This is a genomic window from Streptomyces sp. NPDC059957, assembly GCF_042730015.1.
Lineage (GTDB): Bacteria > Actinomycetota > Actinomycetes > Streptomycetales > Streptomycetaceae > Streptomyces.
In genome coordinates, this window is the sequence record NZ_JBHWMB010000005.1 from 171,298 (window position 1) to 215,130 (window position 43,833).

The 43,833-nt window shown below is 71.7% G+C and carries 39 protein-coding genes, 3 tRNA genes and 1 pseudogene (1 of these 43 only partly in view); 30 read left to right on the plus strand and 13 right to left on the minus strand.

From position 1 onward, the window contains the following. From ACFWBW_RS05655 to ACFWBW_RS05665, 3 genes are all read right to left on the minus strand, one after another. Window positions 1–229: the start of an SCO family protein gene (locus ACFWBW_RS05655; RefSeq protein ID WP_385368669.1), read on the minus strand. The gene continues 425 nt to the left of window position 1, outside the view; the window shows 229 of its 654 coding nt (coding positions 1–229); it begins with the start codon at window positions 227–229; the stop codon falls past the left edge of the window. A 107-nt stretch (window positions 230–336) separates the two neighbouring features. Continuing rightward, window positions 337–1,065 carry a YcnI family protein gene (locus ACFWBW_RS05660; RefSeq protein WP_385368671.1) on the minus strand — a complete coding sequence of 243 codons (729 nt, stop codon included), beginning with the start codon at window positions 1,063–1,065 and terminating at the stop codon, window positions 337–339. A gap of 110 nt (window positions 1,066–1,175) precedes the next feature. Next, complete coding sequence (locus ACFWBW_RS05665) at window positions 1,176–1,988, minus strand: hypothetical protein (protein ID WP_385368673.1); 813 nt, start codon at window positions 1,986–1,988, stop codon at window positions 1,176–1,178. Between the two features lie 291 nt (window positions 1,989–2,279). Here ACFWBW_RS05665 and ACFWBW_RS05670 point away from each other — a divergent pair, with 291 nt between their 5' ends. After that, the gene (locus ACFWBW_RS05670) at window positions 2,280–2,858 is read left to right on the plus strand and encodes an ATP-binding protein (protein ID WP_385368675.1); all 579 of its coding nucleotides are present in this window, start codon (window positions 2,280–2,282) and stop codon (window positions 2,856–2,858) included. A gap of 60 nt (window positions 2,859–2,918) precedes the next feature. Here ACFWBW_RS05670 and ACFWBW_RS05675 read toward each other — a convergent pair whose 3' ends face one another. Further along, on the minus strand, window positions 2,919–4,385 hold the full coding sequence (locus ACFWBW_RS05675; protein ID WP_385368677.1) for an aminopeptidase P family protein: 1,467 nt from the start codon (window positions 4,383–4,385) through the stop codon (window positions 2,919–2,921). A gap of 166 nt (window positions 4,386–4,551) precedes the next feature. Beyond that, complete coding sequence (locus ACFWBW_RS05680; RefSeq protein ID WP_385368679.1) at window positions 4,552–6,168, minus strand: PP2C family protein-serine/threonine phosphatase; 1,617 nt, start codon at window positions 6,166–6,168, stop codon at window positions 4,552–4,554. A gap of 407 nt (window positions 6,169–6,575) precedes the next feature. Here ACFWBW_RS05680 and ACFWBW_RS05685 point away from each other — a divergent pair, with 407 nt between their 5' ends. Together ACFWBW_RS05685 and ACFWBW_RS05690 are read left to right on the plus strand one after the other, a co-directional pair. Continuing rightward, window positions 6,576–7,274 carry a bifunctional DNA primase/polymerase gene (locus ACFWBW_RS05685; protein WP_385368681.1) on the plus strand — a complete coding sequence of 233 codons (699 nt, stop codon included), beginning with the start codon at window positions 6,576–6,578 and terminating at the stop codon, window positions 7,272–7,274. 132 nt (window positions 7,275–7,406) lie between these two features. Next, on the plus strand, window positions 7,407–7,997 hold the full coding sequence (locus ACFWBW_RS05690; protein WP_385368682.1) for a hypothetical protein: 591 nt from the start codon (window positions 7,407–7,409) through the stop codon (window positions 7,995–7,997). A gap of 251 nt (window positions 7,998–8,248) precedes the next feature. On the opposite strand, the gene ACFWBW_RS05695 is transcribed toward ACFWBW_RS05690, so the two are convergent. From ACFWBW_RS05695 to ACFWBW_RS05705, 3 genes are all read right to left on the minus strand, one after another. Next, window positions 8,249–9,223 carry a DUF5926 family protein gene (locus ACFWBW_RS05695; RefSeq protein ID WP_385368684.1) on the minus strand — a complete coding sequence of 325 codons (975 nt, stop codon included), beginning with the start codon at window positions 9,221–9,223 and terminating at the stop codon, window positions 8,249–8,251. Between the two features lie 192 nt (window positions 9,224–9,415). After that, window positions 9,416–9,922, minus strand: coding sequence for an ATP-binding protein (locus ACFWBW_RS05700; protein ID WP_385368753.1), 507 nt, complete (start codon window positions 9,920–9,922; stop codon window positions 9,416–9,418). A 180-nt stretch (window positions 9,923–10,102) separates the two neighbouring features. Continuing rightward, entirely contained in the window at window positions 10,103–10,903 is an 801-nt protein-coding gene (locus ACFWBW_RS05705) for a glycerophosphodiester phosphodiesterase (protein ID WP_385368686.1), read from the minus strand. A 236-nt stretch (window positions 10,904–11,139) separates the two neighbouring features. Here ACFWBW_RS05705 and ACFWBW_RS05710 point away from each other — a divergent pair, with 236 nt between their 5' ends. The 7 genes and pseudogenes from ACFWBW_RS05710 to ACFWBW_RS05740 all read left to right on the plus strand — a co-directional run. Next, on the plus strand, window positions 11,140–12,690 hold the full coding sequence (locus ACFWBW_RS05710) for a S1C family serine protease (RefSeq protein WP_385368688.1): 1,551 nt from the start codon (window positions 11,140–11,142) through the stop codon (window positions 12,688–12,690). Between the two features lie 120 nt (window positions 12,691–12,810). Beyond that, window positions 12,811–13,716: a LysR family transcriptional regulator gene (locus ACFWBW_RS05715; protein WP_266907002.1), complete on the plus strand. Its 906-nt coding sequence runs from the start codon at window positions 12,811–12,813 to the stop codon at window positions 13,714–13,716. A gap of 109 nt (window positions 13,717–13,825) precedes the next feature. Then, complete coding sequence (locus ACFWBW_RS05720; protein ID WP_385368690.1) at window positions 13,826–14,380, plus strand: cysteine dioxygenase; 555 nt, start codon at window positions 13,826–13,828, stop codon at window positions 14,378–14,380. Further along, complete coding sequence (locus ACFWBW_RS05725; RefSeq protein ID WP_385368692.1) at window positions 14,380–15,438, plus strand: YeiH family protein; 1,059 nt, start codon at window positions 14,380–14,382, stop codon at window positions 15,436–15,438. The genes ACFWBW_RS05720 and ACFWBW_RS05725 overlap by 1 nt, the downstream gene beginning before the upstream one ends. A 134-nt stretch (window positions 15,439–15,572) precedes the next feature. Next, complete coding sequence (locus tag ACFWBW_RS05730) at window positions 15,573–16,520, plus strand: trypsin-like serine peptidase (RefSeq protein WP_385368694.1); 948 nt, start codon at window positions 15,573–15,575, stop codon at window positions 16,518–16,520. A gap of 57 nt (window positions 16,521–16,577) precedes the next feature. Continuing rightward, a tRNA-Ser gene (locus tag ACFWBW_RS05735) sits at window positions 16,578–16,665 on the plus strand. A 154-nt stretch (window positions 16,666–16,819) separates the two neighbouring features. Beyond that, window positions 16,820–16,957, plus strand: a pseudogene (locus ACFWBW_RS05740) (XRE family transcriptional regulator); the annotation flags it as partial. On the opposite strand, the gene ACFWBW_RS05745 reads toward ACFWBW_RS05740, so the two are convergent. Further along, window positions 16,941–17,717, minus strand: a complete 777-nt coding sequence (locus tag ACFWBW_RS05745; protein ID WP_385368755.1) for an NUDIX domain-containing protein — start codon at window positions 17,715–17,717, stop codon at window positions 16,941–16,943. The pseudogene ACFWBW_RS05740 and the gene ACFWBW_RS05745 overlap by 17 nt on opposite strands. A 340-nt stretch (window positions 17,718–18,057) precedes the next feature. On the opposite strand from ACFWBW_RS05745, the gene ACFWBW_RS05750 reads away from it, so the two are divergent. Beyond that, window positions 18,058–18,720, plus strand: coding sequence for a hypothetical protein (locus tag ACFWBW_RS05750; protein WP_385368696.1), 663 nt, complete (start codon window positions 18,058–18,060; stop codon window positions 18,718–18,720). 284 nt (window positions 18,721–19,004) lie between these two features. On the opposite strand, the gene ACFWBW_RS05755 is transcribed toward ACFWBW_RS05750, so the two are convergent. Continuing rightward, window positions 19,005–20,078 carry an FAD-dependent monooxygenase gene (locus ACFWBW_RS05755; protein WP_385368698.1) on the minus strand — a complete coding sequence of 358 codons (1,074 nt, stop codon included), beginning with the start codon at window positions 20,076–20,078 and terminating at the stop codon, window positions 19,005–19,007. A 295-nt stretch (window positions 20,079–20,373) separates the two neighbouring features. Here ACFWBW_RS05755 and ACFWBW_RS05760 point away from each other — a divergent pair, with 295 nt between their 5' ends. From ACFWBW_RS05760 to ACFWBW_RS05800, 9 genes are all read left to right on the plus strand, one after another. Beyond that, entirely contained in the window at window positions 20,374–20,784 is a 411-nt protein-coding gene (locus ACFWBW_RS05760) for a DUF6344 domain-containing protein (protein ID WP_385368700.1), read from the plus strand. Between the two features lie 804 nt (window positions 20,785–21,588). Continuing rightward, window positions 21,589–21,900, plus strand: coding sequence for a hypothetical protein (locus ACFWBW_RS05765; RefSeq protein WP_243331303.1), 312 nt, complete (start codon window positions 21,589–21,591; stop codon window positions 21,898–21,900). 193 nt (window positions 21,901–22,093) lie between these two features. Further along, window positions 22,094–23,251: an acyl-CoA dehydrogenase family protein gene (locus tag ACFWBW_RS05770; protein WP_385368702.1), complete on the plus strand. Its 1,158-nt coding sequence runs from the start codon at window positions 22,094–22,096 to the stop codon at window positions 23,249–23,251. Beyond that, on the plus strand, window positions 23,248–24,234 hold the full coding sequence (locus ACFWBW_RS05775) for a bifunctional MaoC family dehydratase N-terminal/OB-fold nucleic acid binding domain-containing protein (RefSeq protein WP_385368704.1): 987 nt from the start codon (window positions 23,248–23,250) through the stop codon (window positions 24,232–24,234). The genes ACFWBW_RS05770 and ACFWBW_RS05775 overlap by 4 nt, the downstream gene beginning before the upstream one ends. Beyond that, window positions 24,234–25,280, plus strand: coding sequence for an acyl-CoA dehydrogenase family protein (locus ACFWBW_RS05780; RefSeq protein WP_385368706.1), 1,047 nt, complete (start codon window positions 24,234–24,236; stop codon window positions 25,278–25,280). Before ACFWBW_RS05775 ends, ACFWBW_RS05780 begins: the two co-directional genes overlap by 1 nt. Continuing rightward, entirely contained in the window at window positions 25,277–25,714 is a 438-nt protein-coding gene (locus tag ACFWBW_RS05785; protein WP_385368708.1) for a MaoC family dehydratase, read from the plus strand. Before ACFWBW_RS05780 ends, ACFWBW_RS05785 begins: the two co-directional genes overlap by 4 nt. After that, window positions 25,711–26,877 (plus strand): lipid-transfer protein, encoded by a 1,167-nt coding sequence (locus ACFWBW_RS05790; RefSeq protein WP_385368710.1) that lies wholly within the window; start codon window positions 25,711–25,713, stop codon window positions 26,875–26,877. The genes ACFWBW_RS05785 and ACFWBW_RS05790 overlap by 4 nt, the downstream gene beginning before the upstream one ends. A gap of 147 nt (window positions 26,878–27,024) precedes the next feature. Beyond that, window positions 27,025–27,558, plus strand: coding sequence for a SigE family RNA polymerase sigma factor (locus tag ACFWBW_RS05795; RefSeq protein ID WP_385368712.1), 534 nt, complete (start codon window positions 27,025–27,027; stop codon window positions 27,556–27,558). Between the two features lie 153 nt (window positions 27,559–27,711). After that, entirely contained in the window at window positions 27,712–29,361 is a 1,650-nt protein-coding gene (locus ACFWBW_RS05800; protein WP_385368714.1) for a long-chain fatty acid--CoA ligase, read from the plus strand. Window positions 29,362–29,388: 27 nt separating this feature from the next. On the opposite strand, the gene ACFWBW_RS05805 is transcribed toward ACFWBW_RS05800, so the two are convergent. The 3 genes from ACFWBW_RS05805 to ACFWBW_RS05815 form a co-directional block, all read right to left on the minus strand. Further along, on the minus strand, window positions 29,389–29,967 hold the full coding sequence (locus ACFWBW_RS05805; protein ID WP_385368716.1) for an antibiotic biosynthesis monooxygenase: 579 nt from the start codon (window positions 29,965–29,967) through the stop codon (window positions 29,389–29,391). Between the two features lie 13 nt (window positions 29,968–29,980). Continuing rightward, window positions 29,981–33,427: a PAS domain-containing protein gene (locus ACFWBW_RS05810; protein WP_385368718.1), complete on the minus strand. Its 3,447-nt coding sequence runs from the start codon at window positions 33,425–33,427 to the stop codon at window positions 29,981–29,983. A gap of 119 nt (window positions 33,428–33,546) precedes the next feature. After that, window positions 33,547–33,999, minus strand: a complete 453-nt coding sequence (locus ACFWBW_RS05815) for an SSI family serine proteinase inhibitor (protein WP_385368720.1) — start codon at window positions 33,997–33,999, stop codon at window positions 33,547–33,549. A 186-nt stretch (window positions 34,000–34,185) separates the two neighbouring features. Here ACFWBW_RS05815 and ACFWBW_RS05820 point away from each other — a divergent pair. The 10 genes from ACFWBW_RS05820 (at window position 34,186) to ACFWBW_RS05865 (ending at window position 43,753) form a co-directional block, all read left to right on the plus strand. Beyond that, window positions 34,186–34,276, plus strand: a tRNA-Ser gene (locus ACFWBW_RS05820). Between the two features lie 250 nt (window positions 34,277–34,526). Then, window positions 34,527–34,599 (plus strand) — tRNA-Arg (locus tag ACFWBW_RS05825). Window positions 34,600–34,813: 214 nt separating this feature from the next. Further along, entirely contained in the window at window positions 34,814–35,179 is a 366-nt protein-coding gene (locus tag ACFWBW_RS05830) for a PH domain-containing protein (RefSeq protein WP_254381969.1), read from the plus strand. Window positions 35,180–35,403: 224 nt separating this feature from the next. Continuing rightward, window positions 35,404–36,297, plus strand: coding sequence for a DUF2797 domain-containing protein (locus ACFWBW_RS05835; protein ID WP_385368722.1), 894 nt, complete (start codon window positions 35,404–35,406; stop codon window positions 36,295–36,297). Window positions 36,298–36,402: 105 nt separating this feature from the next. Beyond that, window positions 36,403–36,744 (plus strand): antibiotic biosynthesis monooxygenase family protein, encoded by a 342-nt coding sequence (locus ACFWBW_RS05840; protein ID WP_385368724.1) that lies wholly within the window; start codon window positions 36,403–36,405, stop codon window positions 36,742–36,744. Beyond that, a complete protein-coding gene (locus ACFWBW_RS05845) occupies window positions 36,725–37,606 on the plus strand; it encodes an amidohydrolase family protein (RefSeq protein ID WP_385368726.1) in 882 nt (293 codons plus the stop codon). The genes ACFWBW_RS05840 and ACFWBW_RS05845 overlap by 20 nt, the downstream gene beginning before the upstream one ends. A gap of 76 nt (window positions 37,607–37,682) precedes the next feature. After that, a complete protein-coding gene (locus ACFWBW_RS05850) occupies window positions 37,683–38,450 on the plus strand; it encodes a response regulator transcription factor (RefSeq protein ID WP_385368728.1) in 768 nt (255 codons plus the stop codon). Beyond that, on the plus strand, window positions 38,450–40,174 hold the full coding sequence (locus ACFWBW_RS05855) for a sensor histidine kinase (RefSeq protein ID WP_385368730.1): 1,725 nt from the start codon (window positions 38,450–38,452) through the stop codon (window positions 40,172–40,174). The genes ACFWBW_RS05850 and ACFWBW_RS05855 overlap by 1 nt, the downstream gene beginning before the upstream one ends. 25 nt (window positions 40,175–40,199) lie before the next feature. After that, window positions 40,200–41,465, plus strand: a complete 1,266-nt coding sequence (locus tag ACFWBW_RS05860; RefSeq protein WP_385368732.1) for a glycosyltransferase — start codon at window positions 40,200–40,202, stop codon at window positions 41,463–41,465. Further along, window positions 41,465–43,753: an ArnT family glycosyltransferase gene (locus ACFWBW_RS05865; RefSeq protein WP_385368734.1), complete on the plus strand. Its 2,289-nt coding sequence runs from the start codon at window positions 41,465–41,467 to the stop codon at window positions 43,751–43,753. Before ACFWBW_RS05860 ends, ACFWBW_RS05865 begins: the two co-directional genes overlap by 1 nt. Window positions 43,754–43,833: the final 80 nt, after the last annotated feature.

Here is a 43,833-nt window from a genome sequence, read left to right on the forward strand (position 1 = left end):
GCTTGCCCTTGGTCTGCTCGCGCAGGTTCCACGGCTTGCCGGTGGTGTCCGTGAGGACGACGTCCGGCTTGTCGAAGGGGCGGTCGAGCACGGTGGCGGACCCGGCTTTCGCCTGGTTCTGGCTGATCTGGGTGACCTGGCCGTTCTTGGCCGGTTCACCACCGCAGGCGGTGAGGGTGAGGGCGGCCGCCGCCACGAGGGCGGCGAGCGTCACACGTGTGGTGCGCATGGGAAAGTCCCTGGGATCGGGGGTGGTACGGGTGCATCCGCGAGCCCGGTCGGCCCGGATGACCGGCCGGCTGCGCGGGATCGTCACATCAGCAGGAGCTCAGGAGCTCAGGAGGTGCGGCGGCGCGAGGCGACGCCGAAGGCCACGCCGCCGAGTCCGATGACGATGCCGGCGATGCCGAGGGCCCGCGCGGTCGTGTCGGAGCCGCTCTTGGCGGCGGCCGTGTCGTGGCCGTCCTTGTGGTCGGCGTCGGAGTTCTTCGCCTCGTCCGCCGGCTTCTTGGCGGCGTCACCGTGGTGGTCGGCGCCGGCGGCGGTCAGCTTCAGGACGGGCGCCGGGGTCTGCGGTTCGGCGGCGCCTTCCTTGGGCTCTTCGATCCAGCGGACGACCTCGCCGTTGTCGTAGGTCTGGATCGCCTTGAAGACCATCTGGTCGGCGTTCTCGGGCAGCTTGCCGACGGAGACCGGGAACTGCTGGAACTTGCCGGACTCGATCTTGCCGCCGGACCAGGTCACCTTGGTGACGACCTCGTTGACCTGCTTGCCGTGCACGGTGAGCGGCTTGTCGAGCTTGGTCTTCTCGACGGTGGACGTCCAGCCGGGGATGTCCTGCGGCATGACGGACGTGAGCGGCTGGTCCACGGGGAAGCTGACCTCGAGCTGCGTGGTGGAGGCGTTGTCGCGCTCGTTGGGGACCTTGAAGTTGAGCGTCGCGTAGCCACCCTTGGCGGCTTCCCCGACGGGCTGCACGCCGACGTGGGCGAAAGCGGTGCCGGAGAGCAGGAGGACGGACCCGGCGGCGAGGGCGGCGGCGAAGGAGACGCGAGAGGTCTTCATGGCAGAAACACTCCACGGAAGCTGTGGTGACGGTGGCTCCGCGCGCGGCGCGCACGGAGTTCGCGGCACCGGTGCTCCCGTCGTGAGTCCCGGGGAGGAGAGGTGCCGCTTCAGGATGCGAGGGCGAACGCCGTGGGCGGCCCGCGCCTGATCACCGTGTGCTGGAGTGCGTCCCGCCCCGTGGAGGGCCCGGAGCCGGTCTCGGAGCCCGCTGCCCGCGCTGTACGGGCGGGCCGTCGCGGAAGGCCCGCGCCGAGGGCCCGTACGTAGGCCAGTGCGGCACGCAGCGGGCGTACCGGTCCGGCCGCGGCGGAGAGCCTGGACAGTTCGAGGAGGCGGAACAGCGCGGCGTCGCCGCGCCCGAGCAGCCAGCCGGCGGCGAGTGCGGCCAGCAGGTGCCCGATCAGCATGGCCGGGCTGAGCAGCCCCACCAGTCCGGTGGCCGGCTCCACGAGGCCCTGCCCCATGTGGGCGTGGGTCATGTGCCCCTGCGCCTCGGCCTGCGCGGCCACGGCGTCCGGGTCCAGCCCGGCGCTCTCCAGGATCCGCCGGGCATCCGACGGGTGGATCGGGACGGAGTTGCCCCCGCACACCAGCTGGGCGGCCAGCGCCGCGAGCGAGGTCTCCGAGGAGGCGCCGCCCGCCGAGGCGTTGTGCTGGCCGAGGCCGAACACCGTGTGCAGCGCGAGCTGTCCGCCCGCCAGTGCGGCGGCGATGCCGCGCAGCGAGCGGCGGCGTCCCGCGAGGGGGGCCGCCACCGCGAAGACGGCGAGGAAGCCGGCGCAGAGGGACCACCAGGGCACCGTCGCGCAGGAGGCCAGTGCGTGCCCGGCCGCGGACAGCACGACACAGACCGCGGTGAATACCGCGGCCCGGATCAGCCTGAGGCCGGATCCGGCCTGCGTCGCGTGGGGGGCAGTCATGGCCGGGCCATCATCGCACTGGGCTTAGGCGCCGCATACGGCAGGTGCGACAGCAGGTTTGCATTCCTGCGCACGGATGCCCGGAGCGCGTCGGTGCACACGCGCCCGAGGGCTTCCCCGAGTGCTGTCCCGATTGCTCGCCGATTGCTCCCCCTCCGAAGTAACCCCCCGCGGGCACTCCCCCACCCGGCCCCGCATACACCGCCGCCCGGGAGCGCCGCATCGGCCGAACGAGGGCTCTGTCGGCCCTCGGGGGCTTAGCACCGGCCATGGGCGGCAATAGGTAACCGTATGAGCATCTGGTGGTCTCTCCACTTGAGGCGCGAAGCAGCGAGTGTGCCCCTCGCGAGGCGACTGCTGTTGGGGACGATGGAGACCGCGGGGGTGGACCCGGACATCTCCTTCGACCTGTCGGTGGCGCTGAGCGAGGCGTGCGCGAACGCGGTGGAGCACGGCGGCCGCGAACCGGTCCCGCGCTCCGGGTACGCGGCGGACGCGCTGTACTTGGACGACGCGCTGCACGCGGACGACGCGCCGTACGCGGACAAAGCGACTTGCACGGACGAGGCGTCGGACCCGGACGACACGGCCTCGGGCGGCGGCTCCCCGGACGGGACCGGGGCGTACCACGTCACGGCCTATCTGGACGGGGACCGCTGCCGCATCGAGGTGAGCGACTCGGGTCCCGGGTTCCCGCCCGCGACGGTGGCCCGCCGCAGACCGTCCCTGGCCGAGCACGGCCGGGGACTGCACTTGATCGAGGAGCTCGCCGACCACGTCCGCTTCCGCAACCGGCCGGGCCGGGGCGCCGTGGTCAGCTTCGACAAGATGCTGAAGTGGCGGGACGACTCCCTGCTGAAGGTGTCGTAGACGCGCCGATGGGCGGAACCCGTTGAGGGTCCCGCCCATCGGCGCGTACGAACGGTGGCGTCAGCCCTTGAGCCGCGCCATCCAGGCCTCGACCTCGTCGGAGGTGCGGGGCAGCCCGTCCGACATGTTCCGGTTGCCGTCCTCGGTGACGAGGATGTCGTCCTCGATCCGGACGCCGATGCCGCGGTACTCCTGCGGCACCGTCAGGTCGTCGGCCTGGAAGTACAGACCCGGCTCGACGGTCAGGCACATGCCGGGCTCCAGCGTGCCGTCGACGTACGCCTCGGTGCGTGCGGCGGCGCAGTCGTGGACGTCCATGCCGAGCATGTGGCCCGTGCCGTGCAGGGTCCAGCGGCGCTGCAGGCCGAGCTCCAGGACGCGCTCGACCGGCCCCTCCAGCAGGCCCCACTCGACGAGCTTCTCGGCGAGCACGTGCTGGGAGGCGTCGTGGAAGTCGCGGAACTTCGCGCCCGGCTTGACGGCGGCGATGCCGGCTTCCTGGGACTCGTAGACCGCGTCGTAGATCTTGCGCTGGATGTCGGTGTACGCGCCGCTGATCGGCAGCGTGCGCGTGACGTCGGCGGTGTAGAGGGAGTGGGTCTCCACACCGGCGTCGAGCAGCAGCAGGTCTCCGGAGCGGACGTCGCCGTCGTTGCGGACCCAGTGCAGGGTGCAGGCGTGCGGGCCGGCGGCGCAGATGGAGCCGTAGCCGACGTCGTTGCCCTCGACGCGGGCGCGCAGGAAGAAGGTGCCCTCGATGTAGCGCTCGGAGGTGGCCTCGGCCTTGTCGAGCACCTTCACGACGTCCTCGAAGCCGCGGACGGTGGAGTCGACGGCCTTCTGCAGCTCGCCGATCTCGAACGCGTCCTTCACGGCGCGGGCCTCGGAGAGGTAGACGCGCAGCTCCTCGTCGCGCTCCTTGGTGACCTTGTCGGTCAGGGCGGTCTCGATGACGGAGTCGTGTCCGCGGACGCTGCGGACCGGGCCCTCGGCCTCGGCCAGCTCCTCGGGGAGCTTGCGCACGTCCTTGGCCGGGATGCCCAGGAGCTGCTCGGCCTCGGTGAGGGAGTGGCGGCGGCCGACCCACAGCTCACCGCTGCCGGAGAGCCAGAACTCGCCGTTCTCGCGGTCGGAGCGGGGCAGCAGGTAGACGGTGGCCTGGTGGCCGGTCTCTCCCACGGGCTCCAGGACCAGGACGCCGTTCTCGGTCTGGTCGCCGGTGAGGTACGCGTACTCGGTCGAGGCGCGGAAGGGGTACTCGGTGTCGTTCGAGCGCGTCTTCAGCCGCCCGGCGGGGACGACGAGCCGCTCGCCGGGGAAGCGCCGGGACAGTGCGGAGCGGCGGGCGGCGGTGTGAGCGGCCTGGGCGATCGGCTCCAGTCCGCGCAGCTCGGTGTCTGCCCAGCCCGTGCGCATGCTTGCGGCGAGCTCCTCGCTGACACCCGGGTACAGCCCGTTCTTGCGCTGCTTGTGCTTCTTCTTGGGCTGCTCTTCTTCCGGGGTCTCCGGGGTGAGCTCGTCAGCCACGTCTTCTCCTCAGTACGACGGACACGGACCGGGTATGGACCTCATCCATCGTATGTGTGAGCGGACGCCCCCCGACGGGTCGTGTGACAAATCCGCCAAACCAGGTCACACGCCCCGCCTCTCGCGTCCTCGTCACTCGAACCGTCTCGTCATGCGCATCGCCTCGTCACTCGAACCGCGCCGCGAGCAGCACGATGTCCTCGGAGGCGCCCGCCGGTGAAGCGGGTCCGTCCCCTTCGCCGTCCGGCAGCACCGTCCGCAGGATGTGGTCGCAGATGGCGGCCGGGTCCTCGCGGGCGCTACGGGGGATCCCCGCGGCGGCGGCGTGCAGCCGCGCGTACGCACGGTCCATCGGGTCCCCGGTGCGCCGGAGCAGCCCGTCCGTGTACAGCAGCACCGTTTCTCCGGGCGCAGGCTCGATCTCCACGCTCGGAGCCTCCCAGCAGGACAGCATGCCGAGCGGTGCGGAGAGGGTGGTCTCCACGTACTCGGTGCGCCGCTCGCCGATCAGCAGCGGCGGGGTGTGCCCGGCTCCGGCCAGGATGAGCTTGCGCCCCCGGCTGCCAGCCGGGCCGCCCGGCTGGCCCCCGGCGGGCTCGCAGTAGGCGAAGAGCGCGGTCGCCGAGCGCGCGGGCTCGGTCAGGCGCAGCAGCAGTTCCAGGTCGGAGAGGACGGCGACGGGGTCCTCGCCCTCCATGACGGCGTACGCCCGCAGCGAGGCGCGCAGCCGCCCCATCGCGGCGACGGCGCTCGGTCCCGAGCCGGTGACGGAGCCGACGGCCAGCCCGAGGGCGCCCTCCGGCAGCGGCAGAGCGTCGTACCAGTCGCCTCCGCCGTGCGGGCCGGTGTGGTGCCGGGCGGCGAGCTGGACCCCGGGGATCCGGGGGAGCCGGCTGGGCAGCAGTTCCTCGGCGACGGTGGCCAGGCCGGCGCGGGCGCGCTCCACCTCCAGCATCCGGGCCAGGTGCTCGGCGGCGTGCCGGACGTACAGCCCGGCCAGGTCGCGCTGGCGTTCGCTGGGCTCGGCCTGTTCGTCGTAGAGCCAGACGGCGGCGCCGAGCCGGCCGGTGGCGTCGGCGGTCAGCGGCAGCGCGTAGCTGGCGGCATAGCCCAGGCGGGCGGCGACCTCGCGGTGGCGGGGGTCGACGGGCGTGGCGTACCCGTCGCCGCCGGGGCCGGCGGGCGTGCCGGGCTCGGGCAGGACCTCCGAGCCGCCGTTGGCGTCGGGCAGACCGTCGAGGATGCGGCCGTACGAGGTGGCGCTGCGCGGCACCGTCTCGATGTGGCCGAGGTCGGCGTGGCCGAGGCCTAGGCCGATCGTGGTGGTGGGGCCGAGTCCGTCGGAGGGTTCCAGGACGATCAGGCCGCGACGGGCGCCGACCAGGGCCGCGCCCGCCCGCAGGAACTCCTGGAGGGAGGCGGTGAGCTCACTGGCGCGGGCGAGCCGCTCGGTGAGCTCGTGGAGGGTGGTGAGGTCGGAGACCATGCCCGCGAGACGGTCCTGGATGACCGAGCTCGCCGCGGGGCCCTGCGCCGGCGGGTGGACCGCTCGAGGGCTCGTGGATGTGGACACGGCCGTGGGTGCCGGTGTGGGCGCCACAGTGTGCGGGGACGCTGTGACAGCTGGATCGATTCCAGCCACTTTCGGCAGATGCGGGGCGCTCATGGCGTCCGCCTTTCCAGCTGGTGCGATTCGCCATATAGCATCGCAAACCCCCAGATCATGCTGCGCCGCTATCAATGAATCCACATCTACACGCACACGAGGAGCGATGTCCAGCATTGCCCAGGTGGGAATCCTGGTGTCCGTGGGACGGCAACTCACTGTTCGGTCAGGGCTAGAACTTGGCCGGAAAAAGCGGGAAGCAGACGGTTTTTGCGGTCGACTGGGCGAGTCAGTCAGCTGGTCCGGGTACGTAATCCGTTGCACCCGGGGAGAGTTGGCGCAGCCCGGTGCCCGCCGGGAACCGTCGGGCACGGCCCGTCGTCCCCATCGACGACAGCCGTCCCCCGCGCGGTCCCGGGTCGCGTACCGCCCCCGACGGACGTTTCATGGACCCGTAAGAAAACTGCACGAACCGTGTGAACCTGCTTCAGGCGGACAGTGACGCGAAACGTGTACGTGTGGTGAACCACCGCTTACATGGTGTGATGTGGCCCTCGGCGTTCAACGGAAAGGAACGAGCGCTCATGCGCGAGATCCTCGGAAGGCGTCTCCAGCGGCTCCGCAATCGCTTGCAATCCCTGCGCCCCGCCCCGCCGCAGGGTGATGCGCCGGCTCTCGTCGAAGCGGCGCTGACCTGCGCCGCCACCTGGCACTGGCCCGTGCTGCCCGGCGTCGGACGCTCCGGAACCGACAGCTCGCGGTGCGCCTGCCCCGACCCCGACTGCGTCGTACCCGGCGCGCATCCCTTCGATCCCGGGCTGCTCGCGGCCACCACCGACCCCCGGATGGTGTCCTGGTGGTGGGCCAACCGGGCCGGTGCCCCGATCCTGCTGGCCACCGGCGGGAGCGCACCCTGCGCGGTGAGCCTGCCCGCCGCGGCGGCCGCGCGTGCCGTCGTACGGCTGGACGCCGACGGGATGCGGCTCGGGCCGATCGTGGCCACGCCCACGCGGTGGTCGCTGCTCGTGGCCCCGTACTCGCTGGAGCGGCTCGGCGAGATCCTCTACGCCAAGGACCACGTGCCCTCCTCGCTGCGTTTCCACGGCGAGGGCGGCTACTTGCTGCTGCCGCCCTCCGCCGCGGTCGGCGGCGGCCAGGTGCGGTGGGAGCGCGAGCCTGCAGGTGCCGGGAAGGTCTGGCTGCCGGAGGTGGAGGCGGTCGTGGACGCGCTGGTGGAGGCGAGCAGCGGGGCCTCGGGCGGCGGGAGCCGGCTCGCGTACTGACGCAATCGCGCTCTCGCGTACTGACGCGCGTGCACTGACGGATCACTCGTACGGGTGCCAGCGAGACGAGTTTCCAAGGGAATTGGGCGCGGGGATCTCCGCGCCCCATTCCCGCATCGCTATCTTCGGCGAATGAATCTCCGCCTGATCGGTATCGGCGCCGGTGTGTTGATCATCTTGTCGCTCCCGTTGGCGGGAGCGATCGCCGGGCCGGATTTCGCCGGTCAGAGCGACGGAAAGGGCGGCGGGCTGCTCTCCACCTTCGGCTTGGGTCACCCGCCCAAGGACGATCCGGGAGCGAGTTCGGCCTCCGGCCGGTCCCGTACGCAACCTTCCGCAGCGGCACCGGTCCGCCCGGGCCCGGCCGAGCAACCGCGTACGGACGCCCGCTGCGGCCCCGAACTGTCCTCCCCCCAGGGGGTGGAGGCGCAGACGTGCGTCCTGTCGGGCGAGGGCCGGACGTGGGGGCGCAGCTACTACCGGAACACCAGCGGACGCGCGCTCGACGCGGTGCTCACGGTGATGGGTCCGGCGGGGCGCACGGTACAGATCCGCTGCGCGGTCGGCGCGGGCGACGAACCGGGGCTGTGCGAAACGCCGAGGGAGTCGTCGGCGGGGGCCCCGGAGGACTACTCGGCCGTAGCGGAATTTGCAGTTCCGGATGATGAAGGAGCCCTGCTCCTGCGGTCCGGGAGCAACTCACCGGTACCGGGTGACGGTTGAGCGTCACCGGAAAATCAAGGGCCCGGTCGCTGGCGACGGGGGATGCACCAGCGACCGGGCTACAAGAACGGTAACAAGAGATCGCCTGTTCGCAAATTCGATCTCTGATATTCGGACACCGATTTGCAGGCGATTAGCGGGAGTTGTGACTCCGATCACCGGTGAGCGGTCACCGGAGACCCTCCCGGGGCCCTCTCGCGCACTCTCCCGAGGACCCTCGTGGCCGGCCCGCGAACGGGCCGGCCACCCGGTCAGCTGAGCGTGACCTGGCGGTTGGTGAGGCCGCCGCGCGCACGGCGCTCCTCCGTGGTCAGCGGCGTGTCCGTCGCGAGGGCCGCGGCGAGCCGCTCCGCGAGCTCGGCCGCGGGCTTCTCCACGTCCTCGGCCGAGACTCCGGTCGGCAGGTCCCAGACGGGGACCATCAGGCCGTGGGCGCGGAAGGAGCCGACCAGCTTGGTGCCCTCACCGAGCGAGGACGTACCCGCGGCGGACAGCCGCGCGAGTGCGTCGAGCAGCTTCTCCTCGGCGTGCGGCATGACCCAGCGCAGGTGGTTCTTGTCCGGGGTCTCGCACCAGTAGGCGGCGTCCACGCCGGTCAGCTTGACGGTCGGGATGGCGGCGGCGTTGGCGCGCTCCAGGGAGGCGGCGATCTCCGGGGAGGCGTTCTGGGCGCTCTCCGCTTCCGGAAGCCAGAATTCGAACCCGCTGTGGACAACCGGCTCGAAACCGTCGTCCACGGACAGGAGATCCTGAAGTCGCGGACCCTCGGCCGGAACCCGGCGGGCCGCGACGACGGTGCCGGGCTCGGCCACGAGCGCGCGCTCCAGCGTGTCGGCCATGTCCCGGGCGAGGTCGCCGCTGGTCGAGTCGTTCTGCAGGCCGAGCAGGACGGAGCCGTCCTCGCGGCGCAGTGCCGGCGAGGCCAGCGGGAGTACGGTCACCAGCGTGACGGAGGGGACGCCCTCGGGCAGTCCGCCCTTGAGGGTGAGCGGCACGGTGGCGGCGGGAACGAGCTCGCGCAGCGCCACCCAGTCACACTCGCCGGGCAGGCCCTCGAACGGCCGGGCCACGTGCTCGGTGACGGCGTGCGCGGCGGCCGCGCCGTGGCAGGCCTTGTAGCGGCGCCCGGATCCGCAAGGGCAGGGCTCGCGAGCGCCCACCACCGGGATCTCCCCGTTGTTGAGCTGCGGCTTTGCGGACTTCGCGGCGGGGCGCTTCTTGGCCATCGTGGGTGTCTCCCGGTTGCGGCGGTACGGCGTCGGTCTGGGCGCGAGCCTAGCCGTTCGTACCGCCACAACCGGTGGGGTGCGGCCGGGAGCACGGTCGGCGTGCGCTCCCGGACGGCCGCCATCCGTCCACCCGCGGTCGAGGACCGGTCGGATCAGGGATCCGGGACGGTCGGTCAGATACCGGTCGGATCAGGGATCCAGATCGTCGAAGGCCGTACTGAAATCGATCGCCGGGGGCGCAACGCGCGTAGCGAAATCCTCGTGCCGGGCCCCACAGGCAACGGTCGCCCAGACGGTGACCTCACCTGCCGCTCCGTCCCGGACACCCCAGTCCTGGGCCAGGGCGCTGATGATGTTCAGCCCCCGCCCGCCCCGCGCGGTGACCGAGGGCTTGGCCGGGATGGGGCGGGTGGGCCCGCCGCCGTCCGTGACCTCGACCGTCAGCCGCCCCGCCTTGTCGACGCGCCACGACGCATGTATCCCGCCGTCTCCGATGTCCCGCGATCCCAGCGGTCTGCCGTGTCGGCAGGCATTGCTGAGCAGTTCGGAAAGGATCAGAACGGCGTCATCCACGATCGATTCGGACACTCCGCTGATGCGCAATTGCTCGCGCATCCGGTGCCTCGCCTCGCCCACGCCCGCAGGACCATGGGACACGTCCATGCACGACGACGTGGGCACTTCCTGTGCCACCATCAACGCCACCCCCGGAACCTCCTTAGCCCCACGCATGGTCTGGATGCCCCAATGGCCTGGACCGGAAACCGCCGGACCGGCGCCCTCTGACGCATTCAGGCAGATCGAACGCGGAGTGGATGCGCCGGTGCACACCCCGTAACGGGTGGTGCGCCTGTGGCGGGTGCGCAAAGCGGGACGTCAGCGGCCCAGCTGTGACAAAACTTGTCGCGGCCTGTTCGTGATGATCGCTTCCACGCCTAGATCAGCGCAGAGCTGAACATCTTCCGGATCGTTCACGGTCCACACGTGAACGGAATGCCCGGCGGCCTGAAGTTTGCGGATGAAGCCCGGGTGGTTGCGCACGATCCGCATCCCCGGCCCGGCGATCCGCACTCCGGCCGGCAGCCGCCCGTCCCGCATTCGGGGTGAGATGAACTGCATCAGGTAGACGGTCGGGACCGTCGGCGCGGCAGCCCGCATCCGGTGGAGGGAGCGCGCGGAGAAGCTCATCACCCGGACCGGGTGCGGCCCCTCGGCGGGCGGGGCGTCCAGTGCGAAGCGCTTGAGGAGGAAGAGCAGGCGCTCCTCCACCTGTCCGGCCCAGCGGGTCGGGTGCTTCGTCTCGATCGCCAGCTGTACCGGCCGTCCGGCGTCCGCGACCAGCTCCAGCAGCCGCTCCAGGGTGAGTACGGAGGTCCGCTCGGGGTCCGCGTCCCAGTCCGGGGACTCCTCCCGGTCCTTCCACGAGCCGAAGTCGAGGGCGGCGAGATCGGCCAGCTCCAGGGCGGAGACGGCGCCGCGGCCGTTGGAGGTGCGGTTCACCCGCCGGTCGTGGACCAGGACCAGATGGCCGTCTGCCGTGAGCCGGACATCGCATTCGAGGGCGTCGGCCCCGTCCTCGATCGCCCTGCGGTAGGCGGCCAGCGTGTGTTCGGGGGCATCCTCCGAGGCGCCGCGGTGGGCGACGACCTGGATGGGGCGCGGCGTTGCGTGATTCACCGGCTCATGGTGCCACCGGGAGGGGCCCGGATGTCGGGGAGATCCCTGCGGGTGCTTCTGGGGATGCGCCTGAAATGTCGGAGATAAAGGATGGGGGAGACTCACAGGTCCGGCTTACAGTGCTCTGACGGGGCATGGGAAAGGCTTTGCCCAGGAACTTGTACGGCACGTCGAACGTTCAGTCGGACCGATATCGCCCGTATTTCTGAAGCCGTGTGTGACGAGGAGAGAGCGCTGTGAGCACCGAGAACGAGGGCACCGCGGCCCCGACACCCCCCGCCGCTCCGCCCGTACCCCCGGTGGCCGCGCCCGTCGACGCCGCGCCGTCCGCGCCCGCCGCGTCGGCGCCCGTGGAGCCGGTGACGCAGCAGTTGCCGCCGGCGTCCGCGCCCGGCACGGAGCCGACCCAGCAGCTCCACCAGACCCCGGCTGCCCAGCCCGCCGCGGCCGTCCAGCCTCCGGCTCCTGCCTATGCCGAGAGCCCGGCCCCGCCGGTCCACCCGGCGTACGCCGAGGCCCCGGCTCCCGCCCCCGCGCCGCAGGCGATGGGCGCCGAGGGCTGGCCTCCCCCGCCGCCCGCGGCCCCGGCGTACGGGGCCGGTGACGGCCAGGGCGGTGGCGGCTGGGGCGTGCCCCTGGCCACCGACGGCGCACCGCAGCCCAAGCGGAAGGGCAAGGGCGGCATGATCGCGGGCATCCTCGCGGCGGCGCTCCTCGCGGGCGGTGTCGGCGGCGGCGTCGGCTACTGGGCGGCCGACCGGAGTGCCAACGGCTCCGGCTCCACCACGGTGAGCGCCGGAAACACGCCCAAGGACCTGAAGCGCGATCCGGGCTCCGTCGCGGGCCTGGCCGCCGGCGCGCTGCCCAGCGTCGTCACCATCGAGGCCTCGGCCGGAGACGGCGAGGGCGGCACCGGCACCGGGTTCGTCTACGACCAGCAGGGCCACATCCTCACGAACAACCACGTGGTCGCCTCCGCGGCCAACGGCGGCAAGCTCAGCGCGACCTTCTCCGACGGCAAGAAGTACGAGGCCGAGGTCGTGGGCCGGGCCCAGGGGTACGACGTCGCCGTCATCAAGCTGAAGAACCCGCCGTCGGGGCTCAAGCCGCTGCCCCTCGGAGACTCGGACAAGGTCGCCGTCGGCGACTCGACCATCGCGATCGGCGCTCCGTTCGGCCTGTCCAACACCGTCACCACCGGCATCGTCAGCGCCAAGAACCGCCCGGTCGCCTCGGGTGACGGCTCCAGCGGCAAGAACTCGTACATGAGTGCCCTCCAGACGGACGCCTCGATCAACCCGGGCAACTCCGGCGGTCCGCTGCTCGACAGTCGAGGCGCGGTCATCGGCATCAACTCGGCGATCCAGTCGGCCGGCAACGGCGGCTTCGGCGGCGGCGGCCAGGCCGGTTCCATCGGCCTCGGGTTCGCTATCCCGGTGAACCAGGCGAAGAACGTCGCCGAATCGCTGATCAAGACGGGCAAGCCGGTCTACCCGGTGATCTCGGTGTCCGTGGACCTCACGGCCAAGACCGACGGCGCGAAGATCTCCGAGACGGGCGCCTCGGCCAACGAGCTGGTCGACCCGAACGGCCCTGCGGGCAAGGCGGGGCTGAAGCCCGGCGACATCATCACCGAGCTCGGCGGCAAGCCGATCGACAGCGGCCCGACCCTGATCAGCGAGATCTGGACGTACAAGCCGGGTGACACGGTGAAGCTGACCTACCTGCGCGGCGGCAAGCCGACCACGGTGGACATCACGCTCGGTTCGCGGGTCGGCGACAAGTAGCGTCCGACCGCCGCGCACGGGCCGGCCCGGCGAGGCGGCAGGACCAACTGGCTTGATGGTGAGGGGCCGTAGGCGCGATTGTGCCTGCGGCCCCTCCCAACGTCCGCTTATGCTTCAACCGTGTTCGATTCGCGGCACATACGGACGTTCCACGAGGTGGTCGCCTCGGGGTCCTACTCGGCCGCCGCCCGGGTCCTCGGGTACACGCAGCCCGCGATCACCCAGCAGATGAAGGCGCTCGAACGCGCCGTCGGCACCCCGCTGTTCACCCGCGTCGGACGCCGCATGCAGCTTACCGAGGCCGGGGAGTCCATGGCCCGGCACGCCGAGGCCATCCTCGGCAGCCTCTCCGCCGCCGAGGCCCAGCTGAAGGCCTACGCCCGGCTGCGGACCGGCCGCGTCCGGCTGTGCGGCTTCCCCAGCGCCAACGTCACCCTGGTCCCGGAAGCCCTGAGCAGCCTGGCCAAGGAACACCCGGGCATTCAGGTCGAGCTGCTGGAGGGGGAGCCTCCGGACTCCTTGCGCAGGCTGGAGCGGGGCGAGTGCGACATTACCCTGGCCTTCACCTATCCCGGCCTGCACGAGGAGGTCCCGGAGGAGGTCGCCGAGGTCAGGCTCATGGAGGACCAGCTGACGGTGCTGCTGCCGACCGGGCACCCGCTGGCCCGGCGGCGGGCCGTGCACCTCGCGGACCTTTCCGAGGAGCGGTGGATCGCAGGCTGCCCGCGCTGCCGGGCGAACCTGCTGCACGAGTGCGCGGGGCTCGGTTTCGTGCCCGACATCCGGTTCGCCACCGACGACAACCTGGTGGTCCAGAGCCTGGTCGCGCAGGGCCTGGGCGTGGCCATGATGCCCGCCCTGGTGCTGCCCTCGCTCTCGCTGAGCAAGGTGTGCGGGCGGGCCCTGCTGCCGGCCGCACGCCGTCACATCGCCGCGCACGTGTACCGCGACCATCTGCGGGTCCCGGCGACGGCGGTGGTGCTGGAGGCCCTCAGGCAGGCGGCCTCGAACCGCGTCGGCTGCTGAACCGGCCCGCCGGAGGATCCCGCTCCACCATCAACCCATAAGCCGAGTTTGGGAATTCAGCTCATAACTGTCGTTGGACGTGATGGGTGGGCTCCTCGACGCTCCCCTTATGACCACCACCACGCCGGCCCGCACGACCGCGAGGATGGCCGCCCTCGTCAGTGAGATCCGTACGGTCGTGGACCGGGGGGTGGCCCCCGACCTGACCGCCTACCTGGTCGGCGAACGCCTCGCCCCGCACCTGGGGGCGCCCGGTCTGCTCACTGCCGAGCAGCGCGAGGGGCACCCCGACAGTTACCGGCAGCACGTCCTGCACGCGGAGCCGGACGGCAGCTTCTCCGTGGTGGCCCTGGTGTGGCTGCCGGGCCAGGAGACCGCCATCCACGACCACGTCTCGTGGTGCGTGGCCGGGGTGCACGAGGGTGAGGAGAGCGAGCTCCGCTACCGTCTCGCCCCCGCCACGGCCACCACCGGCGCCCGACTGGTGGCGACCGAGCACGTGGTCAACGGCCCCGGTGAGGTCTGCGGGTTCGCCCCGCCCGGCGACATCCACAAAGTCCGCAACTCCTGTCGTACCAAGGCGATATCCCTGCACGTCTACGGCGCCGACGTCGTACGCCTGGGCAGCAGTGTCCGCCGCGTCTACACGCTGCCGACCGGCTGATGGCCCTGCTGAACCGCCCGGTGCGCGGGGCGGGATCATCGGTTCCGGTCGATGTTTCACGTGAAACATCGTCATCGTGGCCCGGGTTGGGCCTTGCCGCGGCCGGAGTCCTGGTGGCCTGGTCGGCGCACCGGCTGGCGCCTTGGGCGCCGATGCTGACGGTGTCGGTGGTGCTCGGCATCGCAGCGGCGCACCTCCCCCGTCTACGGGCCTTCGTACGGGGCCCCGCGCGCCCGGGTCTCTCACTGGCCGGGCGGCGCCTGATGCGGATCGGCATCGTCCTGCTGGGCCTGGCCCTGGGGCTGGACGAGGTGCTCCGGCTGGGCTGGGCCACCGTGGCGATGGTGGCCGCGGTGGTGGCGGCGACCTTCCTGGGCACCCTCTGGCTCGGCCGGCGGCTCGGACTCCCAGGAGACCAGCCGTTGTTGATAGCCACCGGGTACTCGATCTGCGGAGCCTCGGCCATCGGAGCCGTCAGTCAGGTATCGGGCAGCGACGAGGAGGATGTCGCCTCCTCGGTGGCCCTGGTCACCCTGTGCGGCACGCTCGCCATAGCCGTCCTCCCGCTCCTCCAGTCTCCGCTCGGACTCTCCGACCCGGACTTCGGCCGCTGGGTGGGCGCGAGCGTCCACGACGTCGGCCAGGTGGTGGCGACCGCCCAGACGGCCGGCCCCGGGGCTCTCGGCGAAGCCGTGCTGGTCAAGCTGATGCGCGTGGCGATGCTGGCCCCGCTGGTCGCGGCGGTGGCCTTCTCGCTACGGGCCCGCCGGCGCGGAGTGCGCGCTTCCACGGGCCGCCGGCCGGCTCCGGTGCCGCTGTTCGTGGCTGGGTTCCTCGCGGCAGCCGCGCTGCGCGCCACCGGGACACTGCCCGACGTAGCGCTGGAGTGGGCGCACACCGCCCAGGAACTACTGCTGGCCGCCGCTCTGTTCGGCCTGGGCAGTGCGGTCCACCTGCCCACCCTGTCCCGTACCGGCGGCCGTGCGGCCCTCCTGGGCCTTGCGGCCTGGGTGGTGGTGGCCGGAGCCTCGTACGCGGGTGTTCTCCTCACCAACTAACCGGAGTTGGCCATTTCCTGGCCGGAACCGACCGAACGTTCCGACTGGTGCCTGACATCTCGTTCCCGGCGTGCCACTCTGCCCCCGATCCGCACCGACAACTCTTCATCCGGGCACGGCAGAAGGAGTCATGCGTGAATCGCCATCGGACAGCCATATCGGTCTTACTCGCGACGGGAGCCCTGCTCGCGGGTGCGTTGACGGCGGCCTCCCCCTCGGCCGCCGAGCAGCGCCCCGCCCCGGGCTCCTGGTCGGCCGAGCGGATGCGGGCCGCCACCCCGCTGGACATCACGGCCACCCCGGGCATTGCCGCCCCGGGCACGGCCGCCCGTACGGCGCCCACCACTGCGGAGCGCCCCACGACGATCGCCCCGACCCCCGCGGACGCCTCCCCCACGGCCTTCCCCCAGCCGGGCGGAGCCTGGACGTCCGGTGGCGCGGTGGTCAAAACCTCGGGCCGGGTCTTCTTCACCTTCAACGGGAAGAGCGCCTCCTGCTCGGGCGACTCCATCACCAGCGCCAACGGCAGCACGGTGATCACCGCCGGCCACTGCGTGAAGTATCAGGGCGCCTGGCACACCAACTGGATCTTCGTTCCGGGATACGACAACGGGAACGCGCCCTACGGGCAGTGGACGGCCACCAAGACCTTCGCGACCGACCAGTGGGTGGCGAGCGAGGACATGAACATGGACGTCGGCCTTGCGGTCGTCGCCCCGCTGAACGGACGGACGCTCAGCCAGGCCGTCGGAGCCCAGGGCATCGTCTTCAACGGGGGCTACAACAAGAAGATGTACGCCTTCGGCTTCCCGGCGGCGGCCCCGTACGACGGCAGCAAGCTCGTGTACTGCAGCGGCAACAGCGGCAAGGACTTCCTGCTGACCAAGGACCACAGCCTGCCCTGCAACATGACCGGCGGCTCCAGCGGCGGTCCCTGGTTCCAGGACTTCAACGAGGCGACCGGCCTGGGCACCCAGGTCTCGGTGAACAGCTTCGGCTACACCTTCCTGCCGAACCGGATGTTCGGCCCGTACTTCGGCAGCGAGGCGAAGGCGGCCTACGACAAGGCCCAGACCGCCTGACCCCCCGCGAATCCCCAGCGCCACCCGCCCCCACCGCCCGGTACTCTGTACCCGCCAGGTGGGTTGCCCGAGCGGCCTAAGGGAACGGTCTTGAAAACCGTCGTGGCGAGAGTCACCGTGGGTTCAAATCCCACACCCACCGCCACAGGTCAGAGAACATGCTGATCAGAAGGGGTGCCCCTCATGGAGGGGCACCCCTTCGTCGTTCACCCTGTCTCACTCTGGATCGCCTCTGTCGCCATGGTGACCAGCATGTGTGGCCAACTCGTGGCCAGGCCATCAGGCCTCCCCGTTGCACCGACCTGACGCAGGCGCACCTTGCCCGTGGCGAATTCGACGAGGCCCGCTCGAATCTTCAGCAGGCGCGCCTTCTAGCGAACCGCACGGGGTCCGTGCGGCATCGCCGGCGTGTGGAGCTACTTACGGGGCGGCTGTAGCCCGCGACGCGAGGACGTGAAGGAGGGCGACCAGGGTTCCTGACCCCATGAGCTTTCCTTCGGCCATGAGTCCGGGGATGTCCGCCAGGGGTACCCAGGCGATTTTCCCAGCTTCCTCGATGTCCGTGGGTTCACCCACCTTCACAGCACCCCGCGCCACGAAAATCTCGTGGGGCGAGTCGACCATGCCGATTATGGGCTGGTACGTCACGACGTGCTCGACGTTCGTGGGGCGCCAGCCGGTCTCTTCCTCGGTCTCTCGCGCAGCCGTGGTCGCCGCATCCTCGCCTTCGTCCACGATCCCGCCGGGGAGTTCCCATCCCCACTGCTGTGGGACGAAGCGGTAGCGCCACAGCATCAGGACGCGCTGCTGCTCGTCGATCACGGCCGTGATCGCCACATGATGCAGGCGGACCACGTGGTGCTCGAAGCGCTCGACCCCGGGCGGCTCGACGTCGACGAGGTCGAGGTTCACCCACCGGTTCTCGTAGACCGTCCTGCTGCCGTGGATCGTCCAGGGCTCCATCTCTGCCGGCGTGGGTACGGTCTCGCTCCCCACGACTCGGTACGAGCTGCGGTCGTACGCCTTGATGAAGTGTTCGCTCGCGAGTCGTGCGAGCACCTGGCGGAGGGCGGTACGGCCGATCTCCAGCTCAGCGCTCATGGTCCGCTCGGAGGGAAGCTTTTCGCCGGGACCGTACTTGCCCGACTCGATCCAAGACCGGATCGTCTGGTAGACCCTCGTCGACTTCGGTCCCAGCCTCAGAGCACTCTCCCCGTTCGTCGGCTGGTGATGACCAGCGTAGTCGGGGGACAGCTCGGGGGACTCGGGCATGTCTGTCACTCTTCCCGTCGTGTGTTGAGACCGGGCTCTACTCGCCGAAGACTGTCCGGAATGGACCTAGCCGAAGACGTCGTTCGCAAAACCTGTTTGTGTCTGCCCTGCCCACAGCCCAATGGCCGAGTCCTCCCGCGAACTTCTGGCAGCCAGCATGCGGACGCGCGGCAACCGGCGGGGCGCCCGAGGATGAACGGGACTGACGGCTGACTGGTCAAATTCAATACCGCTATGGAGGATCGGCCCCTGACAGGATCACTGCGTGACATCAACCGACAGCATGGGAATCCTGATCGCCGTCATGTCAGGTGTGGTGGCTGTGGCAGGCCTGGTCACCGTGGGCAAGGGCTTCAGGAGTGCCGTTGATCGAGAACGTAAGGAACTCAGCGACGAGCTATTGCCGAACTGGGACCAGGCTCCTGCAGACTCCACGCAGGAGGAGAAGGACAGTACAAACTTCACCAAGCTCCTCATTCGGTACTACGCATACGGTCTGACGCAAGCAAAGGCCACCTTCGTCGTCAGTCTGGCAGCGTCGATCGTCGGCGGTGCTGTCCTGATTACCGGCGTGATGCTCGCAATCTTCCGTGCCGATTCGAACGGTAGTCAGTACGCGTCGATCGTTGTGAGCGTTACGGGACTATTGACGGCAGCCATCGGAGCTCTATTTCACAAGCGTGCTGACTCGGCCCTACGCCACATGGAGGAGCAGACCACGTCGTTGCGCCAGGACATGCAGGCGCAACGGGATCTGGACCAAGCACTCGACCTGCTTACCAATGAGGACAATGCCCCGGTTAAGACACATCTCCGTGCTGCACTCATCCTCAAGTTGGCAGGTGCCAAGTTGCCTCAGCTGAGGAAGGTCCTCGACGATCAGAACGCTGAGGCGCGGGCGGAGGAGCCTGAAGCGTCTTCGATCTAGGGTCAAGGGGCGAGTGTCTGACGCGCAGCTCGATCATGGCCGTGGCCAGCCTCTGGCCAGAACGGTATCTGCGTGGCTGCCGCTGGGAGTGAAATCCCTGGTGGGGGCCCGAGCGAGATTCCTTATCCAAGCGGTCTTGAAAGCCGTCGTGGCGCGAGTCACCGTGGGTTCAAATCCCACACCCACCGCACCAGGCAGGGCCGCGGCCCCGCCCGGAAGGGGTGCCACCGACCAGATGGCACCCCTTCTGCGTTCGCCCAGGCGCACGCCGGCTGCCGGCGCGGTCAGTAGTCCTTGAGGGTGATGGAGTTCGCGGCCTTCTGGATCGGCTGCATGACCTTGGCCATCATCCGCTCCTTGCCCGGCAGGCGGCCCAGGAGGGAGAGGACGGTCAGCTGGATCGAGATCTGGCGCTTGGTCCGCATGACCATGTGCTTGATGTTCGAGGGGCCGAGCTTCTGGTTCTCCTCCGCGAAGCCGCGCATCTCGCGTTCGTAGGCTGCGAAGCCGGTCGCGTGGTCGCCGCCGGCCGCCGCGAGCTCGCCCGCCAGGACGTAGACGCCGACCAGGGCAAGGCTCGTGCCCTGTCCGGAGGCGGGCGAGGCGCAGTACGCGGAGTCGCCGACCAGGGCCGTGCGGCCTTTGGACCAGCGGTCCAGGCGGGCCTGGCTGAGGGAGCCGAAGGAGAAGTCCGGGGCCTCCTCCAGCGCCGCGAGGAGCCGGGGCGCCTCCCAGGCCTCGCCCGCGTACGCCTCCGCCAGCAGCTTCTTCTGCCGGGAGACGTCGTGGCGGTCGTACCCCAGCGGCTCCGAGGCGAAGAGGAACGCGCCGGTGTCCTTTGCCGTGCTGTAGGTCAGGGCCGTGCGCAGGGGAGCGACGGAAGTCAGCTCCCAGCGGTCGAGGTCGAGGTGGTTGGGGACGCTGTAGATGGAGACGTAGTAGCCCAGGTCCCGGATGAAGCGCTCCTCGGGGCCGAAGACCAGTGCCCGGGTGTTGGAGTGCAGCCCGTCGGCGCCGAGGTCGTAGAGGATCCGGTTGAGGTCGCCGCGCAGGATCTCCGCGTCGTGGCCCGCGCGGCCGCCGAAGGTGTCGCCGTCCAGCGTCGCCACCCGCTTGCCGGCCGCGTTGACGATGGAGCCGCCCTGGACGTCGGTCCGCTGCTCGCGGATCGCGTCGAGGACCCCGGCGCGGGAGACCACGTCGAGCGCGGCACCCCGGATGTCGATCTTGTAGCCGCCCTCGCGGAGGGCGGAGGCGCGCTCGACCACGGTCGGCCGGAAGCCGTGGTGGCGCAGCCAGTAGGCCAAGGCGGTGCCCGCGATGCCGGCACCCGATATCAGTACGTTTCGGTTCTGCATGGAGACCTGGTCCCCCGACCATGAGAAGAAGGTCCGTCGCGCCGTGGGTGAGCATGGTGGGCGAGATGAGCGGATGTCAACATCCGTCCGGAGATGGGGAGATGGCGATCTTCGGGCGGAGTTCCGGCCGGGTGTCACGTACAGATCCAGAGGGGTCGAATTATGCGATTAGCCCCTTTGAGTGGTGTTTGTCGGAAGAGCGGCGCGGGGCGTGGAGGCGTTCCGGTTGCGCCCGCATCATGACGAATGTATTCAGATCCGCCCGTCGGAACATTCGCGAAAAGAGGGACCCGTCATGGCTCACCGCAGCACCATCACGTCGATCTGGACCACCGTCCTCGCGGCCCTCGTGGCCCTCCTCGGCTCCCTCGGCTTCGGCGGCAAGGTCGCTCAGGCCGCCGCCACCCCGCTCTCCTCCTCGCCTTCCGCCGCCCCCGCGGCCGCCGCGGCGAACCGGCCGGCCTTCATGGCGCGGCGGACCTGGAGGGCGATGATGCGCGGTGGTTCGCTCCCGCCCACCATCAAGCAGCGCATCCGCGCCGAGGCCCACGGCAAGACCCCGTCCGTCCGCCGCTCCACCACCGCCCTGGCCGCCGGCTCCGGAGCCGAGGCCGAGTCCGGAGTGGACGCCGGCGTCCGTAGTGCCGCGCTCGCCGCAGCGGTCCGCGTCGGAGCCGCTCGCCGGGAGATGGCGCTCGCCGCGTAGCGCGCGGCACGGAGTGACGGAGTACTCGTACCGCGGCAGACGCGGGACCCGTTGACCCCGGGTTCGTTGAAGCCCAGGGCTCGTTGATCGCAGGACTCGGGATGCAAGACCCGTTGATCGCAGGACTCAGGACTCAGGACTCAGGACTCAGTGCGCGCAGGTGCAAGGTGTAGGCCCCGTGCGCGGCGCCCAGTACGCAGGACACGGCAGCACCAGTGCTCGTACCAGCACCAGTGCCAGTACCCGTACCAGTACCAGCAGCGACCCCAGTAGGCCGCAGCATGCAGGAGCAACGCAGGAGCAAGGCAGCAGAACGCGAGAGCAAGGCAACGCAGCGCAGGCGCTGGAACCCGGTCGGTCGGTGTGAGTAGGCCGCGACCGCGGATCGCGCCGTGATGGTGCCCCGGAGCGGGGCACAGTGGGCGGGCCCCGGCGAGCGCCGGGGGCGTGCGGGGGGCGTGAAGCTTGGCAGCGCAGGGCCGCAGGCCCGGGAGACGGTGGGGTTCCCGGACGGCGCGGCCCTTTTCGGCATGTCCGGGGCCGGCCGGTTTGGTGGAACGGTTCAGCCCTTGTCGGGCGGGGGTTTCAGCGGGTCTCAGGGCGCTGACCTGGGGCCCCGGGGGCGTGAATGGGGTTTATCCGATGTTGGTCATGCTTGCGGGGGAATCGAGGGCTCCGGGGTGGTTCGCCGGGGATTCGGTGGGCAACTCTGGTCTCGCGACGTCGTCACCACACGGAACGACCGAGGCGGTCGGCCAACTGCCTTGGAGTACAGCCCACTTCGGTTTTCTGGAGGATAAAGACATGGCAAGCATCCGTACCGCCCGCGTCATCGCCGCCGTCGCCGCTCTCCCCCTCGCCGTCGCCCTCTTCGGCGGGGTGGCATCGGCCGACAACGGCTCGTTCGCGAACGACGGATCGAATGCGAGCGTCGCCAGCATCATCGGCAGCGGCGTGGGTGGCAACAACCACGGCAACTCCTCCACCTCGCAGCAGGTGGCCACCGGGTCCGGCGCGTCCAATCAGAACAACACCGCGCAGGTCAACGGCTCGGCCTTCACCGCGATCGAACAGCACAACTCCAACGTCGCGGTGAATTTCTACCCCTGGTGGTAGCCGCGGCCTGAGCCGCATCGATTGCCCAGGGCGCCTGCGCGACCGGACCGGCTGGGGTCCGGTAGTGCGGGCGCCTTCGGGCGTTCTCACGGGCTGCGTCACAGCGCCCCGGGCTGCCTCGGCCTTGACATCCACCTGGAATCTGACGGACAGTCAGCTCCACTTGATGATGTGATGCCGGGAGGCCAGCGCCGTGCACCTCGCCCCGACCGAAGGCCAGTTGCGGCTCCGCGCCGAGCTGCGGGAGTACTTCGGAAACCTGCTGCCGGACGGGGTGCCCGAGGACCCCGCCGAGCAGCGCGCCCTACTGCGCCGGATAGGCGCCGACGGACTCCTCGGCCTCGGCTGGCCCGTCGAGTACGGAGGCCAGGGCCGGGGCCCCGACGAGCAGTTCGTGTTCTTCGACGAGGCCTACCGGGCCGGTGCCCCCGTCTCGATGGTCACCCTCAACACCGTCGGCCCGACCCTGATGAAGTACGGGACGCAGGAGCAGAAGGACTACTTCCTGCCCCGGATCCTCAAGGGCGAACTCGTCTTCGCCATCGGCTACTCCGAGCCCGAGGCGGGCACCGATCTCGCCTCCCTGCGCACCAGGGCCGTCCGGGACGACGTGGGCTGGCTGATCGACGGCCAGAAGATCTTCACCTCCAACGCCCAGAACGCCGACTGGATCTGGCTCGCCTGCCGCACCGACCCGGAGGCCCCCAAGCACAAGGGCATCTCCATCATCCTGGTGCCGACCGACGACCCCGGCTTCTCCTGGACCCCGATCGCCACCGTCGGCGGGCTGACCACGACCGCCACGTACTACGACTCCATCCGCGTGCCCGCCGGGAACCTCGTCGGCCCCGAGCACGGCGGCTGGGGCCTGATCACCAACCAGCTCAACCACGAACGTGTCGCCCTCGCCGCCATCGGCATGCAGGCCGAGGACTTCTACCAGGGCGCCCTCGACCACGCCCGCACCCCCGATCCGGTCACCGGCGAGCGCCCCGCGGACCGCCCCTGGATCCAGTCCCGGCTCGCCGAGGCACACGCGCGCCTCGCCGCCGTACGCCTCCTCAACTGGCGCCTGGTCCAGGACGTCGGCGCCGGCACCCTGGCCCCGGGCGACGCCAGCGGCGTGAAGTTCCTGGGCACCGAGTCCACCGTCGAGGTGTACCGGATCTGCCAGGAGGTGGTGGGGGAGGAGGCACTCATCCGGGGATCCGGACCCGCGGTCTTCGCGGGCGGCGAGCTGGAGCGGATGAACAGGGCCGCCCAGATCAACACCTTCGGGGGCGGGGTCAGCGAGGTCCAACGGGAGATCGTCGCCATGATGCGGCTCGGTATGAAGGGAAGGAAGCGATGACCGCCACGCCCGCCACCGGAGCAGTGGAAGCGGAGTCGGAAGGGGAGTCGGAGGCAGCGCGCTTCCACACTCTGCTCACGGCCTTCGAAGGGCAGCTCGCAGCCACCGCCGGCCAGGGCAAGGACGCGGTCAACGAGCCGATGATCCGCCACTGGTGCGAGGCGATGGGCGATGCCAACCCCGCCTACACCGGGCCCGACGCCATCGCCCCGCCCACCATGCTCCAGGCATGGACGATGGGCGGGCTCTCCGGACACGCCGACCGCTCCTCGGCCTACGACGAGCTCCTCACGCTGCTCGACGGCGCGGGCTGCACCTCCGTCGTCGCCACCGACTGCGAGCAGGAGTACCTGAGGCCGCTGCGCCCCGGTGACGCGATCACCTTCGACGCCGTCATCGAGTCGGTGTCCCCGCGCAAGACGACCAAGCTGGGCACCGGCCACTTCGTGACCACCCGCATGGACGTCCGCGCGAACGGCGAACTCGCCGGGACCCACCGCTTCCGGATCCTCAAGTACGTCCCGGCGGCGAAGAAGCCCACCGTCCGGGCGGCGAAGAAGCCCACCGAGCCGGGCAAGAAGCCCGCCCAGCGCCCCCGCCCCGTGATCAACCGCGACAACCAGGGCTTCTGGGACGGCGTCCGCGATCACAAGCTCCTGATCCAGCGCTGCACCGCCTGCGCGACGCTCCGCTTCCCCTGGCTGCCCGGCTGCAACACGTGCGGGAGCCCGGACTGGGACACGGTCGAGGCGTCCGGCGCCGGCACGGTGTTCTCGTACGTGGTCATGCACCATCCGCCCTTCCCCGCCTTCGACCCGCCCTACGCGGTGGCCCTCGTCGAACTCGCCGAAGGGGTCCGCATGGTCAGCAACATCACCGGAATCCCGTACGACAAGGTCCGCATCGGGCTGCCCGTGCGCCTGGAGTTTCTGCGCGTGGACGAGGAACTGGAACTGCCCGTCTTCCGGGGGAGCGAAGCCTGATGGACTTCCACCCCACCGAGGAGCAGGCCGCCGCGGCCGGACTCGCCGCCCAGATCTTCGGAGACCTCGCCACCCACGACCGCCTCGGCGCCGCCGGCACCGGCAGCGACGCCGAGCTGTGGAAGGCCCTCACCGCTGCCGGGCTGACCGCCGCCGTCGAGGACATAGGGCTGCTCGGCCTGGTGCTCCTGCTGGAGGAACAGGGCCGCACGACCGCGCAGGTCCCGTACGCCGCCACGTGCGTGTACGGGATCCTCGCCCTGACCCGGCACGGCACCGACGAACAGCGTGCCCGGCTGCTCCCCGCGCTCGGCTCCGGCGACGCGGTGGCCACCGGAGCCTTCCCGAACCGGGGCCGGATCACCGCTTCGCCGGACGGCCTGCTCACCGGCAGCGCCCCCGCCGTGCCCTGGCTCCGCGAGGCCACGCACGTCCTGGTCCCGGACCGGACGGGAGCCCTGTGGCTCGTACGGACGGACGCGCCCGGGGTGCGTACGGAGCCGGTGGAGACCACCGCTCCCTGGTCGGCCGGAGTCCTGACGCTGACCGCCGCCGAGGCGGAACGGGTCGGCGGGGAGGGCGCCTGCGCGGACGTACTGGCCGTCGCCCGGACCGCCTTCGCCGGCCTCCAGGCGGGGGTCTGCGCGGGTTCGCTGGCCCGCGCCGTGGAGTACACCTCCACCCGTGAGCAGTTCGGCCGGCCGCTCTCCACCAACCAGGGCGTCATGCTGCGCGCGGCCGACGCCTACATGGACACCGAGGCGATACGGGTCACCGCGTACGAGGCGGCCTGGCGCGTGGACGAGGGGCTCCCGGCGGGCGAACACGCGCTGACGGCGGCCTGGTGGGCCTCGGAAGCGGGCAAACGGGTCGTCCACGCGGGCCAGCACCTGCACGGCGGCATGGGAGCCGACCTCGACCACCCGGTCCACCGGCACTTCCTGTGGGGACGCCAGCTCGACGCGTACCTGGGCTGCGGCAGCGAACTGCTGGCCGAGCTCGGCGCGGTCCTGTCCGAAGACACGTCCGAGGGGGACGAGGCATGAACATCGGCGACACACTGCCGCCGCTGGAGATACCGGTCAGCCGCACCCTGATCGTCGCGGGCGCGATCGCCTCCCGCGACTACCAGGACGTGCACCACGACGCGGTGCTCGCGCGGGAGAAGGGCTCCCCGGACGTCTTCATGAACATCCTGACGACCAACGGCCTGGTCGGCCGGTACATCACCGACCGCCTCGGCCCGCGCGCGGTCCTGCGCAAGGTCGCGATCCGCCTGGGTGCCCCGAACTACCCCGGCGACACCATGACGCTGACCGGCACCGTCACCGCCCTCGACGGGGACACCGCCGAGATCCGCGTGGTCGGCGCCAACGGCATCGGCCACCACGTCACGGGCACCGTCACCGTCACGCTGGACACCACGCCGGACGGCCCCGGCACCCCTGGCACCCTCGGCACCCCGGAGGGCACGGCATGAGCGTCCGTACCCGTGACCAACTCGGCGGCCGTGCCGCCATCGCCGGCATCGGCGCGACCGAGTTCTCCAAGGACTCCGGCCGCAGTGAGCTCAAGCTGGCCGTCGAAGCCGTGCACGCGGCCCTCGACGACGCCGGGCTCACCCCCGCCGACGTGGACGGCATGGTCACCTTCACGATGGACACGAGCCCCGAGATCACCGTCGCCCAGGCGGCCGGCATCGGGGACCTCTCCTTCTTCTCCCGCATCCACTACGGCGGCGGGGCCGCCTGTGCCACCGTCCAGCAGGCCGCCCTCGCCGTCGCCACCGGGGTCGCGGAGGTGGTGGTCTGCTACCGCGCCTTCAATGAACGCTCCGGCCGCCGCTTCGGCTCCGGCGTCCAGCAGCGCGAGCCCTCGGCCGAGGGCGCGGCGCTCGGCTGGTCGCTGCCCTGGGGGCTGCTCACCCCGGCCTCCTGGGTGGCCATGACGGCCCAGCGCTACCTGCACGCCTACAACCTGACCCCGGAGGCCTTCGGCCACGTCGCGGTCACCGACCGCCGGCACGCCGCGAACAATCCGGCCGCCTACTTCTACGGCAAGCCCATCACCCTCGCCGACCACGCCGCCTCGCGCTGGATCGTCGAGCCGCTGCGGCTGCTCGACTGCTGCCAGGAGACGGACGGCGGCCAGGCCATCGTCGTCACCACCGCCGAGCGGGCCCGTGACCTGCGGCAGAAGCCCGCCGTGATCACGGCGGCGGCGCAGGGTGCGGGCCGCCGCCAGGAGGCCATGTCCTCCTTCTACCGGGACGGCCTCACGGGGCTGCCGGAGATGGGCGTGGTCGCCCGGCAGCTGTGGCGGACCAGTGGACTGCGGCCCTCGGACATCGACGTCGGCATCCTCTACGACCACTTCACGCCCTTCGTGCTGATGCAGCTGGAGGAGTTCGGCTTCTGCGCACCGGGGGAGGCGGCCGATTTCGTGGCCGCGGACGCGCTGCCGCTCAACACCCATGGAGGCCAGCTCGGGGAGGCGTACCTGCACGGCATGAACGGCATCGCCGAGGCGGTCCGCCAGCTGCGCGGAACCTCCGTCAACCAGGTCTCCGGCGCCGCCCACGCCCTGGTCACAGCCGGTACCGGGGTCCCGACCTCCGGCCTGATCCTGGGCGCGGACGGCTGACCAAGCCCGCCGTTCCCCTCCGGGTGGAAGCCCCGCCTCCTCCACCTTCAGGAGGTGGGGCGGGCCCCACCCCTACAACCTGAGGGGGATCCCGCTTCGGCACCTACGGCCGATCCGGTGGGGCCGCGCCGCTTCTAGCGTGGGGGCATGACCACGCCTGTGTGCACGTTCGCCTCGAATCCGACGCCGTACCCGTCGTTCTCGGCGTACGTCCGGACCCGCGGCACGGTCCTGATGCGCACCGCGCGCTCGCTCACCGCCAACCCCTGCGACGCCGAGGACCTCCTCCAGACGGCCCTGGCCAAGACCTATGTCGCGTGGGACCGCATCGAGGACCACCGCGCCCTGGACGGCTACGTCCGCCGGGCCCTGGTCAACACCCGCACCAGCCAGTGGCGCAAGCGCAAGGTCGACGAGTTCATCTGCGACGAGCTGCCCGAGGCCGACGAACCGCCGGCCGCCGACCCGGCCGAGGCACAGGCACTGCGCGACGCGATGTGGCGTGCCGTGACCCGGCTGCCCGACCGGCAGCGGGCGATGGTCGTACTGCGCTACTACGAGGACCTGAGCGAGGCCCAGACCGCCGAGCTGCTCGGAGTCTCCGTGGGCACCGTCAAGAGCGCCGTCTCCCGGGCGCTGGTCAAGCTCCGCGAGGACCCGGAACTGACACCCGTCCGCTGAGTCGAGGTGCGCCCGGCCCCACCCGCCCGATGTTTCACGTGAAACATCGGGCCCCGTTTTCTACTCTTGGGTAGTGACAGACCGACCGGTACGTGCGCAGAATCGCAGCATCCGTAGCCGCCGCAGCGCCGCAGCGCCCACCGGGAGGACGCTTTGCTGAGCACCATGCAGGACGTACCACTCCTCGTCACCCGCATACTGCAGCACGGGATGACGATCCACGGGAAGTCCCAGGTCACGACCTGGACCGGAGAGGCCGAGCCGCACCGCCGCAGCTTCGCCGAGATCGGGACCCGTGCCACGCGCCTGGCCAACGCCCTGCGCGACGAGTTGGGCGTCCAGCAGGACGACCGCGTCGCGACCTTGATGTGGAACAACGCCGAGCACGTCGAGGCGTACTTCGCGATCCCCTCCATGGGGGCCGTCCTGCACACGCTGAACCTGCGGCTCCCTCCCGAGCAGCTGGTCTTCATCGTCAACCACGCGGTCGACAAGGTGGTCCTGGTCAACGGCACCCTGCTGCCGTTGCTCGTCCCGCTCCTGCCGCACCTGCCGACCATCGAGCACGTCGTGGTCGCCGGCATCGGCGACCGCTCCGCCCTGGAGGGCCTCGGCGTGCGCGTGCACGAGTACGAGGAGCTCCTGGCGGGCCGCCCGGACACCTACGACTGGCCCGAGCTGGACGAGCGCCAGGCCGCGGCCATGTGCTACACCTCCGGCACCACGGGCGACCCCAAGGGCGTCATCTACTCCCACCGCTCGATCTACCTGCACTCGATGCAGGTCAACATGGCCGAGTCGATGGGCCTGACCGACAAGGACACCTCCCTCGTCGTCGTCCCGCAGTTCCACGTCAACGCCTGGGGCCTGCCGCACGCCACCTTCATGACCGGCATCAGCATGCTGATGCCGGACCGCTTCCTGCAGCCCGCCCCGCTCGCCGACATGATCGAGCGGGAGAAGCCCACGCACGCCGCGGCCGTCCCCACCCTCTGGCAGGGGCTGCTCGCCGAGGTCACCGCCAACCCGCGCGACCTGACCTCGATGAAGCAGGTCACCATCGGCGGCGCCGCCTGTCCGCCCGCCCTGATGGAGGCCTACGACAAGCTCGGCGTGCGCCTCAACCACGCCTGGGGGATGACCGAGACCTCCCCGCTGGGCACCATGGCCCACCCGCCGGCCGGTCTGACCCCCGAGGAGGAGTGGCCGTACCGCATCACCCAGGGCCGCTTCCCCGCGGGCGTCGAGGCCCGCCTGGTCGGCCCCGGCGGCGACATCCTGCCCTGGGACGGCGAGTCGGCGGGCGAGCTGGAGGTCCGCGGCAGCTGGATCGCGGGCGCCTACTACGGCGGCGCGTCCGGCGAACCGATCCGCCCCGAGGACAAGTTCAGCGCGGACGGCTGGCTCAAGACCGGAGACGTCGGCGTGATCAGCCCCGACGGCTACCTCAGCCTCACCGACCGCGCCAAGGACGTCATCAAGTCCGGCGGGGAGTGGATCTCCAGCGTGGAGCTGGAGAACGCGCTGATGGCCCACCCGGAGGTCGCCGAGGCGGCGGTCGTCGCCGTCCCCGACGAGAAGTGGGACGAGCGCCCGCTGGCCACGGTGGTCCTGAAGGAGGGGGCCACCGTGGATTACGCGGGACTGCGCGCCTTCCTCGGCCAGTCGATCCCCAAGTGGCAGCTGCCGGAGCGCTGGGCGATCGTGGAGGCCGTTCCGAAGACGAGCGTCGGCAAGTTCGACAAGAAGGTGATCCGCAAGCAGTACGCGGAAGGCACCCTCGACGTCACCAAGCTCGACTGAGCCCCACCGGGCCACTGCCCACCGGGGCTACTGGCCGCGGGTGAGCCAGGGCCGCAGCAGCTTGCTGATCGCGGGCATGGCCACGTAGGTCATCAGGGTGCTGAAGACGACGGCGAACGCGGCCGTCCGGAGCACGAAGTTCAGATTCACCAGGTACGGCCCGAGCAGCGCGTTGCCCGCGAGCGAGATCGGGAAGATGGCCAGCCCCGAGCTGATCGCCATCTTCCACCGCGGCGGCGCGGGCCGGGCCGTACCCGGCTTCGCGAACCAGGTCTCCATGCCGTGCAGTTCGCGCCGGGCTATCTCGGTGTGGTGGTGCCCGAGACAGTTCGAGAACCAGGCGGCGCGCTCGGCCGAGTCCTGCCACCGCTGGAAGGCCGCCTGGTTGCGGAACCGGTGCACCAGGAACCAGGGCCCGCCGTCCACGGCCGGGCGGAACAGCCCGTACCCCAGGTGGTCGGGGAAGGCCGAGGCCGTCTCCAGGATCCCGTGGGCCCAGGCCTCGAAGTTCTCCTCGTGGCCCGGGTCGACCTGTCGCGCGATGAGCAGGCTGACCTCCCCGTTGTCGGCGGGGACGGTCTGCTCGCTCGTGTCGGTGATGGCCATGCGGCCAGAATGACTAGTTGGTGCCGATCTTGGCCAGCAGGTCCACGATGCGGCCCTGTACGTCGGCCGAGGTGGACCGCTCGGCGAGGAACAGCACGCTCTCGCCCGAGGCCAGCCGCGGCAGTTCGGCCGGCTCGATCCCGGTCGCCGTGTAGACGACCAGCGGGGTGTGGTTCAACTGCCCGTTGGCGCGCAGCCAGTCCACGATCCCGGCCCGGCGGCGGCGCACCTGCATCAGGTCCATCACCACCAGGTTCGGCCGCATCCGGGTCGCCAGCTCCACGGCGTCCGTATCGGCGTCGGCCCGCGCGACCTGCATGCCGCGCCGCTCCAGGGCGGCGGTCAGCGCGGTCGCGATCTCGTCGTGCTCCTCGATCAGCAGCACCCGGGAGGGGTGCTGCTCGCTGTCGCGCGGTGCGAGCGCCTTGAGGAGCACGGCCGGATCGGCGCCGTACGCGGCCTCGCGCGTGGCGTGCCCCAGCCCGGCCGTCACCAGTACGGGCACCTCGGCGGCCACCGCGGCCTGGCGCAGGGACTGCAGGGCGGTCCGGGTGATCGGTCCGGTCAGCGGGTCCACGAACAGCGCGGCGGGGAACGCGGCGATCTGTGCGTCCACCTCCTCGCGGGAGTGCACGATCACCGGGCGGTAGCCGCGGTCGCTGAGCGCGGCCTGCGTCTGCGCATCGGGAGCCGGCCACACCAGGAGCCGGCGCGGGTTGTCCAGCGGCTCGGGCGGCAGCTCGTCGTCCACGGGACGGGGCACGGTCCGGTTGACCACCTCGACGGCGCCACCGGGCCCGTCGAGCGGCTCGGGGCCCTCGGCGGACCCCGCCTCGGGGGCTCCTATGGCGAACGCCCGGCCCTCGGGCGCGGGCTCCGCGAGCCGGCGCCGCCGGCCGGAGCCGTTGGTGTCGGTGGAGGAGCCGCCCTGGCCGAGGCTGCCCAGCGCGCGGACGCTGATCGGCGCCCCGGCGGCCTCCGCGGGAGTGTCCTGCGGCTGCCGGGCTCCGGGTACGGCGATCAGCCCGCTGCCGTCCGAGTCCTCGGGGGCGGTACGGGCCGCCGGAACCGGCCAGGCCGGGGTGGCGGGCAGCGCACGCCGCCGCCCGGTGGGATGCGTCTCGGAGGCTACGGGGCCCTGCGCGCCGCTGTCCGGCTGCCCGGCGGCGGCTTCGGCGCCCTCGGAGTCGGTGCCGGGCGCGCCCAGCACCCGGCGCCCGCGCCGCCCGCCCGCGGCCTCGGCGTCGGCCTCGGCGGGGGCCTGCGGCGGCTGCGGAGCCGGCGTGGGCCCGGCAGGCAGCGCGAAGCCGCCCTCGGGGGCGATGGGCCGTACGGGAGCGGCAGCGGGGGAGGGCGGAGGTACGGGCATCGGAGTGGCCGGCGGAGCAGGCATCGGGGTGGGCGTCGGCCCGAGACCGGTCGCCGGCACCGGGCCGCCCGGCTGCGCCGGTCCCGCCGCGCCCAGGGCACGCCGCCGCCCGGCGGGGTGCTCCGTCAGCGGAACGGGGAGCCCCGGGAACGGCGGCACCGGCGCGGGAGCCACCGGCACGGGCGGGAGCGCGGGCATGGCGGTCCCCTGCGGGGGCACGGGCCGCCCGGGACCGCCCGGGCGGTCGTTGCCGCCACCGGACTCGCCGCCGCTGCCGTCACTGCCGTCGCCGTTCTGGCCGCGGCGCCGCCCCGTACCGCTGCCACCACCCAGGCCCGCCGGGTTCACGGGGGACTGGGCGAGCTCGGCGGGAGCGCCGTCGCCGGGCCGGGCGACCGCCCCGGCCTCACCGCCCCGGCGCCTGCCGGACGGCAGCGCGAGCGCGCTCCCGCCGTCGGAGTCCTGGCCCGCTTTCGCCATGCCGGTGCCGGTGCCGGCGCCCGTGTCGGCGGCGTCGTCGTCGAGGAACGCGTCCACACCGCGCCGGGCACGCCGGCCGCCGGAGACCTGCCCCGGGCCGCCCTCGGTCCCGGGCGCGGCCGGCGGAGGCTCCACCGGCTCGGGCAGGGTGACCGTCCCGGCTCCCGCACCCAGCGGCAGCTCCAGTACGTACGCCCCGCCGGGAGCGCCCGGCACCTCCACCGTCTGCAGCACACCGCCGTGCGCCTCCACGATGCCCCGCACGATCGGCTCGTGCACCGGGTTGCCGCCCTCGTACGGGCCGCGCACCTCGATCCGTACGACCTCGCCGCGCTGCGCGGCGGCCACCACGATCGTCGAGTCCATGTACCCGCTGCCCTGGCGGGTCTTGCCCGTGGCGTCCACCCCGGCGACGTCCGCGACCAGGTGCGCGAGGGCGGTCGCGATCCGCTCCGCGTCCACCTCGGCCTCGATGGTCGGGGCGTGCACGGCGAACTGCGCGCGCCCGGGGCCGATGAGCTCGACCGCGCCGTCGACACCGGCCGCGACGACCCCGTCGATCAGCACCTTCTTCTTGTCCAGCTTCTCGCCGCCCGCGTCGAGGCGCTGGAAGGAGAGCACGTTGTCGACCAGCGTGGTCATCCGGGAGTAGCCGGCGGCCAGGTGGTGCAGCAGCTGGTTGGCCTCGGGCCACAGCTGTCCCGCGTCGTCGGCGGCCAGCGTGGCCAGCTCCCCGCGCAGCTCCTCCAGCGGCCCGCGCAGGGAGTCGCCGAGAACGGACAGCAGCTGGGCGTGGCGCGCGGCCAGCGCGTCGTAGGAGCGCCGGTCGGTGAAGGTCATGACGGCGCCGACGAGCTGCTCCCCGTCCCGTACGGGTGAGGTGGTCAGGTCCACGGCGACGGGCTGCCCGGCCTTGTTCCACAGCACCTGGCCGCGGACCCGGTGCTTGCGTCCGCTGCGCAGGGTGTCGGCGAGCGGGGACTCCTCGAAGGGGAACGGCGAACCGTCGGCGCGCGAGTGCTGGACCAGCCCGTGCAGTTCGCGGTTGCCCAGGTCGGTGGCGCGGTAGCCGAGGATCTGGGCGGCGGCCGGATTGACCAGCACGACCCTGCCGTCGGTGTCCGTGCCCACGACGCCCTCGGCCGCGGCGCGCAGGATCATCTCGGTCTGGCGCTGGGAGCGGGCCAGCTCGGCCTCGGTGTCCAGCGTCTGCGAGAGGTCCCGTACGACGAGCATCAGCAGCTCGTCGCCGGTGTACGAGGGCTGCGGCTCACGGTAGGCGTCACGGCCGTCGAGATGGGCTGCGGTGACCTCGACGGGGAACTCGCTGCCGTCGGTGCGGCGCGCCACCATCCGTTTCGGGCGGGCGCGGCCGCCCTCGTCCTCGCCGGGCCGGCGCATGGAGCCGGGGATCAGCTTGGAATCGAACTCGGGCAGGAGGTCGAGCACGCCCCGGCCGACGAGCCCGGTACCGGGGCTCTCCATGACCTCGAGGGCGATCGAATTCGCGTTGACGACCGTGCCGTTGGCGTTGACGAGCAACAGCGCGTCCGGAAGAGCGTCGAGTATTGCTGCGAGGCGAGCAGCGCCTCGGGATGGCCTGCTGCTCACGACGAGCTTCCTCCCTGACCACAACTACCGGCATGTCACGGGAGGAGTCTATGCGCACGGGCTCCCGGCGAGGGGGCGGATGCCCGGCGCATTTCGCCCGACCGGCGCATCCTCCCAGGTCAGGCGCGCCCACGTGGAAGCACGGGTTCCAAGTCGTTCCACCTGCGGATCTCGCATCCGTTCGTCCGGCGGAACCGGGACTCCACCCTTTGGCCGTGCCAGGTTCCGGTGATCCGGGCGGTGGCGCGGCCGCCGTCCTGCATGGTGCACAGCTGATTCTTGGGCTCCGGGGCGAAGGGATCCTTCCCCTCGCGCGCGAGGGCTTCGAGGCGGGCGCAGGCGTCCTCGGCCCTGGGGTGGTTCCCGCCGGGCGGGTCGCACTCCAGCCGGTACTCGCCGTCGGCCAGCGGGTTGCCCGTGTCGGCCACGACGATCGCGAGCCGGTCGGGGGCCGGGGCCGGGGCGGGGGCGGGGGCGGAAAGCAGCCGGCCGAGCGGTGGCAGCGGGGGCAGCGGGCCCGCCGCCCCTGCGGCCAGAGCGGAGGCGACGGCGAAAGCGGCGAGACGCAGCATGGGGAACTCCAGGTCGTCCGTACGTCGTACGACAGACCAACGACGAGGCGGCGCCGACGTTCCGCACGCGAGGGTGCTTAAGGCTTTGCTCTGCGGGCCGCCCTCCTTGTACCGTGGGAGCGGATTGGTGACCGGCCCCTGGCCTGTGTCATCATCTGCACGCACCTTCGTACGCGAGGGTGTGCTGGAGGCGTCGCCTAGTCCGGTCTATGGCGCCGCACTGCTAATGCGGTTTGGGGTTTACGCCCCATCGAGGGTTCAAATCCCTCCGCCTCCGCACTTCACGAAGCCCCGGTCCTTGCGGACCGGGGCTTCGGTGCGTTCGGGGTCCGGGAGGTTGCGGGATCTGCCCGGGATCTGCCCGCGCGGACGCGTGCGGGGGACGCCACGGCACCCAACTGGATGATCTTCTTCCGAGGCGTTTCCGCAGGTCGGAGCGGGTGGGGCTAATGGATTTCGCGTCCCGGCGAGGTCCATGTATTGTTGTTCTCGCAAGGCCAACGGGGCGCAAAACCCCGGCCAGCCAAGCACTCGTAGCTTAACGGATAGAGCATCTGACTACGGATCAGAAGGTTGCAGGTTCGAATCCTGCCGAGTGCACAGCCCAAGAGGCCCCCCGGTTCACCGGGGGGCCTCTTGCGTTCCCCCCTCCGCCTCCCCCGCTCTCCCTCCTCCTCAGTGATGAGGCCTGGCTCCGGGGAGCCACGGGGTGAGATGGCTCTGCCGGGGGACGCGGGGTGACGGGCGGCCCGGATACGTTTTCTTGGAGATCGACTCGCCGGGAAACACCGCCGGGAAAGCAGGGGGAGCTCACATGGGACTGTTCGGGAACGCGCACGCAGTGGATCCGGCGTCGGCACACCGCGAGTACGCGCGGCTGCTGGGGCAGGGGGAGCAGGTGCACGCCGCCTATCTGCTCATCCGCGACACGATCCTGTTCACCGACCGGAGGCTTGTGCTCATCGACAAGCAGGGGCTCACCGGGAAGAAGGTGGAGTACCACTCGATTCCGTACCGGAGCATCACGCACTTCTCCGTGGAGACCGCCGGCCACTTCGACCTGGACGCGGAGCTGAAGATATGGCTTTCCGGGAGCTCGGCGCCGATAGCGAAGACCTTCACCAAGGGCGTCGACATCTATGAGGTCCAGGCGATCCTGACGCAGTTCGTCGCCCGCTAGCCGGGCCGGGGAGGAGAGGGGCGGGCCGAGCCCCGTTCGGTCGCGGGGGTGAATTCAGGATCGGGTAGCGTCTCGGCGGGGGCTTGCAGGGACGCGGGAGGAAGTGCGGTGGACGACATCGACCGGGCGCTGATCCAGCGCCGCCGGAAGGACGCGGGCCGGCCGTACGCGGCGCCGGCGGCCTTCGTCGTCCTGGAGACCCTCCTCGAGCGACCGCTTCCCCTGTGACCTGGTGGTGCACCGGCCTCCGGTGGAACGACGGCCGGCCCGCCATGGGCTGGTACGGGCGGGGACCGGGACGGGGAGAGCGCACCAGCCTCCTCGCGTACGGGCAGCCGCTCGCCTTCGCCGCCCGGGGAGAGCGCCACTGCCTCGGCATCCGGCGGGCCGGACGGCGGACGCCGTGCCCGACCGGGCGGACCGTGCCCGGCCGGGCCGGGAACGCCCAGTGCCCCGAGTGCGCCGGCCTGGACCGTTCCTTCTCGGTGGCGGCCGACACCAACGCCGGCGATCCGCGTACCTACCGGGTGTACCTCGCCTGGTTCGGGGCCGGGCTGGTCAAGGTGGGCATCACCGCCGAGGAGCGCGGGTCCGTCCGGCTGCTGGAGCAAGGGGCGGTGGCCTGGGCCTGGCTGGGGCGCGGGCCGCTGATGGCCACCCGCCGGACCGAGGAGCTGCTGCGGGCCGCCCTCGGAGTGCCCGACCGGATCGCCTATGCCCGTAAGCGGTCCGTGCGGGGAGAAGTGCCGCCGGGACCCGAGCGGGCGGCGGAGGTCGCGGCCCTGCACGCACGGGCGGCCGCGCTGGAGGGGTGGCCGGAGTCGCTGGAGAGGCTGGAGTGCGAGGTGACCGACCACGCAGGGGCGTTCGGGCTCGACGCCCTGCCCGCCCCTGCCCGGGTGATCACCGAGATGGTGCCCGGCGGAACCGTCTCCGGCCGGCTCCTCGGGGCGGCCGGGCCGGATCTGCACTTCGCCGACGGACTGGTGGTGGACACCCGGCTGCTCGCGGGGTGGGAGCTGGTGGCACCCGGGGAGGACGATGTCGCCGATGTGCCCGTGCTGGGGATCCCGAGTGCCGGGAGGGACACCGCCGCCGCCCAGGACGGGCTGTTCTGACCCGACCGGGTGCGTGGCGGGACAAGGTCAAAACTTGGATCCCTTTGGCCGTCCGGGCCGTTTTCCGGTGGACATGCCAGGGACCGGCCGCAGAGGGTGGTGGGCATGACCATCAAGCCCGTACAGGCCTTCGAACCGCCCTATGTCATCAGTGTGTTCACCAGCGTCCGGACCCCCGAGGACAGTGGATACCCCGAGACGCTCGACCGGATGACCGAGCTCGTCAGCGGCAACCCGGGTTTCCTCGGCTACGAGTCCGCGCGGACGCCCGGCGGGCTCGGCATCACCGTGGCCTACTTCCGTGACCACGAGTCCCTCGCACTCTGGCGCCAGGAGATGGAGCACCAGGCGGCGATGAAGCAGGGCCGCGCCGACTGGTACGAGAGCTACACGCTGCACATCGCGACGGTCGAGCGGAGCCACGGCTTTGTCCGCGAAGACGGCTGAGGCCGTCCGGGCGTTCCGGGAACGGCTCGGGGTGCCCGGGCTGGTCGACGTACACACCCACTTCATGCCCGAGCGGGTGCTGGACAAGGTGTGGGACTACTTCGACGCGGTCGGACCCCTGACCGGCGTCGAATGGCTCATCACCTACCGGCACGAGGAGGAGCAGCGGGTCGCGCTGCTCCGGGAGTTCGGGGTCCGGGCCTTCACCGCCATGCTCTACCCCCACAAGCCGGCCATGGCGGCCTGGCTCAACTCCTGGTCCGCCGATTTCGCAGCCCGTACCCCCGACTGCCTGCACACCGCGACCTTCTTCCCGGAGGACGGGGTGCGGGAGTACGTCGGTCAGGCCGTCGCGGCGGGGGCCCGGGTCTTCAAGGCCCACCTCCAGGTAGGCGGGTACGACCCCACCGACGACCGGCTCGACCCGGTCTGGGGGATCCTCGCCGAGGCCGGGATCCCGACGGTCGTGCACTGTGGTTCGGGGCCCGTCCCGGGGAAGCACACCGGACCCGAGCCGATCGCCCGGCTGCTGGCCCGCCACCCCAGGCTGCCGCTGATCGTCGCGCACATGGGGATGCCGGAGTACGCCGATTTCCTCGACCTCGCCGACCGGTACTCCGAGGTCCGCCTCGACACCACGATGGCCTTCACCGACTTCTCGGAGCAGTTCAGCGGCTTCCCGCCGCAGGACCGCGGCCGGCTCGCCGACCTCGGCGACCGGATCCTGCTGGGCACCGACTTCCCGAACATCCCCTACCCCTACGAGCACCAGCTCGAAGCCCTCGAACGGCTCGGCCTCGGCGACGCCTGGCTGCGCGCCGTCTGCCACGACAACGGTGCCCGGCTCTTCCACCTGGCCTGAGGGGCGGGAGGGGTTTCTCAGGGAATTCACAGGTTCACGCAAGAGCGCTCTCAGGGGCGGCGGCCAGCGTGTACGCATGACTGCGACGACCACATCCCACGCGTCCACGTCCACCGGCAACCACACGGCCCTCGTGCGGCCCGACGGCAGCCCGTGCCGGGTCCTCGTCGTCGACGACGAGGCCGCCCTCTCCGAGCTGCTCTCGATGGCCCTGCGCTACGAGGGCTGCGAGGTCCGCAGCGCGGGTGACGGTGCGGGCGCGGTGCGCGCGGCACGGGAGTTCCGGCCCGACGTCGTCCTGCTCGACATCATGCTCCCCGACATGGACGGGCTGGCCGTCCTGGGCCGCCTGCGGCGGGAGCTCCCGCACGTCCCGGTGCTGTTCCTGACCGCGAAGGACTCCGTCGAGGACCGCATCGCCGGTCTGACGGCGGGCGGCGACGACTACGTCACCAAGCCCTTCAGCCTGGAGGAGGTCGTCGCCCGGCTGCGCGGCCTGGTCCGGCGCTCCGGTGCGGCGCAGGCCGCGCGCGGCGGATCGGTGCTGGAGGTCGGTGACCTGCGCCTCGACGAGGACAGCCACGAGGTGATCCGGGGCGGTCAGGACGTCCACCTGACCGCGACCGAGTTCGAGCTGCTGCGCTACCTGATGCGCAACCCGCGCCGGGTACTGAGCAAGGCGCAGATCCTGGACCGCGTGTGGTCGTACGACTTCGGCGGTCAGGCCAACGTCGTCGAGCTGTACATCTCCTACCTGCGGCGCAAGCTCGAGAGCGGAACCGGCCTCCCGCCGATGATCCACACCCGCCGTGGCGCCGGCTACCTGATCAAGCCGGCCGACTAGTGGCAGCCGGCGAGCCCAGGCCGGCCGGCCGTGCGCGCGAGGCGGCCGAACCGGGAGCCGGGGACGTACGAGCACCCGCGCGCACCCGCCGTCCCCGCAGGCCGGGCCGCCCCGGGCGCCCCTCCGGCCCCCGCCGCCCCCGCCAGAGCCGGCGGCCCTGGTCGCTGCGGACCCGGCTCGTCGTCTCGGCGGTGGCCCTCATCGCCGTCGTCGGCGCGGCCATCAGCACCGTCACCACCGTCGCACTGCGCTCGTACCTGGTCGACAAGGTCGACGAACAGCTGCGCGTCTCCGTCCAGATGGCGAGCCGCCCCAGCCCGGGCAAGTTCCCCCGGGAGAACAACCTCAACGTCGTCACGGGGCCCGGATCTCCGCTCGGTGCCGTCGGCGTCCGCCTCGACAGCGCGGGGAAGACCGTCGAGAGCGTCCGCAGCGAACGCAGTGCGGCCGTCGGCGGATCCGGCTCCGGGTCTGCCGGCCGCCCGCCCCTCACCCCGGCCCAGGCCTCCGTCCTCGCCGGGGCCGCACGCAAGGCCGCCGACGGGCGCCCCGGCGACCCGGTCGAACTGCAGCTGCCCGGCCTCGGCGGCTACCGGGTGCTGACCGCGCCCGGCAGCAGCAGCGGCGGCAGTGCCGGCAGTGTCGGCGGCATCGTCATCGGATTCCCGCTCTCCGACGTCGACTCCACCGTGCACACCCTGATCGCGGTGGAGGTCTTCGTCACCCTCGCCGGACTGATCGCGGCCTCCCTCGCCGGACAGGTCCTGGTCGGTGTCGCCCTGCGCCCGCTGCGCCGGGTCGCCGCCACCGCCACCCGGGTCTCCGAACTCACCCTGCACAGCGGCGAGCCCGCCCTTCACGAGCGGGTCCCCGACGCCGAGGCCGACCCGCGTACCGAGGTCGGGCAGGTCGGCGCAGCCCTCAACCGGATGCTGGGCCACGTCTCCTCGGCCCTGACCGCACGCCAGCAGAGCGAGACCCAGGTCCGCCAGTTCGTCGCCGACGCCAGCCACGAGCTGCGCACCCCGCTGGCCTCGATCCGCGGCTATGCCGAACTGACCCGCCGGGGCCGCGAGGAGCCGGGCCCCGACACCCGGCATGCCCTGGGCCGCATCGAGTCCGAAGCCACCCGGATGACCGGTCTGGTGGAGGACCTGCTGTTGCTGGCCCGGCTCGACGCGGGTCGCCCCTTGTCCACCTGCGACACGGATCTGGCCCCGCTGGTCGTGGACGCCGTCAGTGACGCCCGGGCCGCGGGCCAGGGCCACCACTGGCGCCTGGAACTCCCGGAGGAGCCGGCGCCCGTCCACGCCGACCCGGCCCGGATCCAGCAGGTTCTGGTGAACCTGCTGGCCAACGCCCGGACGCACACCCCGCCCGGCACCACCGTCACGGCGCATGTTTCACGTGAAACATCCGCCGTCCGGCTCCGGATCGAGGACGACGGCCCCGGCATCCCGCCCGAGCTGCTGCCCCACGTCTTCGAGCGCTTCGCCCGCGGCGACGCCTCCCGCTCCCGCTCGGCGGGCTCCACCGGCCTCGGCCTGGCCATCGTGGCCGCCGTCGTCGCGGCCCACGGCGGCCACATCGGCGTCCGCAGCGCCCCCGGCCACACCTCCTTCGAGGTCCTGCTCCCCCTGGCCGACCCGGCGACCGGCGGAGCCCCCGCCGCCCCCGCGCGGCCGGACTCACAGACAGGCCACAGGGTCAGCACACAGCGGTGACAGCCCGGCCCGAGAGGGTCGGATCATGCCTACCGACACCTCTCACGGAGCGCTCCCGGTACGGGCGCCCCTCGCGCCCGAACCGGGTGAGCCCGTCCTCGACGTGGTGATCCCGGTCTTCAACGAGGAGACGGACCTCGGCCCCTGCGTGCGCAGGCTGCACGAGCACCTCACCCGGACCTTCCCGTACCCCTTCCGCATCACCATCGCCGACAACGCGAGCACCGACCGCACCCCCGAGGTCGCGGCCGCCCTCGCCGCCTCCGTGGCCGGGGTACGCAGCACCCGGCTGGAGCAGAAGGGCCGAGGCCGGGCCCTGCGCACCGTGTGGGGGGACTCGGAAGCGCCCGTCCTGGCGTACATGGACGTGGACCTCTCCACCGACCTCAACGCCCTGCTGCCGCTGGTCGCCCCGCTGATCTCCGGCCATTCCGACCTCGCCATCGGCACGCGCCTGGCCCGCTCCTCACGGGTGGTCCGAGGGGCGAAGCGGGAGTTCATCTCCCGCGCCTACAACCTGCTCCTGCGCTCCTCGCTCTCCGCCCGCTTCAGCGACGCCCAGTGCGGCTTCAAGGCGATCCGCCGCGAGGTCGCGACCCGGCTGCTGCCGCTCGTCGAGGACTCCGGCTGGTTCTTCGATACCGAGCTGCTGGTCCTCGCCGAGCGCGCCGGGCTGCGGATCCACGAGGTCCCGGTGGACTGGGTCGACGACCCCGATTCCACCGTCCACATCGCCCGCACCGCAGCCGAGGACCTCAAGGGCGTCTGGCGGGTGGGCCGGGCACTGGCGGTCGGCGCGCTCCCGCTGGACCGGCTCGCCCGCCCCTTCGGAGACGACCCGCGCGACCGCACCGCCCTGCCCGGGGTGCCGCGCGGGCTGGCCCGCCAGCTCCTGGGCTTCTGCGTGGTCGGAGCCCTGTCCACCCTCCTCTACCTGCTGCTCTACTCCGCGGCCCGGACCGCCGCCGGCCCCCAGCTCGCCAACGCCGCCGCGCTGCTGCTCTCCGCCGTCGCGAACACCGCGGCCAACCGCCGGCTCACCTTCGGCGTCCGCGGCCGGGCCCGCGCCGTGCGCCACCAGGCCCAGGGGCTCGTGGTGTTCGCCATCGGACTGGCCCTGACGAGCGGTTCGCTCGCCGCCCTCGGGGCCGCCAGCGCCACGCCGGGGCACAGCACCGAGCTGGCCGTCCTGGTCACCGCCAACCTCGCCGCCACCGTGCTGCGGTTCCTGCTCTTCCGCGCCTGGGTCTTCCCCGAGCGGCGCGCCACTCCCGCGAAGGACGACTCCTGATGACCACGGCAGCGCTACCGCTCCATCCGCCGTCCCCGGCCTCCCCGTCCCACAGGGCGACCCGGGCGCACGCCGCGCGGCCCGGCTGGGAACGCCCCGCCTTCCTCGGGCTGCTCCTGGCCACCGCCGTCCTGCTGCTCTGGGACCTGGGGGCCTCGGGCTACGCCAACTCCTTCTACTCCGCCGCCGTCCAGGCGGGCAGCGAGAGCTGGAAGGCCTTCTTCTTCGGCTCCTCCGACGCCGGAAACTCCATCACCGTCGACAAACCCCCGGCCGCGCTGTGGCCGATGATGCTGTCCGTCCGGCTCTTCGGGCTCGGTGCCTGGCAGATCCTGGTCCCGCAGGCCCTCATGGGCGTCGGCACGGCCGCCGTGCTCTACGCCTCCGTGCGCCGCCAGTTCGGCCCGGTGGCGGCCCTGATCAGCGGAGCCGTCTTCGCGCTCACGCCGGTGGCCGCGCTGATGTTCCGCTTCAACAACCCCGACGCACTGCTGACCCTGCTGATGACGGTCACCGTGTACTGCGTGCTCCGGGCCCTCGACGGGGCGCACACCAAGTGGCTGGTCTGGGCCGGGGTCGCGGTCGGCTTCGCCTTCCTGACCAAGACCCTGCAGGCCTTCGTCATCCTGCCGCCCCTCGCCCTGCTGTACGCGGTCTGCGCGCCGACCGGGCTGCGCAGGCGCCTCGGGCAGCTGCTGCTCTCCACGCTCGCGATGGTCCTGGCCGGCGGCTGGTGGGTGGCGATCGTCGAACTGTGGCCCGCCTCCTCCCGCCCGTACATCGGGGGCTCGCAGACCAACTCCTTCCTGGAACTGACCCTCGGCTACAACGGCCTCGGCCGGATCAACGGCGAGGAGACCGGCAGCGTCGGCGGTGGAGCCCGTACGGCCGCCGAGGGCATGACCGGTGGCCCCGGCGGCGGTGGCGGTGGCGGTGGCTGGGGAGAGACCGGCATCGACCGGCTGTTCTCCTCGAACATCGGCGGTCAGATCGGCTGGCTGCTGCCCGCCGCGCTGATCCTGCTCGTCGCGGGCCTCGTGGTCACCTGGCGGGCCCGCCGGGCCACCGACTCCCTGGAGGGCATGGCCCGCGCGGCCTTCCTCGCCTGGGGCGGGGCGCTGCTGATCACCGCGGTGGTCTTCAGCTTCATGCAGGGCATCTTCCACGAGTACTACACCGTCGCCCTGGCCCCCTACATCGCCGCCCTGATCGGCATGGGCATCGCCGTCCTGTGGGAGGAGCGGGGCAGCCGGGCCGCCTCCCTCACGCTCTCGGGGACCCTCGCTCTCACGTCGTACTGGGCCTTCGTGTTGCTCGGCCGCTCCGCGGAGTACGTGCCGTGGTTGCGCTGGTCGGTCCTCGCTGTCGGACTCGGCACGGCCCTGCTGCTGCCGTTCACCGCGCGGCTGGGCCGCCGCACCGCACTCGGCATTGCGGCAGTCGGCCTGGGCGTGGCCCTGGCCGGACCCCTCGCGTACTGCCTGACCACGGTGACCACCGCGCACACGGGCTCGATCGTCACGGCGGGCCCGGCGGTCGCGGGCGGCCGCGGCGGCCCCGGTGGCGGCGGGGGGATGCGCTTCGAGATGCCGGGCGGCGGCGGGATGCCCGGTGGCGGAGCCGCACCGCAGGGCATGCCTCCGGGCGGAACCGCCCAGGGCGGCCAGGCTCCCGGGGGCCAGTCCCAGGGCGGGCAGGCCCCCGGCGGTCAGGCGCAGGGCGGCCAGGCCCCCGGCGGCAACCAGACCACTGACGGCGGCCGGACAGGCCGGACCGACGGCGGCGGCCCGGGCGGAACCGGCGGAGGCATGGGCGGTGGCGGAGGCGGCGGCATGGGCGGCCTGCTCGGCGGGACGAGGACCAGCGCCGAGGCCACGGCCGCGCTGCGCGCCGACGCGGACCGGTACACGTGGGCGGCGGCGGCCATCGGCTCGCAGAACGCCGCGAGTTACCAGCTGGCTTCGCAGCAGCCGGTGATGGCCCTCGGCGGCTTCAACGGCAGCGACCCCTCTCCGACCCTGGAGCAGTTCAAGGCGTACGTGAGCGCCGGGAAGATCCACTACTTCATCGGCCAGGGCAGTACGGGAGCCGATGGCGGCGCAGCCGCCGGTGAAGCGGGCGGCGCCGCCGAGACCGGCACCGCGACCCGTGGCGGGGGCGGCCCCGGCGGGGGTGTGAGCAGCTCCATCGAGACCTGGGTCAAGGCCAACTTCAAGGCCTCCACCATCGGCGGAGCCACCTTCTACGACCTCACCGCACGCACCTCGCAGGCGTCCACGACCCCCTAGGTCGTCTCTTTCGGATCTTGCCGGGCCCGCGACGCCTGGCACCGCGCCTGGCCGCACTGCCGAGGCGACCACGTACGTCC

Bases quoted from the DNA above. Each gene is read 5' to 3' on its own strand.
- ACFWBW_RS05725 (WP_385368692.1), top strand. From the start codon at position 14,380: ATGGCCCTGCTGAACCGCCCGGTGCGCGGGGCGGGATCATCGGTTCCG.
- ACFWBW_RS05660 (WP_385368671.1), bottom strand. From the start codon at position 1,065: ATGAAGACCTCTCGCGTCTCCTTCGCCGCCGCCCTCGCCGCCGGGTCC.
- ACFWBW_RS05780 (WP_385368706.1), top strand. From the start codon at position 24,234: ATGGACTTCCACCCCACCGAGGAGCAGGCCGCCGCGGCCGGACTCGCC.
- ACFWBW_RS05760 (WP_385368700.1), top strand. From the start codon at position 20,374: ATGGCTCACCGCAGCACCATCACGTCGATCTGGACCACCGTCCTCGCG.
- ACFWBW_RS05680 (WP_385368679.1), bottom strand. From the start codon at position 6,168: ATGCTGGACATCGCTCCTCGTGTGCGTGTAGATGTGGATTCATTGATA.
- ACFWBW_RS05860 (WP_385368732.1), top strand. From the start codon at position 40,200: ATGCCTACCGACACCTCTCACGGAGCGCTCCCGGTACGGGCGCCCCTC.
- ACFWBW_RS05785 (WP_385368708.1), top strand. From the start codon at position 25,277: ATGAACATCGGCGACACACTGCCGCCGCTGGAGATACCGGTCAGCCGC.
- ACFWBW_RS05720 (WP_385368690.1), top strand. From the start codon at position 13,826: ATGACCACCACCACGCCGGCCCGCACGACCGCGAGGATGGCCGCCCTC.
- ACFWBW_RS05685 (WP_385368681.1), top strand. From the start codon at position 6,576: ATGCGCGAGATCCTCGGAAGGCGTCTCCAGCGGCTCCGCAATCGCTTG.
- ACFWBW_RS05695 (WP_385368684.1), bottom strand. From the start codon at position 9,223: ATGGCCAAGAAGCGCCCCGCCGCGAAGTCCGCAAAGCCGCAGCTCAAC.
- ACFWBW_RS05765 (WP_243331303.1), top strand. From the start codon at position 21,589: ATGGCAAGCATCCGTACCGCCCGCGTCATCGCCGCCGTCGCCGCTCTC.
- ACFWBW_RS05840 (WP_385368724.1), top strand. From the start codon at position 36,403: ATGACCATCAAGCCCGTACAGGCCTTCGAACCGCCCTATGTCATCAGT.
- ACFWBW_RS05700 (WP_385368753.1), bottom strand. From the start codon at position 9,922: ATGGTGGCACAGGAAGTGCCCACGTCGTCGTGCATGGACGTGTCCCAT.
- ACFWBW_RS05795 (WP_385368712.1), top strand. From the start codon at position 27,025: ATGACCACGCCTGTGTGCACGTTCGCCTCGAATCCGACGCCGTACCCG.
- ACFWBW_RS05865 (WP_385368734.1), top strand. From the start codon at position 41,465: ATGACCACGGCAGCGCTACCGCTCCATCCGCCGTCCCCGGCCTCCCCG.
- ACFWBW_RS05670 (WP_385368675.1), top strand. From the start codon at position 2,280: ATGAGCATCTGGTGGTCTCTCCACTTGAGGCGCGAAGCAGCGAGTGTG.
- ACFWBW_RS05815 (WP_385368720.1), bottom strand. From the start codon at position 33,999: ATGCTGCGTCTCGCCGCTTTCGCCGTCGCCTCCGCTCTGGCCGCAGGG.
- ACFWBW_RS05665 (WP_385368673.1), bottom strand. From the start codon at position 1,988: ATGACTGCCCCCCACGCGACGCAGGCCGGATCCGGCCTCAGGCTGATC.
- ACFWBW_RS05775 (WP_385368704.1), top strand. From the start codon at position 23,248: ATGACCGCCACGCCCGCCACCGGAGCAGTGGAAGCGGAGTCGGAAGGG.
- ACFWBW_RS05790 (WP_385368710.1), top strand. From the start codon at position 25,711: ATGAGCGTCCGTACCCGTGACCAACTCGGCGGCCGTGCCGCCATCGCC.
- ACFWBW_RS05690 (WP_385368682.1), top strand. From the start codon at position 7,407: ATGAATCTCCGCCTGATCGGTATCGGCGCCGGTGTGTTGATCATCTTG.
- ACFWBW_RS05850 (WP_385368728.1), top strand. From the start codon at position 37,683: ATGACTGCGACGACCACATCCCACGCGTCCACGTCCACCGGCAACCAC.
- ACFWBW_RS05830 (WP_254381969.1), top strand. From the start codon at position 34,814: ATGGGACTGTTCGGGAACGCGCACGCAGTGGATCCGGCGTCGGCACAC.
- ACFWBW_RS05805 (WP_385368716.1), bottom strand. From the start codon at position 29,967: ATGGCCATCACCGACACGAGCGAGCAGACCGTCCCCGCCGACAACGGG.
- ACFWBW_RS05755 (WP_385368698.1), bottom strand. From the start codon at position 20,078: ATGCAGAACCGAAACGTACTGATATCGGGTGCCGGCATCGCGGGCACC.